Origin of the sequence: Pseudomonas sp. B3G-3, from assembly GCF_028640915.1 — a bacterium.
GTDB classification, from domain to species: Bacteria; Pseudomonadota; Gammaproteobacteria; order Pseudomonadales; family Pseudomonadaceae; genus Aquipseudomonas; species Aquipseudomonas chlororaphis_I.
On sequence record NZ_JAQZAB010000121.1, the window covers coordinates 1 to 56490 of the forward strand.

Annotated in this window: 51 protein-coding genes, 2 tRNA genes and 2 pseudogenes (1 of these 55 only partly in view); 16 read left to right on the forward strand and 39 right to left on the reverse strand. The window is 62.2% G+C overall.

Annotated features, from left to right (window positions below; all coding sequences use genetic code 11):
• Positions 1–162: 162 nt before the first annotated feature.
• Both PVZ80_RS24265 and PVZ80_RS24270 read right to left on the reverse strand, forming a co-directional pair.
• Positions 163–238, reverse strand: a tRNA-Gly gene (locus PVZ80_RS24265).
• Between the two features lie 3 nt (positions 239–241).
• A tRNA-Glu gene (locus PVZ80_RS24270) sits at positions 242–317 on the reverse strand.
• A 377-nt stretch (positions 318–694) separates the two neighbouring features.
• On the opposite strand from PVZ80_RS24270, the gene PVZ80_RS24275 reads away from it, so the two are divergent.
• Complete coding sequence (locus tag PVZ80_RS24275; RefSeq protein WP_273864693.1) at positions 695–1453, forward strand: hypothetical protein; 759 nt, start codon at positions 695–697, stop codon at positions 1451–1453.
• An 88-nt stretch (positions 1454–1541) separates the two neighbouring features.
• Here the strand turns inward: PVZ80_RS24275 and PVZ80_RS34095 are convergent, their stop codons facing one another.
• The 3 genes and pseudogenes from PVZ80_RS34095 to PVZ80_RS24285 all read right to left on the reverse strand — a co-directional run bounded on the left by PVZ80_RS34095 (position 1542) and on the right by PVZ80_RS24285 (position 4475).
• A complete protein-coding gene (locus tag PVZ80_RS34095; RefSeq protein WP_371356848.1) occupies positions 1542–2423 on the reverse strand; it encodes a methyl-accepting chemotaxis protein in 882 nt (293 codons plus the stop codon).
• A 30-nt stretch (positions 2424–2453) separates the two neighbouring features.
• Positions 2454–3548: pseudogene (locus tag PVZ80_RS34100) on the reverse strand (methyl-accepting chemotaxis protein); the annotation flags it as partial.
• Positions 3549–3713: 165 nt separating this feature from the next.
• The gene (locus tag PVZ80_RS24285; RefSeq protein WP_038636488.1) at positions 3714–4475 is read right to left on the reverse strand and encodes an SDR family oxidoreductase; all 762 of its coding nucleotides are present in this window, start codon (positions 4473–4475) and stop codon (positions 3714–3716) included.
• 233 nt (positions 4476–4708) lie between these two features.
• On the opposite strand from PVZ80_RS24285, the gene PVZ80_RS24290 reads away from it, so the two are divergent.
• Complete coding sequence (locus tag PVZ80_RS24290; protein ID WP_038631084.1) at positions 4709–5713, forward strand: NADP-dependent oxidoreductase; 1005 nt, start codon at positions 4709–4711, stop codon at positions 5711–5713.
• 112 nt (positions 5714–5825) lie between these two features.
• Here the strand turns inward: PVZ80_RS24290 and pyrF are convergent, their stop codons facing one another.
• Positions 5826–6524: an orotidine-5'-phosphate decarboxylase gene (gene pyrF, locus PVZ80_RS24295; RefSeq protein WP_007931610.1), complete on the reverse strand. Its 699-nt coding sequence runs from the start codon at positions 6522–6524 to the stop codon at positions 5826–5828.
• Between the two features lie 316 nt (positions 6525–6840).
• Here pyrF and PVZ80_RS24300 point away from each other — a divergent pair, with 316 nt between their 5' ends.
• Positions 6841–7605: a response regulator gene (locus PVZ80_RS24300; protein ID WP_009047795.1), complete on the forward strand. Its 765-nt coding sequence runs from the start codon at positions 6841–6843 to the stop codon at positions 7603–7605.
• Positions 7605–8648, forward strand: a complete 1044-nt coding sequence (locus PVZ80_RS24305) for a sensor histidine kinase (RefSeq protein WP_101282013.1) — start codon at positions 7605–7607, stop codon at positions 8646–8648. Before PVZ80_RS24300 ends, PVZ80_RS24305 begins: the two co-directional genes overlap by 1 nt.
• 318 nt (positions 8649–8966) lie before the next feature.
• Here PVZ80_RS24305 and PVZ80_RS24310 read toward each other — a convergent pair whose 3' ends face one another.
• From PVZ80_RS24310 to PVZ80_RS24355, 10 genes are all read right to left on the reverse strand, one after another.
• A complete protein-coding gene (locus tag PVZ80_RS24310) occupies positions 8967–10019 on the reverse strand; it encodes an AI-2E family transporter (protein ID WP_009047793.1) in 1053 nt (350 codons plus the stop codon).
• Between the two features lie 83 nt (positions 10020–10102).
• The gene (locus tag PVZ80_RS24315; protein WP_028681896.1) at positions 10103–10909 is read right to left on the reverse strand and encodes a DUF4892 domain-containing protein; all 807 of its coding nucleotides are present in this window, start codon (positions 10907–10909) and stop codon (positions 10103–10105) included.
• An 8-nt stretch (positions 10910–10917) separates the two neighbouring features.
• Positions 10918–11577: a glutathione S-transferase family protein gene (locus PVZ80_RS24320; protein WP_023968388.1), complete on the reverse strand. Its 660-nt coding sequence runs from the start codon at positions 11575–11577 to the stop codon at positions 10918–10920.
• A 50-nt stretch (positions 11578–11627) separates the two neighbouring features.
• On the reverse strand, positions 11628–12482 hold the full coding sequence (locus PVZ80_RS24325) for an alpha/beta hydrolase (RefSeq protein WP_016702195.1): 855 nt from the start codon (positions 12480–12482) through the stop codon (positions 11628–11630).
• Positions 12479–13285 (reverse strand): alpha/beta fold hydrolase, encoded by an 807-nt coding sequence (locus PVZ80_RS24330; RefSeq protein WP_009047789.1) that lies wholly within the window; start codon positions 13283–13285, stop codon positions 12479–12481. The genes PVZ80_RS24325 and PVZ80_RS24330 overlap by 4 nt, the downstream gene beginning before the upstream one ends.
• A 114-nt stretch (positions 13286–13399) precedes the next feature.
• Positions 13400–13843: a hotdog fold thioesterase gene (locus PVZ80_RS24335; protein WP_007931583.1), complete on the reverse strand. Its 444-nt coding sequence runs from the start codon at positions 13841–13843 to the stop codon at positions 13400–13402.
• A gap of 30 nt (positions 13844–13873) precedes the next feature.
• A complete protein-coding gene (locus PVZ80_RS24340) occupies positions 13874–15541 on the reverse strand; it encodes an AMP-binding protein (RefSeq protein WP_273864694.1) in 1668 nt (555 codons plus the stop codon).
• 214 nt (positions 15542–15755) lie between these two features.
• Complete coding sequence (gene sixA / locus PVZ80_RS24345) at positions 15756–16205, reverse strand: phosphohistidine phosphatase SixA (protein WP_009047787.1); 450 nt, start codon at positions 16203–16205, stop codon at positions 15756–15758.
• Positions 16202–16549 carry a DUF4389 domain-containing protein gene (locus tag PVZ80_RS24350; protein ID WP_007931570.1) on the reverse strand — a complete coding sequence of 116 codons (348 nt, stop codon included), beginning with the start codon at positions 16547–16549 and terminating at the stop codon, positions 16202–16204. The genes sixA and PVZ80_RS24350 overlap by 4 nt, the downstream gene beginning before the upstream one ends.
• Before the next feature lie 18 nt (positions 16550–16567).
• On the reverse strand, positions 16568–17593 hold the full coding sequence (locus tag PVZ80_RS24355; RefSeq protein WP_273864695.1) for an NAD(P)H-dependent glycerol-3-phosphate dehydrogenase: 1026 nt from the start codon (positions 17591–17593) through the stop codon (positions 16568–16570).
• Positions 17594–17787: 194 nt separating this feature from the next.
• Between PVZ80_RS24355 and PVZ80_RS24360 the strand changes: the two genes are divergently transcribed.
• From PVZ80_RS24360 to fabB, 5 genes are all read left to right on the forward strand, one after another.
• Complete coding sequence (locus tag PVZ80_RS24360) at positions 17788–19911, forward strand: TonB-dependent receptor plug domain-containing protein (RefSeq protein ID WP_273864696.1); 2124 nt, start codon at positions 17788–17790, stop codon at positions 19909–19911.
• 1 nt (position 19912) lies between these two features.
• Positions 19913–20842 (forward strand): ABC transporter substrate-binding protein, encoded by a 930-nt coding sequence (locus PVZ80_RS24365; protein ID WP_422623392.1) that lies wholly within the window; start codon positions 19913–19915, stop codon positions 20840–20842.
• The gene (locus PVZ80_RS24370; RefSeq protein ID WP_009047784.1) at positions 20839–22740 is read left to right on the forward strand and encodes an ATP-binding protein; all 1902 of its coding nucleotides are present in this window, start codon (positions 20839–20841) and stop codon (positions 22738–22740) included. Before PVZ80_RS24365 ends, PVZ80_RS24370 begins: the two co-directional genes overlap by 4 nt.
• Before the next feature lie 248 nt (positions 22741–22988).
• Entirely contained in the window at positions 22989–23504 is a 516-nt protein-coding gene (fabA, locus tag PVZ80_RS24375) for a 3-hydroxyacyl-[acyl-carrier-protein] dehydratase FabA (RefSeq protein ID WP_007931558.1), read from the forward strand.
• 11 nt (positions 23505–23515) lie between these two features.
• Entirely contained in the window at positions 23516–24736 is a 1221-nt protein-coding gene (gene fabB / locus PVZ80_RS24380; RefSeq protein WP_124310663.1) for a beta-ketoacyl-ACP synthase I, read from the forward strand.
• 79 nt (positions 24737–24815) lie between these two features.
• On the opposite strand, the gene PVZ80_RS34105 is transcribed toward fabB, so the two are convergent.
• The 4 genes and pseudogenes from PVZ80_RS34105 to PVZ80_RS24395 all read right to left on the reverse strand — a co-directional run bounded on the left by PVZ80_RS34105 (position 24816) and on the right by PVZ80_RS24395 (position 28157).
• Entirely contained in the window at positions 24816–25679 is an 864-nt protein-coding gene (locus PVZ80_RS34105) for a methyl-accepting chemotaxis protein (RefSeq protein WP_371356849.1), read from the reverse strand.
• Positions 25671–26441, reverse strand: a pseudogene (locus PVZ80_RS34110) (MCP four helix bundle domain-containing protein); the annotation flags it as partial. The pseudogene PVZ80_RS34110 and the gene PVZ80_RS34105, both read right to left, overlap by 9 nt.
• Positions 26442–26578: 137 nt before the next feature.
• Positions 26579–27043 (reverse strand): DUF3859 domain-containing protein, encoded by a 465-nt coding sequence (locus PVZ80_RS24390; protein WP_009047781.1) that lies wholly within the window; start codon positions 27041–27043, stop codon positions 26579–26581.
• A 112-nt stretch (positions 27044–27155) separates the two neighbouring features.
• Positions 27156–28157: an amidohydrolase family protein gene (locus PVZ80_RS24395; RefSeq protein ID WP_009047780.1), complete on the reverse strand. Its 1002-nt coding sequence runs from the start codon at positions 28155–28157 to the stop codon at positions 27156–27158.
• 136 nt (positions 28158–28293) lie between these two features.
• On the opposite strand from PVZ80_RS24395, the gene PVZ80_RS24400 reads away from it, so the two are divergent.
• From PVZ80_RS24400 to PVZ80_RS24415, 4 genes are all read left to right on the forward strand, one after another.
• The gene (locus PVZ80_RS24400; protein ID WP_273864697.1) at positions 28294–28710 is read left to right on the forward strand and encodes an OsmC family protein; all 417 of its coding nucleotides are present in this window, start codon (positions 28294–28296) and stop codon (positions 28708–28710) included.
• A 62-nt stretch (positions 28711–28772) separates the two neighbouring features.
• Positions 28773–29660 carry a pirin family protein gene (locus PVZ80_RS24405; RefSeq protein WP_101282009.1) on the forward strand — a complete coding sequence of 296 codons (888 nt, stop codon included), beginning with the start codon at positions 28773–28775 and terminating at the stop codon, positions 29658–29660.
• A 210-nt stretch (positions 29661–29870) separates the two neighbouring features.
• On the forward strand, positions 29871–31247 hold the full coding sequence (locus tag PVZ80_RS24410; protein ID WP_038631065.1) for a pyridoxal-phosphate dependent enzyme: 1377 nt from the start codon (positions 29871–29873) through the stop codon (positions 31245–31247).
• Positions 31244–32422: a trans-sulfuration enzyme family protein gene (locus PVZ80_RS24415; protein ID WP_016702204.1), complete on the forward strand. Its 1179-nt coding sequence runs from the start codon at positions 31244–31246 to the stop codon at positions 32420–32422. The genes PVZ80_RS24410 and PVZ80_RS24415 overlap by 4 nt, the downstream gene beginning before the upstream one ends.
• A 93-nt stretch (positions 32423–32515) precedes the next feature.
• Here PVZ80_RS24415 and PVZ80_RS24420 read toward each other — a convergent pair whose 3' ends face one another.
• The 4 genes from PVZ80_RS24420 to PVZ80_RS24435 all read right to left on the reverse strand — a co-directional run bounded on the left by PVZ80_RS24420 (position 32516) and on the right by PVZ80_RS24435 (position 36230).
• Positions 32516–33244, reverse strand: coding sequence for a dienelactone hydrolase family protein (locus PVZ80_RS24420; RefSeq protein WP_273864698.1), 729 nt, complete (start codon positions 33242–33244; stop codon positions 32516–32518).
• A 67-nt stretch (positions 33245–33311) separates the two neighbouring features.
• On the reverse strand, positions 33312–35216 hold the full coding sequence (gene htpG, locus PVZ80_RS24425) for a molecular chaperone HtpG (RefSeq protein WP_162094658.1): 1905 nt from the start codon (positions 35214–35216) through the stop codon (positions 33312–33314).
• Between the two features lie 88 nt (positions 35217–35304).
• Complete coding sequence (locus tag PVZ80_RS24430) at positions 35305–35757, reverse strand: PaaI family thioesterase (RefSeq protein WP_038631061.1); 453 nt, start codon at positions 35755–35757, stop codon at positions 35305–35307.
• The gene (locus PVZ80_RS24435; RefSeq protein ID WP_028681909.1) at positions 35754–36230 is read right to left on the reverse strand and encodes a PaaI family thioesterase; all 477 of its coding nucleotides are present in this window, start codon (positions 36228–36230) and stop codon (positions 35754–35756) included. The genes PVZ80_RS24430 and PVZ80_RS24435 overlap by 4 nt, the downstream gene beginning before the upstream one ends.
• A gap of 158 nt (positions 36231–36388) precedes the next feature.
• Between PVZ80_RS24435 and PVZ80_RS24440 the strand changes: the two genes are divergently transcribed.
• Positions 36389–36640, forward strand: coding sequence for a hypothetical protein (locus PVZ80_RS24440; RefSeq protein WP_009047772.1), 252 nt, complete (start codon positions 36389–36391; stop codon positions 36638–36640).
• A gap of 65 nt (positions 36641–36705) precedes the next feature.
• Here PVZ80_RS24440 and PVZ80_RS24445 read toward each other — a convergent pair whose 3' ends face one another.
• The 12 genes from PVZ80_RS24445 to sdhC all read right to left on the reverse strand — a co-directional run bounded on the left by PVZ80_RS24445 (position 36706) and on the right by sdhC (position 51109).
• The gene (locus tag PVZ80_RS24445) at positions 36706–37107 is read right to left on the reverse strand and encodes an MAPEG family protein (protein ID WP_009047771.1); all 402 of its coding nucleotides are present in this window, start codon (positions 37105–37107) and stop codon (positions 36706–36708) included.
• Entirely contained in the window at positions 37107–37844 is a 738-nt protein-coding gene (locus tag PVZ80_RS24450) for a DUF599 domain-containing protein (RefSeq protein WP_009047770.1), read from the reverse strand. The genes PVZ80_RS24445 and PVZ80_RS24450 overlap by 1 nt, the downstream gene beginning before the upstream one ends.
• 177 nt (positions 37845–38021) lie before the next feature.
• Positions 38022–39335, reverse strand: a complete 1314-nt coding sequence (gene brnQ, locus PVZ80_RS24455) for a branched-chain amino acid transport system II carrier protein (RefSeq protein WP_009047769.1) — start codon at positions 39333–39335, stop codon at positions 38022–38024.
• Positions 39336–39687: 352 nt separating this feature from the next.
• Positions 39688–40569 (reverse strand): succinate--CoA ligase subunit alpha, encoded by an 882-nt coding sequence (gene sucD, locus PVZ80_RS24460; protein WP_007931513.1) that lies wholly within the window; start codon positions 40567–40569, stop codon positions 39688–39690.
• Entirely contained in the window at positions 40569–41735 is a 1167-nt protein-coding gene (sucC, locus tag PVZ80_RS24465; RefSeq protein WP_009047768.1) for an ADP-forming succinate--CoA ligase subunit beta, read from the reverse strand. The genes sucD and sucC overlap by 1 nt, the downstream gene beginning before the upstream one ends.
• A 224-nt stretch (positions 41736–41959) precedes the next feature.
• Positions 41960–43396, reverse strand: coding sequence for a dihydrolipoyl dehydrogenase (gene lpdA / locus PVZ80_RS24470; protein ID WP_135006330.1), 1437 nt, complete (start codon positions 43394–43396; stop codon positions 41960–41962).
• Positions 43397–43508: 112 nt separating this feature from the next.
• On the reverse strand, positions 43509–44717 hold the full coding sequence (gene odhB / locus PVZ80_RS24475; protein ID WP_273864699.1) for a 2-oxoglutarate dehydrogenase complex dihydrolipoyllysine-residue succinyltransferase: 1209 nt from the start codon (positions 44715–44717) through the stop codon (positions 43509–43511).
• A gap of 42 nt (positions 44718–44759) precedes the next feature.
• Positions 44760–47591 (reverse strand): 2-oxoglutarate dehydrogenase E1 component, encoded by a 2832-nt coding sequence (locus PVZ80_RS24480; protein WP_009047767.1) that lies wholly within the window; start codon positions 47589–47591, stop codon positions 44760–44762.
• Positions 47592–47867: 276 nt separating this feature from the next.
• Positions 47868–48572 carry a succinate dehydrogenase iron-sulfur subunit gene (locus PVZ80_RS24485; protein ID WP_007931501.1) on the reverse strand — a complete coding sequence of 235 codons (705 nt, stop codon included), beginning with the start codon at positions 48570–48572 and terminating at the stop codon, positions 47868–47870.
• A gap of 12 nt (positions 48573–48584) precedes the next feature.
• Positions 48585–50357, reverse strand: coding sequence for a succinate dehydrogenase flavoprotein subunit (gene sdhA / locus PVZ80_RS24490; protein ID WP_016702210.1), 1773 nt, complete (start codon positions 50355–50357; stop codon positions 48585–48587).
• A gap of 3 nt (positions 50358–50360) precedes the next feature.
• Complete coding sequence (gene sdhD / locus PVZ80_RS24495) at positions 50361–50729, reverse strand: succinate dehydrogenase, hydrophobic membrane anchor protein (protein ID WP_007931497.1); 369 nt, start codon at positions 50727–50729, stop codon at positions 50361–50363.
• Positions 50723–51109 (reverse strand): succinate dehydrogenase, cytochrome b556 subunit, encoded by a 387-nt coding sequence (gene sdhC / locus PVZ80_RS24500; RefSeq protein ID WP_169915034.1) that lies wholly within the window; start codon positions 51107–51109, stop codon positions 50723–50725. The genes sdhD and sdhC overlap by 7 nt, the downstream gene beginning before the upstream one ends.
• 351 nt (positions 51110–51460) lie before the next feature.
• Here sdhC and gltA point away from each other — a divergent pair, with 351 nt between their 5' ends.
• Positions 51461–52750: a citrate synthase gene (gene gltA, locus PVZ80_RS24505; protein ID WP_009047765.1), complete on the forward strand. Its 1290-nt coding sequence runs from the start codon at positions 51461–51463 to the stop codon at positions 52748–52750.
• 311 nt (positions 52751–53061) lie between these two features.
• Here gltA and PVZ80_RS24510 read toward each other — a convergent pair whose 3' ends face one another.
• From PVZ80_RS24510 to PVZ80_RS24520, 3 genes are all read right to left on the reverse strand, one after another.
• On the reverse strand, positions 53062–54720 hold the full coding sequence (locus PVZ80_RS24510; protein WP_016702212.1) for a cation acetate symporter: 1659 nt from the start codon (positions 54718–54720) through the stop codon (positions 53062–53064).
• A complete protein-coding gene (locus PVZ80_RS24515) occupies positions 54717–55028 on the reverse strand; it encodes a DUF485 domain-containing protein (protein ID WP_007931481.1) in 312 nt (103 codons plus the stop codon). Before PVZ80_RS24515 ends, PVZ80_RS24510 begins: the two co-directional genes overlap by 4 nt.
• 191 nt (positions 55029–55219) lie before the next feature.
• Positions 55220–56071, reverse strand: coding sequence for a glycine betaine ABC transporter substrate-binding protein (locus PVZ80_RS24520; protein ID WP_009047763.1), 852 nt, complete (start codon positions 56069–56071; stop codon positions 55220–55222).
• Positions 56072–56412: 341 nt separating this feature from the next.
• On the opposite strand from PVZ80_RS24520, the gene PVZ80_RS24525 reads away from it, so the two are divergent.
• Positions 56413–56490, forward strand: partial view of a glycoside hydrolase family 17 protein gene (locus PVZ80_RS24525; RefSeq protein ID WP_273864700.1) — the start only. 1476 nt of this gene lie beyond the right edge of the window; 78 of the gene's 1554 nt are visible here — the first part of the coding sequence; its start codon is at positions 56413–56415; the stop codon falls past the right edge of the window.

Genomic DNA, 56490 nt, shown 5'->3' on the forward strand with positions numbered 1-56490 from the left:
TCGAACCCCTGTTACCGCCGTGAAAGGGCGGTGTCCTAGGCCACTAGACGAAGGGGACACGCTACCCGGAACACATGGTGTGTGTTTCGGTGTCCAGATCCGCATCCGAAGACTTGGTTCTGGTTTCACTCAGCCCCGCCCGAAAGCAGTGCCGTTTAAAATTGGAGCGGGAAACGAGACTCGAACTCGCGACCCCGACCTTGGCAAGGTCGTGCTCTACCAACTGAGCTATTCCCGCAAWTGGCGTCCCCTAGGGGACTCGAACCCCTGTTACCGCCGTGAAAGGGCGGTGTCCTAGGCCACTAGACGAAGGGGACACACTACAACATTCACTCCCTGCCGCGTTTCGCTGTGTGCTTTACGCTGCAAGTGGCGCGCATTCTATGGATGGATTGGAGGGTCGTCAACCCCCTGATATAAATTTATTTAAATCAATGACTTCGGGGTGGTTTGCGAGCCCTTTCGGGCATTTGTGCAGCCTGTGCCTTGACGCCTATATTCTGACACTCGACAAGGCGCTATAGTCCACATCCATAGGTGATGGCAATATGAAACCAGCCAGACATTTCCTATATAAGCAGAGAATCGGCCTGTTTCTGCTCGTCGACCTGCGCTAGGCGCCCCAAGGCTAAGTCACTACACTCGCCACTCGTACGCGAACCCCAGAAAGAGGTCTTACACGGTGACACCACTCATGATCACCCTGCTAGTAGTAGCCGGGATCGTACTTTTGATCGCCATTGGCTACATGAACCATGTGGTGGAAAACAACAAACTGGAAAAGGCCCGTACCAAGGTCGAACTCAATGACCGCCTGCGCCGCTGCGGCGAAATCACCGAGACCTTCCCCGGCCAGTTCATGTCGCCGGCGCTCAAGCTGCTGATGACCCGCCTGGAGCTCAACGTCGTTCAGCGCCTGTTGAACCTGGACAAGTCCGATGCCGCGCTCAAGGCACGTATTACCGAGTTGAATGCGCTGGTCGGCCAGGGCGAATCGATTCCGGTCAACAACCCGCCCTGCCCGATCCAGACCGAAGCCAAGGCCAAGGACGTGCGTTTTCTCCTGGAAGCCCTGCATGGGCAGGTGACGCGCGCCGCCCAGGACGGTTTCCTGCCGACCAACGAAGCCAAGCACTGGATCAGGGAAATCCGCCACATCCTGGTGCTGCTGCACATCGAGTTCTTCAACAATCTCGGCCAGTACGCCCTGCAGCAGGAGCAACCCGGCCAGGCGCGCCTGGCGTTCGAGCGTGGCGTGCAGTACCTGCGCAAGCAGCCGGACCCGGCGGTCTATCGGGAACAGTTGGAGTACCTGGAAAAACTCCTGGCCCGCTCCAACGCGATGGTGTTGACCAACACCCAGCCGGTCGAAGGCGAGGTCAACCAATTGACCGAAGGCCTGAAAGTGGTCGAAGCCGACGCCGACTGGAAGAAGAAAGCCATTTACGACTGACCGGCAACAGCCGTGCGAGCAACTCGCACGGCACGGCCTATAAAGGCTGCGCCCCTGGCGGCGCAGCCTGTAGCAAGCATCCGCGGCATTACAACCGGAAATGCCCGACCATCCCCTTCAACTCCGCCCCCAACTGCGCCAGCTCGATGCTCGACGCTGCATTGCCCTGCATGGCCAGTGACGACTGATCGGCACTGGCGCGGATGCTGGTGACGCTGCGATTGATCTCTTCGGCGACCGAGCTTTGTTGTTCGGCGGCCGCGGCGATCTGCTGGTTCATCTGCTGAATCAGCGACACCGCCGTGGCGATGCTGCCCAGCGCGCTTTCGGTCTGCAGCGCATCGCTGACCGCCAGCTTGACCAGTTCACCGCTGCTCTGGATCTGCTGCACCGAGGACTGCGCCGCCGAGCGCAAGGCACTGACCAGGCGCTCAATCTCTTCGGTGGATTGCTGGGTGCGCTTGGCCAGGGCCCGCACTTCGTCGGCGACCACCGCAAAGCCCCTGCCCTGCTCGCCGGCACGCGCCGCTTCGATGGCCGCGTTCAGCGCCAGCAGGTTGGTCTGTTCAGCGACACTCTTGATCACGCTGAGCACGGTGCCGATGTTCTGGATCTCGGCGCTGAGGCTTTCGATGCTGGAACTGGCGCTGCTGGCCGAATCCGCCAATTGTTCGATGCGCTGCATGCTCTGGCGCACCACCTGCTGGCCACTTTCGACCTTGTCGTCGGCGGTCTGCGCCGCTTGCGCCGCTTCTTCGGCGTTGCGCGCGACATCGTGCACGGTGGCGGTCATCTGGTTCATTGCCGTCGCCACCTGCTCGGTTTCTTCCTTCTGGCTGCTGACCTCCAGATTGGTCTGCTCGGTCACCGCTGACAGCGACTGGGCCGAGCTGGCCAACTGCTCGATGCCCGCCTGCAAGCCGCTGACAATACCGCTCAGGCCACTGCCCATCTGTTGCATCGCCAGCATCAACTGGCCGATTTCATCCCGGCGCGTCACTTCCACTGTCGCGCTCAGGTCGCCGGCGGCGATCTGCTGCGCCACGCGCATCACGCTGCGCAGCGGAGTGACGATCAAACGGGTAATGATCCAGGCCGCCAGCACGCCCACCAGCAATGCCAGGGCCGACGAAGCGACGATCAGCAGCGAGTTCTTTTTCAGTTCCGCCTGCATCGACTGATCCTGCGCGCCGTACGCCTGGTCGACCCGCTCCATCACCTGCGCAGCGCGCTCGTGCAGCTGCTGATAGACCTTTTTCTCCTGCGCCAGCAAGCCGGTGTATTCGGCGAGCTTTTCGCTGAAGCCGCCGATATGCCCGACCACCTCGTTGAGCACGGTCTGATAACCGGCGTCCTTGACCACGGTCTTGAGCTGCTCGGCCTGGGCCAGGGCCTGGTCGGCCTGCTCGATCTTGCCCTGCTCGACCTCTTCCTCGCCCTTGCGGCTCTGGTCCAGGCGCACCCGGGCTTCGTTCATGGCTTGCAGCATCAGGCGCGAGACCTGGCTGACCTGATTGGCCTGCTCGACGAACTCGCTGCCCTCCTTGCCGGCGGATTCCTTGAGCGTATAGGTGCCGTCATCGGCCAGACCGGCCTGCAGTACGTCGAGGTTGTTGGCCACGCTGGACACCGACCAGCTGGCCATTTCCAGCGCCAGGTCCTTGGCCTGGGTCAGCTCGACGAACTCGTCGAAGGCCTTGCGGTAAGCCCCCAGCGCCTGCTCGACGTCGGTCATCACCGGCACGTTCGCCGCCGAGCGCTCCTTGAGCTGCGCCGCCAGCCCCAGCAGGCCATCGACGCCCTCATGCAAGGCGTCCGCGGTTTTTGCGTCGCCGTGCAAGGCATAGTTCTGTTCGAGCAGGCGGACCTTGAGCAGACCGCTGTTGAGCGACGACATCTGCTTGAGGCCATCGAAACGCTGGCTGATGGTCTGCAGGGACCAGACGCCTATGGCCGCCACCAGCGCTGTCAGAAGCAGCACCAGGGTGAAACCGACACCCAGTTTTTTCGCCATGCCGAGGTTGGCAAAACGTCCGTTCGTGGCCGAATTCATTGCGCTCAGTCCCCTTCCAGTCCCCAATGGCGACAGGGCCATTATCCAGTTTTGCAGGTTCGCAACGGGCTGCACTGGAGCACAAGTATCTGGCGTCGGAATAATGGCAAAAAGCTACGTTCAGGTCGTTTTCAGAATGGTCGAGGTCGATCCGGTACAGCCCTGGCAACGCGCGTTCATCAGGGCCTTCCATAAGGCAGGCGAGTCTCAGATGGCGGTGGCGCCACCGTCGACCGCCAGCGCATGGCCAGTGGTGAAGGCCGCGCCGTCGCTGCACAGATACAGCACCGCGCTGGCGATTTCCTCGACCTTGCCGATCCGTCCGACCGGGTGCATGGCCGCGGCGAATTCGGCTTTCTTCGGATCGGCCTCGTAGGCGCGGCGGAACATGTCAGTGTCGATCACCGCCGGACACACCGCGTTGACGCGGATTTTCTTCTTCGCGTACTCGATGGCCGCCGACTTGGTCAGGCCGATCACCGCATGCTTGGAGGCGGCATAGATGCTCATCTTCGGCGCAGCACCGAGACCGGCCACCGATGCGGTGTTGACGATCGCCCCGCCGCCCTGGGCGAGCATCAGCGGCAACTGGTGCTTCATGCACAGCCAGACGCCCTTGACGTTGACCGCCATGATCGCGTCGAACTCGTCCAGGGTGCCGTCCGCCAGCTTGCCCTTCTCGATTTCGATCCCGGCATTGTTGAAGGCATAGTCGAGGCGCCCGTAGAGGCTTACCACCTGTGCCATCAGGTTCTGCACATCCGCCTCGTCGGTGACGTTGCAACGCACGAACGCCGCCTCGCCACCGGCGGCGCGAATCAATTGCACCGTGCCTTCGCCGCCGGCGACGTCCAGGTCGGCCGCCACCACTTTCAGCCCCTCTGCGGCGAACGCCAGGGCCGTGGCCCGGCCAATACCCGCCGCTGCGCCGGTGACCAAAACGACCTGGCCGGAAAACGTCATGCTCATGGTGATGCCCTCGATGGAATGCATGGATCGGATTGGCCCAGTCTAGGCACAGGCAACGGGCACGCGGCAGCACTATCAGAGGGCCGGTTGCCCACTTATCCGCGATGGTGATGAAGGCGGCCATACGACCATCACGCCTCTGGATCGCGCCCTATTCGCTACAGCGGCAAACCTTGCGGCATCAGGGCTGAAGGTCTATCAACTAGGGTTCCATTGATCCTCGAGTGCCTGCCATGACCACCCTGACCAATCGCCAGTTTCTGCTCGCCAAACGCCCGGTGGGCGCGGCAACCCGCGAAACCTTCACCTACCAGCAGGTTGCCGTCGGCGAACCTGCGGCCGGGCAGATCCTGGTGAAGAACGAGTACCTGTCCCTCGACCCGGCCATGCGCGGCTGGATGAACGAAGGCAAGTCCTACATCCCGCCGGTGGCCATCGGCGAAGTGATGCGCGCCCTGGGCGTGGGCCAGGTGATCGCTTCGAACAACCCCGGCTTCGCCGTCGGCGACTACGTCAATGGCGCCCTGGGCGTGCAGGACTATTTCCTCGGCGAGCCGCGCGGCTTCTACAAGGTCGATCCGAAACTGGCGCCGCTGCCGCGCTACCTGTCGGCCCTGGGCATGACCGGCATGACCGCCTATTTCGCCCTGCTGGACGTCGGTGCGCCAAAGGCAGGTGAAACCGTGGTGCTGTCGGGCGCGGCCGGCGCGGTGGGCAGCATTGCCGGGCAGATCGCCAAGATCAAAGGCTGCCGGGTGGTCGGCATCGCCGGTGGCCCGGACAAATGCAAGTTCCTGATCGATGAGCTGGGCTTCGACGGGGCCATCGACTACAAGAGCGAAGACGTCCACGCCGGCCTCAAGCGCGAATGCCCGAAAGGCGTCGATGTGTATTTCGACAACGTTGGCGGCGACATTCTCGATGCCGTGCTCAGCCGCCTGAACTTCAAGGCCCGGGTGGTGATCTGCGGCGCCATCAGCCAGTACAACAATAAGGAAGCGGTCAAAGGCCCGGCCAACTACCTGTCGCTGCTGGTCAATCGCGCGCGCATGGAAGGCTTTGTGGTGATGGACTATGCGGCCCAGTTCGCCGCCGCCGGGCAGGAAATGGCCGGCTGGATGGCCAAGGGGCAGCTCAAGAGCAAGGAGGATATTGTCGAGGGGCTGGAGACTTTCCCGGAAACGCTGATGAAGCTGTTCAGCGGCGAGAACTTCGGCAAGCTGGTATTGAAGGTTTGAGACAGGCTTTTTGAATGGCGTTAGCTGGTCGATTGTTTCGCGAGCAAGCTCGCTCCTACAGGAAACGCGTCCCCTGTAGGAGCGAGCTTGCTCGCGATAGCGCGAAGCGCGCTTACGCCAGCTCGGCTACCACGGCCGCCAGGGCCTTGGCCGGGTCCGCCGCCTGGCTGATCGGACGGCCGATCACCAGGTAATCGGAGCCGGCATCCAACGCCTGGCGCGGAGTAAGGATGCGCCGCTGGTCGTCCTGGGCGCTGCCCGCCGGACGAATCCCCGGGGTCACCAGTTGCAGCGACGGGTGCGCGGCCTTCAGCGCCTGGGCTTCCAGGGCCGAACAGACCAGACCGTCCATGCCGGCCTTTTCCGCCAGGGCGGCGAGGCGCAACACCTGCTCCTGCGGTTCGATATCCAGGCCGATGCCAGCCAGGTCTTCTCGCTCCATGCTGGTCAGCACGGTCACGCCGATCAGCAGCGGTTTCGGGCCGCTGCGCTGGTCGAGCACTTCGCGGCAGGCCGCCATCATGCGCAAGCCGCCGGAGCAGTGCACATTGACCATCCACACGCCCATCTCCGCGGCAGCCTTGACGGCCATCGCGGTGGTGTTGGGGATGTCATGGAATTTCAGGTCGAGGAAGACTTCAAAACCCTTGTCGCGCAGGGTGCCGACGATTTCCGAGGCGCAACTGGTGAACAGTTCCTTGCCGACTTTGACCCGGCACAGCTTGGGGTCCAGCTGATCAGCCAGTTTCAGTGCGGCGTCACGGGTGGGAAAGTCCAGGGCGACGATGATAGGAGTCTGGCAAGCGGACATGAAGGGGGCTCTCAGGCAAGTCGAAATCGGCGCGGATTGTAGCGCAAGCGACGGCGCTCCGGGACCCGATGATCGGTAATTCATCGCCAACGGCAGCTTGCGTAGCGACAAAACCGTGCAAATGCCCGCGCCTGGCGGCAATTGTGTCGAGCCCGATACACTCCCGACACGCCGGCAACAACCAGCCCGGCTACCCTCGCCAGCCGCAACACTCCCGAACAGCACTTCCAGCCCCAGGGCCGGACGCCTATGCTGAAGCCACCACCTCGCCGCCCCTCTTTGTGGCAGGCAGCCTACCTGGCAGATGATCGCACGCATGCATAACACTCCAGCTCCCCTCAATGACGATCAGAAAGCACCTGGCACGGGTGACGACAAGCGCTGGAACACCCGGGCGCTGATCGTCGACGACGACATACCGATCCGCGAACTGCTGATCGACTACCTGGCCCGTTTCAACATCCACGCCACCGGCGTGACCGATGGAGCGGCGATGCGCCAGGCCTTGCAGGCGGAACACTTCGACGTGGTGGTGCTCGACCTGATGCTGCCCGGCGAGGATGGCCTGTCCCTGTGCCGCTGGCTGCGTAACGAATCGGACATCCCGATCCTGATGCTCACCGCCCGCTGCGAGCCCACCGACCGGATCATCGGCCTGGAGCTGGGGGCCGACGACTATATGGCCAAGCCCTTCGAGCCCCGGGAACTGGTGGCGCGGATCCAGACCATCCTGCGCCGGGTCCGCGACGACCGCACCGAACAGCGGGCCAATATCCGCTTCGACAACTGGCGCCTCAACAGCGTGCTGCGCCAGTTGATCTCCGCCGACGGTCTTGTCGTACCGCTGTCCAACGCCGAGTTCCGCCTGCTCTGGGTGTTCATCGAACGTCCGCGCCGGGTGCTGAGCCGCGAACAGCTGCTGGACGCCGCCCGTGGCCGCTCCATCGAAGCCTTCGATCGCAGCATCGACCTGCTGGTCTCGCGCCTGCGGCAGAAGCTCGGCGACGACCCGAAATCGCCACAGTTGATCAAGACCGTGCGCGGCGAAGGCTACCTGTTCGACGCCCGAGACATCGGCTGATGCGTGGGCGCTTCGATACGCTGTTCGGCCGCCTGTTCGGGGTATTGCTGATCGCGATCGTGCTCGCCCACCTGCTCGCCCTCTTCTGGTTCCGCCTCTACGGCCCGCCTCCGCATCCGCGTCCGTCGGCCAGCGAATTCAGCGGCCAGCCACAACCCGGCAACGGGCGCTTCGAACCGCGGCCGCCGCGGCCCTGGTTCGGCGGGCCGATCGTGCCGCTGACCTTCCAGTTCATCTCGCTGATCATCGCCGCCTGGTACGGCGCCAAGCTGCTGACCCGACCGATCCAGCGCCTGAGCGACGCCGCCGAGCGCCTCAGCGAAGACCTCGACAGCCCGCCGCTGGACGAGTCCGGCCCGCGGGAAGCGCGGCAGGCGGCCCACACCTTCAACCTGATGCAACGGCGCATCCAGGAGCAGGTCAAGCAGCGCGGGCGCATGCTCGGCGCGGTTTCCCATGACCTGCGCACGCCCCTGTCGCGCCTCAAGCTGCGGCTGGAACAGATCGAAGACCACAGGCTGCAGGGCCAGATGCGCCAGGACCTCGACGACATGATCAGCATGCTCGACGCGACCCTGAGCTACCTGCACGAACAGCGCACCAGCGAGGCTGTGCAGTGGATGGATGTGCAGGCGCTGGTGGAATCGCTCTGTGAAAACGCCCAGGACCAGGGCGCCGACGTGCAGACCAGCGGCCATTGCGCGCCCCTGCAAGTGCAGCCGATGGCCCTGCGTTCCTGCCTGAACAACCTGCTGGACAACGCCCTGCGCTATGCCGGGCATGCCCGCATCAGCCTGCGGGACAGCCGCGAGCAGGTGCTGATCCGGGTCATCGACCACGGTCCGGGCATCGCCGAAGACCAGCGTGAAGCGGTGTTCGAACCCTTCTATCGGCTGGAAGGCTCGCGCAACCGCAACTCCGGCGGCGTCGGCCTGGGCATGACCATCGCCCGCGAGGCCGCCGAACGCCTGGGCGGGCAACTGCACCTGGAAGAAACCCCAGGTGGCGGCCTGACCACCGTGGTGCGCCTGCCCCGCGCCTGAACCGCCGGTGTGTACCGGCTGGTACAAAGCTCACATACCCACGACACCTCGCCGCCTGAGCGCCGCCGTCACCGTAGCCGCCGTAGCCGCTGCCGAGCAGCGCGAGGCTGCGATCGGCTTGGGCGGCACTCCGACGTAGCGGTCGTAAACCAGTCAACACCTTAGCTCCGGCAGACTACCCATGCTGCGTTTGTGAGCATCAGGTTTCTGCCTGGAAGAATGCATGGCCTGGTTTTACGGCGCTTCGCGGTCGATCGCAGTCTCGCAGGCTCGGCAGCGGCTACAGGAGCGGGCACGAATGCCCGCGTTCTGCATGGATCAGCGCTTGTCTTCGACCCGCGCCTGGCTGGCGCTCCAGTCGGTCAACAGGCTGTAGGCCACGGCCAGCAGGGTCGGGCCGATGAACAGGCCGATGAAACCGAAGGCGATCAGCCCGCCGAAGACCCCGAGCAGCACGATCACCAGCGGCAGGTTGCCGCCCCGGCTGATCAGGTAGGGTTTGAGCACGTTGTCGACGCCACTGATGATGAAGGTGCCCCAGATACCGAGGAACACCGCCATCCCGTATTCGCCTTTCCAGGCCAGCCAGGCGGTGGCTGGAATCCACACCAGCGGCGGGCCCATGGGAATCAGGCTGAGCAGGAAGGTGACAATCCCCAGTACCAGCGCGCCCGGCACGCCGGCGATCAGGAAGCCGATCAGGGCCAGGATCGCCTGGGCCGCCGCGGTGCCGATCACCCCGTTGACCACCCGCTGCACCGTACCGGCCACCAGCTCGATGTAGTAGCCGGCGCGGTCGCCGATCAGGCGCTCCAGCAGCCCATGGACGAACGCCGCCAGGCGCGGGCCGTCGCGATAGAAGAAAAACACGAAGACGATGCTCAGGGTCAGTTCGAGGATCCCGCCACCGATCTGCGCGCTGCGGGCCAGAAGCCAGTTGCCGACCTGCCCCAGGTAAGGCTTGATCGCCAGCATCATCGCCGCGCCCTGCTGGTCGATGCTGTCCCACAGCCCCACCAGGCGTTCACCGACGAAGGGCACGCCGGCCAGCCAGCTCGGCGCTTCGGGCAGGCCGTCGACCTGCACATCCTTGATAAAGGCGGTGGCATCGCGCACATGGTCGGCCAGGTTGAAACCGAGCCAGACCAGCGGCGCCGCCACCAGCAGCATCCAGCCCAGGGTCAGCACGGCCGCGGCCAGGGACTCGCGGCCATTGAGCCAGCGGGTCAGCAGGCGCATCAGCGGCCAGCTGGCAAACGCCAGGACCGCCCCCCAGAACAACGCGGACCAGAACGGCGCCATGACCCAGAAGCTGGCGCCGAACAGCACCAGAAGCAGGATCTGCACCAACAGGCGATCATTATTGAGCATGTAGGATCTCGAGAAAGGTCAACTCACCAAGCGTAGGCGAAAGGCGGATCGCCCGTTCGCCTGCGCCCGTTCAATGCAGCAGTTCAGCGCAGCAGCTCAAGGCGCAGGCCTGGAGCCTCGCTGCCGCCGGTTTCCATGCGGGCCGCCCGCACGCCCTGGCCGATCAGGGCCTGGCGCCAGGCCTCGGCATTCGGCCCGGAAACACTGACCCGCAAGGTGGCATCGAGGTTCAACCCGCGTGACAGCAAGGTCAGCCAGGTGGGCTGGGGTTCGCCGCCGAGCTTGGGCAGGTCCAGTTCGCCGGTGTCCTTGAGCTGGCGCAACAGGGTAGCCGAGGTCGGCAACAACTCGCCCAGGGGAGTACTGGCGTCGAACTGCTCGACATGCAGGTACGCCCGGCGATTGCCACGGGTGATGCTGTACAGGGCCACCAGCGAGTTGTCGTTGGGCGCGGCCAGGCGCAACAGCAGGTAGGCCTGCTGGACATCGGCACCGTACAGCTTGGCGTTGCCGAACACCTCGTTGGCCCACAGGCTGCTTTCCCCGCAATCCCGGGCCTGGCACCAGAACAACAGTTCGGCGCCCTGCTTCTGCAAGGCTTCGCGGGCAGCGGTAAAGGCCGAGGTCGAGGAATGCTCCGGCGGCAGCTCGTAGGTCACCGACGTCGCGGTGCCGCGCGCGCCGACCTGGCCATCGAAACGCAGCTGGCCGCTGATCTTGCGGATCGAGCCCATGGGATAGATCCGCTCCATCTCGGCCGCCGGACGGTAGTCGACGATCTGCGCGTCAGGCATGCGCGGCACGATCGGCAAGTCATGGCTGCCGGGCAAGTCGGCGGCGAGGAGCAAGGGGCTGGCACAGGACAGCAGCAGGACACTGAATAAACGCATGGATGCTCTCATCGGATCAGCATGGCCTGGGCACCCTTGATGACACTGGCGTCATCCGTGCGCTGCGGAACCAGCAGCCCGCGCTGCACCGCCGGTCGCGCCTCGAGGGTCGCCATCCAGCGTTGCAGGGCCGTCAGGCCCTCCACCGGAACCCCGGACCATTCATGGCCGCGCACCCAGGGAAAGGTGGCGATATCGGCAATGCTGTAGTCGCCGGCGAGGAATTCGACCTCCTGCAAGCGGGTGTCGAGCACCTCGTACAGGCGCCGGGTTTCATGCTGGTAACGATCGATGGCGCCCTGGAGCTTTTCCGGAAAGTAGCGGAAGAACACATTGGCCTGGCCCTGCATCGGGCCGATGCCGCCCATCTGGAACATCAGCCACTGGATCACTCGGGAGCGGCCCTTGGGATCGCTGGGCAGCAACTGCCCACTGAGTTCAGCCAGATAGAGGAGAATCGCGCCGGATTCGAACACGGCGAAATCGCCGTTGGCGCGGTCGACAATCGCCGGAATCCGGCCATTGGGATTGATCTTGAGAAAGCCTGGAGCCTTTTGTTCCTTCTTGTCGAAACTCAGGGCATGCACCGTATAAGGCAGGCCGAGTTCCTCGAGCACGATAGAGACCTTGTGGCCATTCGGGGTCGCAGCGGTGTAGAGATCTATCATGGTTGTCTCCCATTTCAACCCGCCCAGCCTCGACAGTTGCCCGCTGCAAGTCAAGAAACGGCGAAAAACCTATTGAAACAGTCTGCAACAAGGCTCGCGCCGGCTTCGTCGTTCAAGTGCAGGTGATGGCCACCAGGCAGCTGTTCCCGGCTAAAGGGTAGCCGCTCCAGCAACTCCGGGTGCTTGGCCAGCATGCCGTCGGCCGCCACCACCAGCTGGGTCGGACAGGACAGGCGCTGGACGAAGGTCATGGCCTGTTCCTGGGTCAGGCGCAGCGGCGAAGCCAGGGTCAGGCGGCTGTCGCTGCGCCAGGTGTAGCCCCCCGGGACCGGCATCAGGCCACGTTGCGCGAGCAGTTCGGCGGCTTCGCGGCTGACCGCGACCATGCCCTTCATCCGCACTTCGATGGCGCGGTCCAGGGTGGCGTAGACCGGCTTGCGCTTTTCCCGCAGGTCCAGCTGGGCCTGCAGGGCCATGCCCATGCGCTCGGCGGCATTCTCACCGGTGGCGGTCGGCGGAATCACCCCGTCGATCAGCGCCAGGTGGCTTACCCGCTCGGGCAACGAGCCGGCCAGCACCAGCGAGACGATCGCGCCCAGGGAATGCCCGAGCAGGCCAAAACGTTTCCAGCCCAACTGCTCGGCGACCTGCAACACGTCATACACATAATCCCAGAGCGCATAGCTGGCACCCAGGGGGCGGTGCCCGGAATGGCCATGCCCGGCCATGTCCAGGGCGACGATGCGCAAGCCGCGCAGCCGGGGCGCCAGCCGCGCGAAGCTGTTGGCGTTGTCCAGCCAGCCGTGCAAGGCAATGACCGGCAAACCGTCCTCGGGGCCGAACAGGTGCGCCGCCAGCTCGATATGCGGCAGGCTCAGGCGGACTTCTTCCACCGCGGCGCTCATGCGCAGCTCCGTTCGGCGCGGGTTTCCCAGCGGCTGAAGAGTTTTTTCAGCAGGGCCGCGGTGTCCTGCGGGCGCTCCAGCGGGAACATGTGCCCGCCCGGCATGCTCAGGGATTCGCCATGGGGCATGCGCCCGACACTGCTGGCGTGATGCTTCATCACCACCCGGCTCTGACGCCCGCGCACCACCGCCAGCGGCACCTTCAACTGCCGGGGGCGGCCCGGGCTGGTGTGCGGTACGCCGCGATAGATGCTGATCTCGGTGGCCGGGTCGAAGCGCAGCCGCAAACGGCCGTCGACCTGATGCAGGCCGTGTTGCAGGTAGGCGTCGAAACACTCGGGGTCGAAGCCGCGGAACAGGGTCTTGCCGGCAAAGTACTTGCGCGCCGACTCCAGGTCGCTGAACTCCTCGCGCCGGCCCAGGGTCCGGCCGGCGGGGGTCAGGCGGTCGATAAAACCGAAACGCTTGGCGGCGCGAATCACCCATTGATCGGCACGGGTCAGCACCGGCGAGTCGAGCATCACCACCCCGCGATACAGCTCCGGGCAACGCAGCGCCGCGTGCAGGTGCAGGACGCCGCCGAAGGAATGGCCGACGCCCCACACCGGTTCGGCCTGCTGTTGCAGATGGTGGATCAGTTCGTCCACCAGGTTGAGCCAGTTGTCATCCGCCGGAAAGCGCGGATCGTGGGCGTGCTGCTGCAAGTGCGCCACTTGATACTCGGGCGCCAGGGCGGCGAACAACTTGCCGTAGGTCCCCGAGGGAAACCCGTTGGCGTGAGCGAAAAACACCTGTTGCGACATACCGGCTAACTCATGAACAAAAAACGATGGCTGATTGTCCGCACGCCATTGCCCGACGGCAATGACAGTAACGGTCAAGAATGATGACACTCCGCTTCAGCCTATGGGTACCGCTCAACGCGCCGGCGGCGTCTGCCCCAGCGGCACCACGGCCATGGTCAGGCGCGATACGCAACTGGCCTTGCCTTCGTCGCTGCAGAGGCGAATATCCCAGACATGGGTGGTACGCCCGATATGAATCGCCCTGGCCACCGCCGTCACCCGGCCGGAACGCAGGCCGCGCAGATGGTTGGCGTTGATCTCCAGGCCCACGCAGTAGAACTTGCTGGCGTCGATGCACAGGTAGCTGGCCATGGAGCCGACCGTTTCCGCCAGCACCACCGAGGCGCCGCCGTGCAGCAGGCCATAGGGTTGGTGGGTGCGATGGTCGATCACCATGCTAGCGGTCAGGGATTCGTCGTCGAAGGACTCGAAGCGGATGTCCAGCACCTCACCGATGGTGTTTTTCTGGATCGCGTTCAGTTGCTCGATGTTCGGGGTGGTACGCCATAGGCTCATCACTGCATCCTTTAGGGGGGTTAACCGCGCTCAATCCTGCCACAGCACCGCTTCGGAGCGCTCGCTCCACTCTTTGAAGCGCTCGCCGTAGGTGGCTTCGATGACATTGCGCTTGATCTTCAGGGTCGGGGTCAGAAAGCCGTTTTCCACCGCCCAACTGTCCTTCACCACCACCAGGCGGTGCAAGCGTTCATGTTTATCGAGCGCGCCGTTGACCTCATCGAGCAGGTTTTCCAGGCTCGCATGCAGGCCGCCACGGGCACCGCCGGCGGCGTCCTGCAAACCGGCCGCGGACAACACGCACAGGCCCAGCGGCGCACTCAGGCCATCGCCGACCACACACACCTGCTCGATCCGCGAATGCACCGCCAGCCGGTTCTCGATCGGCGCCGGGGCCACGTACTTGCCCTTGCTGGTCTTGAAGATTTCCTTGAGCCGCCCGGTCAGGCGCAGATTGCCATCGGCGTCCTGCTCGCCCTTGTCGCCGGTGCGCAGGAAACCATCCGCGGTGACGGTTTCCGCGGTCTTCTGTGGGTCCTTGAAGTAGCCGAGCATGGTCGCCCCACTGCGCACCTGGACCTCTCCGGCCTCGTCAATCCGCACCTCGACGTCCGGGCAAGGCCGACCGATCCAGCCGGGTACATGCTGGCCGCTGCGGCCGATGTGAGAATAACCGCAACTTTCGGTCATGCCGTACACCTCCAGCACGTCGAGGCCCAGGCGCTGGTACCAGTCCAACAGGGTCTGCGGCACCGGCGCGGCGCCGGACAAGGCGACCCGCAGTGCATCCAGCCCCAGCCCGGCCAGCACCTTGTGCCCGACCCGCTTGCCGATGAACGGCAGACCCAGCAGGAAGTCCAGGCGCTTGGCCGGAACCTTGCTGTACACGCCCATCTGGAACTTGGTCCAGATCCGCGGCACACCGAACAGCGCCGTGGGCCGCGCCCGCTGCAGGTCGGTGAGAAAGGTCTCCAGGCTCTCGGCGAAGAACACTGTCTGCCCGGTATAGATCGCCGCCAGCTCGACGAACATGCGCTCGGCCACATGGCACAGCGGCAGGTAGGACAACAGCCGGTCCGTCGGCCCGAGGCCGAACAGCTGGGTGCCGCGGGTCGCCGCAAAGCCCAGGGTGCCGAAGCTGTGCATCACGCCCTTGGGCAGGCCGGTGGTGCCCGAGGTGTAAATGATGGTCGCCAGTTGCTCGGCGGCGGGGTTGGGGTCGTCCTGGATCGGCGAGCACTGCTGCAACTGGTCCCAGGTGAAGTCAAAGCGGCCTTCGGGGCAGATCGGCAGGCTGATGGTCGGCAGCCCGGGCTTCACGCCGGGGGCCATCACCGGCCAGTCATCCAGCTTGCCGATGAACACCAGGGCCGACTCGGAATGCTCCAGCACCTGAGCCACCGAATCGGCGGTCAGGTTGGGATACAGCGGCACGGAAACGTGACCGGCCATCCAGATCGCCAGGTCGGCGATGATCCAGTGGGCGCAGTTCTTGGAAATGATCGCGACATGACTGCCCGGCGGCAGCTCGCGGGCGCGCAGCCAGTGAGCGGCGCGGCGGGCCTGGTGGCCGACGTCGGCCCAGGTCAGCTCTTCGACCCGGCCACCACCCAGGGGCTGGACCAGGAAACGTTGGCGGGGATGACGAGCTTCGCGCTCGTAGAACACTTCCAGCGGCAAACGAAAAGCAGCAGACATGCGACTCGCTCCTTTGTTTTTGTTCTGATCGTGAGGCTAGCCAACCAAGCACTTGCTCGGGCGACTATTCCACGCACAAAGGAACGCTGCAAGTTAAGAAATGTAGCGAAAAGCCCAGATCGTCGTGGGAGCGAGGCTTGCCCGCGATAAGAGGAACGCGCTGCTTCAGACAGTCCGCGCCGCTTCCTTCGCGGGCAAGCCTCGCTCCTACGGTTCAGGGATTCTTGATGCTGTTGAGGGTCATCAGGCCGGCCAGCGGCCAGTCGCCTTCGAGTTCCGCCAGGCCTGCGGTGTGCATCGGCTGGGGATTGCGCAGATGGCCATGCTGCAGGAGGCCGATCAGGTTACCCACCAGCGGCTGGTGGCTGACCAGCAGCACGTTGTCCGCCGAATCGAGCTGGGCGACCACCGACAACGGGTTGTTGTCCGGCGTCAGCCAGGACACGGTGCGGATATCCGCTTCGAAGCCCAGGGCTTCGCGCACCAGCTTCGCCGTCTGCTGCGCCCGCGCATAAGGGCTGGCGATGATCGCGCTGAGCGGCTGGCCGATCAGGTGCGCGGCGCTGCGCAGCGCTTCCTCGCGGCCATGCTCGGTCAGGTTGCGTTCAGCGTCGCTGCGCGCATGCGGCTCGGCTTCACCGTGGCGCAACACCCAGAGCTTCACAGCTTGGGCTCCTCGTCGCGTACCGGATGGGGCGCCGGTGGCACCACGTGCGGCGCTTCGCCTTCAGGGGCGCGCGGGGCCGGCCAGTCGGCGAACGGCCAAGGCTTCTGGTCGGTGTGGAAACTGCCGAAGCGACCGATCTGCGCCAGGAACTGGCTCAGGCTGTCGCCGAAGTTCATCAGGCTGGCACTTGGCGAGCCGTAGATCAGCCGGTAGATCAACTGCACCAGCACCAACGCGCCGAGGATGAATTGCGCCACTTGCCAGACCAGCACGAACACCAGCATCCACAACACACGCAGGAGGATGGATTCGTACTTGGCTTCGGAATTCGTATCGTTCATGTCTCGCTCCTGTCCTGCTCAGTTGAAACCACTGGGGGAGATAAAGTCGACATCGGTTTTCGGCTCGCCGCTCATCAGCAGCTCGATGACCTGATTCAGCGTGCGACCTTCAAACAGGATGGCATGTAATCCGGCCACCAGCGGCATATATACGCCCACTTCCTGTGCCTTGACCTTGAGCACCTTGAGGGTGTTCACGCCTTCGGCCACCTCGCCGAGCCGGTCCACCGCCTCTTCCAGGCTCAGGCCTTCGCCCAGGGCGAAACCGACCTGATAGTTGCGGCTCTTGGGCGACGAGCAGGTGACGATCAAATCGCCAACCCCCGCCAGGCCGAGGAAGGTCATCGGGTTGGCGCCCTGGCTGACGGCGAAACGGGTCATTTCCGCCAGCGCCCGGGTAATCAGCATGCTCTTGGTGTTTTCCCCCATGCCCAGCGCCACGGCCATGCCGGCGATGATCGCGTAGACGTTCTTCAACGCCCCGCCCAGCTCGACGCCGAAGCGGTCGGCGCTGGCATAGACGCGGAAGGTACGGCCATGCAGGGCCGCCTGCACGCGCTGGCAGAGTTCTTCGTCTTCACTGGCGACCACGGTGGCGGTCAAGGCGTGCTCGGCCACTTCACGGGCCAGGTTCGGCCCGGACAGCACGCCGATCCGCGCTTGGGGCGCGATCTCTTCGAGGATTTCGCTCATCAGCTTGAAGGTCTGCGCCTCGATGCCCTTGGTCAGGCTGACCAGCAGCTTGCCGGCGAGCAGCTGCGCATGGGGTGCCAGCACCGAGCGCAGGGCGCTGGAGGGCAAGGCGACAAAACACAGGTCACTGTCGTTCAGGGTGGCCAGAAGATCGGTCACCGGCTCCACCGCCGGATGAATCTTGATGCCTTTGAGGTAACGCGGATTTTCGCGATGAATGCGAATGGCCTCCGCCTGCTCCGGGTCGCGCATCCACTGCCGCACCCGATGGCCGTTCTCGGCCAGCAGATTGGCCACGGCGGTACCAAAGCTTCCGCCTCCCAGGACCGCGATAGGGCGCTGTTCAGTCATATGCAATCCGTCAATCCATACAGTGGCGATGGCGGCATTATACGGGGCGGCCCTGCGGCGGCCAGCCCCGTGAACAATTAGGCACAAATGCCGGGAAAACGCCGATTAGACCCCGGATTGTCGGGGTTATCGACTGGAAAACCCGGTCATCTCGGTTAACATGCGCGGCAATTATCCGTTATCAAGGCTGTGCCGTGTATCCTGGCCCTCCCCTCTCCCGCCCATCGCTCTTGCTGGCGCTGCTGTGCAGCACCCCGGCGTTGGCCGACGATCTGTTCCTGGACAGCCAGCCGCTGCCGGAAATCCTCACCGCCACCCGTCTGAAACAGTCCCCCGCGGCCGTGCCCGGCAGCATGACCGTGCTCGACAGCGAACTGATCAACGCCAGCGGCGCCCGCGACATCAGCGAACTGCTGCGCCTGGTGCCGGGGATGATGGTCGGCAATATCAATGGCAACCAGGCCGCGGTGAACTATCACGGCACCAATGCCAGCGAAGCGCGGCGCATGCAGGTGCTGATCGACGGGCGCTCGGTGTACCGGGCGGGCCTGGCCACCGTGGACTGGAGCGACATTCCGGTGGCCATGGAGGACATCGAGCGCATCGAGGTGTTCCGCGGCCCCAATACCGTCAGTTACGGCGCCAATGCGCTGATGGCGGTGATCAACATCATTACCCGCTCGCCCGCCAACAGCCACGGCACGCGGGTCAAGGTCACCCGCGGCCAGCGCGGTATCAGCGACTGGTATGCCAGCCAGGGCACCGGCTGGGACAGCGGCGACCTGCGCCTGTCGCTGTCCGGGCAGGAGGACGATGGCTTCGACAGCGATCGCAACGGCGCCGACTACCGCGACAGCCGGCGCTTGAACCGCTTCAGCCTGTCGGTCAGCCAGATGCTCAACGAGCGGCAGAGCATCGACTGGCAGCTCAGCGCCAAGGAAGGCAGCAACCGGCGCCCCTATACCTACCGCCCGGTCTTCTCCGGTATCACCTCGGCCGGCTACAACTCCGACGTGATCGCCAAGGACTATGCCGGCTCGCTGCGCTGGAACCTGGACATCAACCCGGACCACAGCCTTTATATACAAGGCTCGGCCCAGCACTGGGACCGCCAGCAGAACTGGCGCGCCTGTGACGCCGAAGTGTCGTTCAGCCCGGAACTGACCCGCCTCTGGCAGCTCAACCCGAACTACGCCGAACTGCTGGCCCGGCACATGGAGAATTTCACCGGCTCCGGCGCCCCTCCGGGCACCGCGGCCGAACAGGCCCTGGCGAACCAGGTGCTGACGCAATGGAAGGACGGCGCCAAGCGCACGGTCTGCGGGGATATCGACCAGAGCGCCCGTGAATCGCGCTACGACCTCGAGCTGCAGGACACCCTGAGCCTGTCCGACGGCGTGCGCCTGGTCAGCGGGCTGAACTATCGCTACGACCGCGCCGACTCGGAAACCTATTTCAACGGCACCCTCGACGACAGCACCTGGCGCGCGTTCGGCCAGCTGGAATGGCGCGCCACCGAACACTGGCTGCTGCAGGGCGGCGCCATGTTCGAGGACTCGCAACTGAGCGGCAGCTCGCTGACCCCGCGGGTGGCGGTCAACTACCTGATCAACCCGCGCCACGGCCTGCGGGCGGTGTATTCGGAAGCGATCCGCTCGCCGGACATGTTCGAGAACAACGTCAACTGGAGCTACCGGGTCACCAAGCTGAGCCCGACCGCCTATGGCCAGCCCAGCGCCCAGTATTTCGTCAAGACCCGCGGCCCGGGCAACCTCGACCAGGAGCGCATGCGCTCGCGGGAGCTGGGCTACAACGGCCTTTTCGCCGACCTCGGGCTGAACCTCGATGTGAAGCTGTTCTACGACGAAATCAGCGGGATGATCAGCGAGCCGCTGCGCAACAACCAGTACATTGCCAGCAACAGCAACTCCTCACGCTTCGTCGGCACTGAAACCCAGCTCGACTGGCGCCTGGACCCGGCGGACCGGCTGCGCCTGACGTACGCCTATGTCGACGCCGAGGCCAGCAACCCGCTGGACGAGCAATTGACCGCGCGCCACAGCGGTTCGGCAGGCTGGTTGCGCGACTGGGGCCAGGGCTGGTCCAGCGCGCTCTTCTACTATGGTTCCAGCGCGCTCAACGGTTACCGCTTCGAACGGGTCGATACCCGCGTCGCCAAGCGCATCCCCCTGGGCAAGGGCAGCCTGGAGCTGGCCGGCGTGCTCCAGCAACGGCTCGACGACGAGCCCACCACCTTTGTCGACAACAACTATGACTCGCAACACGTCCTCTACTTCAGTGCGGAGTTGACGTTCTAGCATGAGCCACCGTCAGTCAGGGATGACGCTTGCCTTGAGCCGATTCCGGGTTCGCCTGCTGCTGTTCTGTTGCCTCTGGGGTGCACTCCCCGCATGGGCGGCCCAGGTGTTGCTGACCGGCGCCGAAGACAGCGCCGGCGTGCGGGCCTTCGCTCAGGCACTGGCGCAACAGCGGCCACAGGACGAGGTGCGCTTCGAACTCCTGGCCAACCTGCCTGCCCCCGGTCAATTGCCGGCGGGGACCCGGCTGATCCTGCTTGACCCGGCCAGCCTGGAGTGGCGCCAGCAGGACGCCCAGGGCCCGGCCACCCTGGTGCTGCGCATCGGCCGGATCCAGGCCCAGCAGCGCCTCGGGGCAACGGCCTCGCCCCGGCTGAGCCTGTTATGGAGCGACCCGCCGCTGGCTCGGCAATTGCAATTGATCCGCAAGATCCTCCCCCAGGCCCGGCGGATCGGCGTGCTCTACGGTGCCGACAGCGAATTCCTGCTCAAGGAGCTGCACCAGGCCGCCCATCCCCTGGGGCTGGAAATCGTCGCCGAGCGCTGGGACGACACCAATGACAGCCGCCCGCTGCAAAGCCTGCTGAAAAGCAGCGACGTCCTGCTGGGGCTGGATGACCCACAGCTGTACAACCCGAAAACCGCGAAGAACCTGTTATTGAGCAGCTATGCCCGGCAATTGGCGCTGATCGGCCCCAATGCCGGCTTCGTCAAAGCCGGCAGCCTGGCCAGCACCTACAGCGACCAGGACGACTGGCTGCAAGTGCTCGACGATTTGCTGGACCGGCCCACGACCCACTGGCCGCGTACCCTGTATCCGCAACCGTTCAAGGTGTTGAGCAACCCGCAAGTGGCACGCTCCCTGGGTGTCGAACCGATTGACGAACAATCGGTGGCGACCCAGCTGGCCGAAGGAGAAAAACGCCCATGACCTTCCGTCGCCGTTGGGACATCAGTACCCGCACCCAGATCATCTGCCTCGGCCCGGCGCTGCTGCTGACCCTGCTGCTGATCAGCTTCTTTACCTTCGTGCGGATCCAGGATCTGCGCCAGGAGCTGAACCACACCGGCCAGTTGATCGCCAACCAGCTGGCGCCGGCCACCGAGTACGGGGTGATTTCGGGCAACAGCGAAGGCCTCGAGAGCCTGCTCAAGGCCACCCTGGCCACGCCCCACGTGCGCTTTCTCGAAGTCCAGGACAGCCGCAACAAGATCCTGGTGTACGTCGAGCAGCCTTCGGAGACCCACAACCGTTCGCAGCAGGTGGAAGTGTTCCAGGCCCCGGTGCGCCTGCAACGCATCCAGCTTAGCAACGATTTTTTCCAGGACGACCCGAGCGCCAGCGTGAGCCCGAACGAGGACTACCTGGGGCGGGTGATCGTCGGCATGTCCAACGACGCCTTCAGCCAGCGCCAGCAGGAGATTCTGTTCAAGGCCGGCATCCTCGCGCTGTTCGCCCTGCTGTTCACCTTCCTCCTGGCCCGCCGCCTGGCGGCCAGCCTGTCGCAGCCGATCAGCGCCATGGGCACCGCGGTCAAGGCCATTCAACAGGGTGACTTCAAGACCCCGCTGCCGATCGTCGACGATGCCGAGCTGGGCGATCTTTCGCGACATATCAACAACCTCGCCGCCGGCCTCGAGCAGGCCAGTCGCGAACAACACCAGGCCATGGCGCAATTGATCCAGACCCGCGAAGAAGCGGAGCGGGCCAACAATGCCAAGTCGGACTTCCTGGCGATGATGAGCCATGAACTGCGCACGCCCATGAACGGCGTGCTGGGCATGCTGCAACTGCTCGAAACCACGGAAATGACCGATGAACAGCACGAATACGCGGCGCTGGCCTCCGAGTCCACCGAGCACCTGCTCAAGGTGATCAACGACATCCTCGACTTCTCGCGCATCGAGCGCTCGGCCCTGGAGCTGGAGCACATCCCGTTCAACCTCGCCGAACTCATCAGCAGTTCGGCCCAGGCCTTCCAGCACAGCGCCGCGCAGCGCGGGCTGGACCTGCAACTGCGCTTGCCGCCCGGCATGGAGTCGCTGCAAGTCAAGGGCGATCCGACGCGTATCCGGCAGATCCTGGTGAACCTGATCGGCAACGCCTTGAAGTTCACCGAACAAGGCAGCGTCACCATCGAGCCGCAATGGCAGGCCCTGGACCACGAGCTGCTGTGGTTCACCTGTAGCGTGCGCGACAGCGGGATCGGCATCAGCCCGCAAAGCCTGGAGCTGATGTTCAACGCCTTCCAGCAGGCCGACAGTTCGATTTCCCGGCGTTACGGCGGCACCGGCCTGGGGCTGCCGATCGCCCGCACCCTGGCCGAACGCATGGGCGGCACCCTGCGCGCGCAGAGCGAGGAAGGCCGCGGCTCGGTGTTCACCCTGGAGATCCCGCTGGCGCTGTACCAGCAAAGCCTGCCGGTGCTGGCGCCGCGGGTGCACAGCGGGCATGCCCATGGAGAAGGACGCAACGTGCTGCTGGTGGAAGACAACCCGGTCAACCAGACCGTGATCCAGGCCATGCTGCGCAGCCTGGGCTTCACGGTCAGCATCGCCACCGACGGCGCCCAGGCCATTCGTAGCGCCGAAAGCCTGATTTTCGAGGCGATCCTGATGGATTGCCGACTGCCGCTGATCGACGGTTACGAGGCCACCCGGCAGATCCGCCAACTGCCCGGATGCGCCGACCTGCCGATCATCGCCCTGACCGCCAATGCCTTGCAGGGCGACCGCGAAGCGTGTTTGTCGGCGGGAATGAACGATTACCTGGCCAAGCCGTTCAAACGCACGGATCTGCAGCAAATTCTCCAACGTTGGGTGCAGTAGCGGCCATTTATCGACCATCTGCGACTGGCGTGAAGGGCGAAAGTGCGGCAGTCTTAGGCACCCGAACAGGCCCCTCACAGGGCCTGTATAATAATTTCAGTGCACAAGTGTACATTCATGTCCCTTGTGCTGTGACTTTCACCACAACGCAATAGTCTATGAGTAGGCTGCCGGCTCGAGGCATGAACGCTTCGATCGGCCGGGAAGATTTGCCCCACCCTGCCGCATGGGACTATTGAGGAGCTCGCATGACCAAACAAAACGCCTTTACTCGGGAAGACCTGCTGCGCTGCAGTCGCGGTGAGCTGTTCGGCCCAGGTAACGCGCAACTGCCCGCCCCGAACATGCTGATGGTGGATCGCATTACTCATATCAGCCAAGAGGGTGGCAAGTACGGCAAAGGTGAATTGGTCGCCGAGCTGGATATCACCCCGGACCTGTGGTTCTTCGCCTGCCACTTCGAAGGCGATCCGGTGATGCCGGGCTGCCTGGGCCTCGACGCCATGTGGCAACTGGTCGGTTTCTTCCTGGGCTGGCAAGGCCTGCCGGGCCGCGGTCGCGCCCTGGGTTCGGGCGAAGTGAAGTTCTTTGGCCAGGTGCTGCCGACCGCCAAGAAAGTCACCTATAACATTCATATCAAGCGCGTCCTCAAAGGCAAGCTGAACATGGCCATCGCCGATGGCTCGGTCAGCGTCGACGGCCGCGAAATCTACACCGCCGAAGGCCTCCGGGTCGGCGTTTTCACCTCCACTGACAACTTCTAAGGGTTATCCGCATGCGCCGCGTCGTTATCACTGGTCTGGGCATCGTTTCGTGCCTGGGCAATGACAAAGAGACCGTCTCCGCTAACCTGCGTGCAAGTCGCCCTGGCATCCGCTTCAACCCGGAATATGCCGAAATGGGTCTGCGTAGCCAGGTTTCCGGCTCCATTGACCTCAATCTCGAAGAGCTGATCGATCGCAAGGTCTATCGCTTCGTCGGCCACGCGGCGGCTTACGCCTACCTGGCCATGAAAGACGCCATCGCCGACTCCGGCCTGACCGAAGAGCAGGTTTCCAACCCGCGTACCGGCCTGATCGCCGGCTCCGGCGGCGCCTCGACCCTGAACCAGATGGAAGCGCTGGACATCCTGCGCGAGAAAGGCGTCAAGCGCGTTGGCCCATACCGTGTCACGCGGACCATGAGCAGCACCGTTTCCGCGTGCCTGGCCACTCCGTTCAAGATCAAGGGCCTGAACTACTCCATCGCTTCCGCCTGCGCCACCAGTGCTCACTGCATCGGTACCGCCATGGAACAGATCCAGATGGGCAAGCAGGACATCGTGTTCGCCGGCGGCGGTGAAGAAGAACATTGGAGCCAGTCGTTCCTGTTCGACGCCATGGGCGCCCTGTCCAGCAAGCGCAATGACACCCCGGAACAAGCCTCCCGCGCCTACGACGCCGACCGTGACGGTTTTGTCATCGCCGGCGGTGGCGGCATGGTAGTGGTCGAGGAGCTGGAACACGCCCTGGCCCGCGGCGCGAAGATCTACGCCGAAATCGTTGGCTACGGCGCGACGTCCGACGGCTACGACATGGTGGCGCCAAGCGGCGAAGGTGCAATCCGTTGCATGCAGATGGCCATGTCCACCGTCGACGCACCGATCGACTACCTGAACACCCACGGCACCTCGACTCCGGTCGGCGATGTCGCGGAAATGAAAGGTGTGCGTGAAGTGTTCGGCGACAAGGCTCCGGCCATCAGCTCCACCAAGAGCCTGTCGGGTCACTCCCTGGGCGCCGCCGGCGTTCACGAAGCGATCTACTGCCTGCTGATGATGGAAGGCAACTTCATGGCAGGTTCGGCCAACATCGAAGAGCTGGATCCGGAAGTGGCCGATATGCCGATCCTGACCAAGACTCGCGAAGACGCCACCATCAACACCGTGATGAGCAACAGCTTCGGCTTCGGCGGCACCAACGCCACCCTGGTCCTGAAGCGCTGGCAGGGCAAGTAAGCCCCGCCGCTTCGCAACATGAAAAACGCCCCGACTGGTTCGGGGCGTTTTTTATTGGGCGATTGTTTTCCCGAAGCCCTTACACCGAAAAACGCGCCACCAGGGTGTTCAGGTCCACCGCCAGTCGTGACAGCTCCTGGCTCGCGGCACTGGTCTGGTTGGCCCCGGCCGAGGTCTGCATGGCCAGGTCGCGGATGTTCATCAGGTTGCGGTCCACCTCCCGAGCCACCGCCGCCTGCTCCTCCGAGGCGCTGGCAATCACCGTATTGCGCTCGTTGATCAGGGTGATCGCCCCGGCGATTTCCTCCAGCGCCGCCCCCGCCGCCTTGGCCAGCTCCAGGGTCGAACGGGCCCGGCTGTTGCTCTGCTGCATGGAGCTGACGGCCTGCTCGGTGCCCAGCTGAATGCCGCCGATCATCTGCTCGATCTCCTGGGTCGATTGCTGGGTGCGATGAGCCAGTGCCCGCACCTCGTCCGCCACCACCGCGAACCCGCGGCCGGCATCCCCGGCCCGCGCCGCCTCGATGGCGGCATTCAGGGCCAGCAGGTTGGTCTGCTCGGCCACCGAACGAATTACATCCAGCACCTTGCTGATGCCATAGACCTTCTGCGCCAGCTCTTCGACCTGGGAGGCGTTGGCGGTCACGTCGTCGGCCAGGGACTCGATGGACTGCACCGTCTGTCGCACCTGCTCACGCCCATGCTGGGCAATCAGGTCGGACTGGCGGGAGGCCTCAGACGTCGCCACGGCATTGCTGGCCACCTCCTCCACCGCAGCGGTCATCTGGTTCACCGCCGTCGCCGCCTGCTCGATTTCCTGGCTCTGCTGGTGCAGGCCGCGCGTGGCGTCCTCGGTCACGCAACTGAGTTCCTCCGAAGCGGAAGCCAGCTGGCTGGAAGAGTCGGAGATGCGCCGGATGGTCTCCCGCAGGCTGTGCTGCATGGCCTTGAGCGCCTGCAGCAGGCGCGCCGGCTCATCCTTGCCGCTGATGCGGATGTCCTCGGTCAGGTCGCCGCCGGCCACCACTTCGGCCACGTTCAGCGATTGCGAGAGCGGCAGCACAATGCTGCGGGTCAGCAACAGGGCCAGGACAATGGTCATCAGGCCAGCCACCACGACCATCACGACTACCCAGACCTTGGCGTTGCTGAACACCGCCCTGGCCAGCTCGGTGGCCAAGTTGGCGTTGTGCCGGTTCAGGGCCACCAACTCATTGAGGGTGCCCGCCAGCTCATCGGCCAGTTGGCTCATCTCGCCATTGACCACCGCGACCGCATCCTCGACCCGCCCCTGTTGCGACAGTGCCATTACCTGGTTCTGATGCTCGAGGTAGCGCTTCTCGGCGGCTTTGTAGCGATCGAACAGCACACGCTCTTGCGGCAGCACAATCAGCGCGTTATAGCGCTCCTGGGCCACCGTCATGCCGCGCTTGATCTCATTGAGTTTGCTTTCGTTCTGCGCCAGGGCCTGGGGGCTGCGGTTGAGCAGCAAGCGCATAGTCAGCGCGCGGACCCGCAGCAGGTCCTGATTCATTTCGCCCACCGACATCACACTGGGCAGCCAGTTGTTGTCGACCTCGTCGGACTGCGCGCGCATGTTCGCCATCTGCAGCAGGGCGAACGCCCCCAGGCCGAACACCATCAACGCCAGCAGGCCGAAGCCCAGGCCTGCGCGCGGTGCAATGTTGAGACTCCTGATGCTCATTCTCCGGTTCCTTCCAAAAGCGCTGCATTCGCCATGCAGCGGGCTGCTGTTGAAAGTATCGGGTCGCGGAAAATTTGCTTAAGACGAAAACGTGATATCAAAACGCCCAAGCACTCCGATGCCTGGGCGTAAACGATTCAGCGTACGGTAAAACGCTGCTGGACCAACAAACGGTCACCCTGGAACACCATGAAGCGCCACTCGCCGGGGATCACTTCATGACTCTCGGTGAACTCATAGGCCATGATGTCCTGCGGCGCGCCCGGTACCAGTTTCTGGGTCACTTCGAGCTTGTCGTGACGCTGGCCATCCGGGGTGCGGATACCCGGTGTGAAATACAGCAGGGTCAGCGGCACATCCTCGGCCACCTTGCCGGCCAGCTGATAACGCAGGCCGAACTTGGTGCCCAGCCGCGCAGGCACGATCTCGGTCTGCTCGATGTTCTCGTTGCTGCGCCGCAGCACCCGCTCACCCGACTGCAACGCGGCCTTCGGCCCCTCGAACACACCATATTCCACCGGGCCTTCGACACGGACTTCAGCACTGGCAAAGCCACTGAGCATCATCAGCGCCGCCAATGCGCTTAAACGGGTGAGGTGCATATCGCGCTCCTTGATTGAGATGGCGCGAGCCTATGACGCAGGCATGACAGGCTGATGACAAACCTGCATCGCCAGCGCCTTGGCAACGCCCGCGCACTGGAGCCTCCCAGGATCAACGAGCGCGCGGCAGCACGGCGAGGAAGTTGTCCTGGGCCACCTTGCGCGCCACGTCCTCCGGCAAGGCATCGAGAAAGGGCTCGAAGCTGCGCATTTCCCGCCCCAGCTTGTTGAATCGCCCGACAACGTCCGAACCCAGCATGAACCGCTCGGGAAAGCGCTCCACCAGCTTTACCCACTCCGCCCGGGGCACGCCCTGCTCATCCAGCAGGTACGGCCTGAGCACGCTCCAGGACAGGTCGATATACAGGTTGGGATAGGACTCGAGCATCCGCGCCAGGGTCGGCAGGAGAAAATTCAACTGCACCTGATGCCGGTGGATCTCCATGCTGGTGCCCGCGTGGGCCCAGATAAAACGCGTGTGGGGGTGATTGCGCAGCGGCTCTTCGATTTCCCTCAGGTACAGCGGGTTCTTTTCGCGCTTGGAGGTGATGTTGGAATGCAGCATCACCGGCAGGTCGTTTTCCGCCGCCAGGTGATAGATCCGCGTCATCGCCTCGTTATTGGCCCGTGGCGTATCGCCGGAGGTCAGCGCGGTCAGGTCGTCGTGGCGGGTAAAGACCTCGCCGATGCCCTGCCACAACCCCGGATTGAGGTCGAGCATGCGCTGGATATGGGCCTCGGAGTTCTTGTCGTTGGGGTTGAAGCCCGACAGGAACGGATGGAAGTGCCGGCGCTGCTCGGGCGTCAGGCGATTCACCGCGGCGGCGACAATCACATCGGTAGCGCTGTACCAGTAGGCATCCGCGTCATCGCCGGCGTAATAGCGCGGCCGCTTGGGTTCGTCTTCATGCCATTTCTTGGCCACCGGGATACCGGAAATCATCACATGCTCGATGCGATTGTCGGCCATGGCCTTGAGCAGCTTGTCCATGCCCGCCGACTCCTGGAAGAAGTCGACGTAATGCAGGTGGGCATCGCTGTAGGCGTAGTCGCGGGCCTGGGCCCAGGCGCTCGGCAGCAGCAACAGCAAGGTGCTCAGGTAGATCCAGCGCATGGGTGGGCTCCTGTCGATTCACGCTGGGTAGACCCTGCCCCGGAGGCGGCGGTTCAGAAAAAGGGGAACGCACAACCAGCGTAATGCTCTATAACTGCACCACCTTTCAACGACTGCTCACTGCCCGAGGTCCGTCATGACTATCACCGTCAACACCGAATCCAGCGAAGGTTTCCGCCACAGCATCCAGATCGATGACCACCAATTGTTCGCCGACCTGCCCAAGACCCTGGGCGGCGAAGGTTCCGCGCCGGAACCCCACGACTTTTTCGATGCTGCCCTGGGCGCCTGCAAGGCCCTGACCCTCAAGCTGTACGCGCAGAAAAAAGAGATTCCGCTTACTGGCGTCACGGTCGAGGTCAAGCACGACAACAGCCAGGAGCAGAAAGGCAAATACGCGCTGCACGTCAAACTGACCCTCAAAGGCGTGCTCACCGACGCCCAGCGTGAAGAGCTGCATCGCGTCGCCGACCGCTGCCCGGTGCACAAGCTGATGACCACCGCCGAGGTGAGCATCGAGACCCACCTGTCCGAAGGCACCTTCAGCCAATAGCGCCACGGGCTGCACAAGCAGGTTATGCTCCCGGGCATAACCCGATCAGCCTGGAATGCACCATGAACACACCGCTCGTGATTCGCCCTCGCGCCGAGGACGTCGAAGGCCAACCCATCCTGCGTCCGCTGCCCTCGGCCCAATGCCGCAGCGTGGGGCCCTTCGTGTTTTTCGATCACATGCTGCAAACCCGCTACCCCGCGGGCAAGGGCATGAATATCCGCCAGCATCCGCATATCGGCCTGTCGACCCTGACCTACCTGTTCCAGGGGCAGATCCAGCACAAGGACAGCCTCGGTTCCGACCAGGTGGTGGACCAGGGGGATGTCAGCTGGATGACCGCCGGCAGCGCCATCGCCCACGTCGAGCGCACCCCGCAGGCGCTGATCGACAGTGATTTCAGCATGCACGGCCTGCAGGTCTGGCTGGCCTCCCCCAAGGCCCATGAACAAGGCCCGGGGCACTACAGCCATCACCCGGCCGCGACCCTGCCGGTCAGCGACAACCTCGGGGTCAGGATCCGCATGATCGCCGGCAGCGGTTTCTGCCTGGAATCGCCGGTCCCGGTGCTCTCCCCGACCCTGTATGCCGAAATACAGCTGCAGACCGCGACCACCCTGCTGATCCCCGCCGAACACGAGGAACGCGCCCTGTACGTGCTCGAAGGCGACGCCCAGCTGGACGGCGAGCCCGTCGAGCCCCATGCGCTGGTGATCCTGCCGGCCGGCACCACCCCGACCCTGTTCGCCGACAGCGACTGCCACGCCGTGCTGTTCGGCGGCGCGCCGCTGGACGGTCCACGGCGGATCAACTGGAACTTCGTCTCCAGCGACCCGGCCCGTATCGATGAAGCCCGCCAGCGCTGGGCCGCCGGCGACTGGCCGACGGTGCCGGGGGAAAGCGAACGAATCGAACTGCCCAAGGGCAAAGGCTCGCCGTCCCCTCTGTAGCGCCGGGCGTTCAATAGCCTGGGCAGGTCAAGTACCGGCCCAGGCTCCACCGCCGCCAGGCTGCGCAACCAGGTACCGGCCGGCGCGAGCGGTTGCGGGTAGCCGGATCCCGGCCTATGGTCCAAGCGATGCATTGCCTGCGACCGCCGCGCGATGATTCGCCGTGGGTCGCTGTCCATCCAGCGCAACGTTGCGCAGCGAGGTGACCACATGCCAAACGACTCCCGTCCTGCCGTGCTCGAACTGATCGGCAACACGCCGCTGGTGCGTGTCAGCCGTTTCGATACCGGCCCCTGTACGCTGTTTCTCAAGCTTGAATCGCAAAACCCCGGAGGTTCGATCAAGGACCGTATCGGCCTGGCGATGATCGACGCCGCCGAGCGCGACGGCCGCCTGCGCCCCGGCGGCACCATAGTCGAGGCCACCGCTGGCAACACCGGCCTGGGCCTGGCCCTGGTCGGCCGTGCCAAGGGCTACCGGGTGGTCCTGGTGGTGCCGGACAAGATGTCCACCGAGAAGGTCCTGCACCTCAAGGCGATGGGCGCCGAAGTGCACATCACCCGCTCCGATGTCGGCAAGGGCCACCCCGACTACTACCAGGACATGGCGGCGCGGCTGACCAAGGAGATTCCCGACGCCTTCTTCGCCGATCAGTTCAACAACCCGGCCAACCCGCTGGCCCACGAATGCAGCACCGCGCCGGAAATCTGGGCCCAGACCCAACATGATGTGGACGCCATCGTGGTCGGCGTCGGTTCGGCCGGCACCCTGACCGGGCTGACCCGTTTCTTCCGCCGGGTACAGCCGGACCTGGAGATGGTGCTGGCCGACCCGGTGGGCTCGGTGATGGCCGAATACAGCCGCAGCGGCGCCCTGGGCACGCCCGGCTCCTGGGCCGTGGAAGGCATCGGCGAAGACTTCATTCCGTCCATTGCCGACCTTTCCAGCGTGCGCAAGGCCTATTCCATCAGCGACGAGGAAAGCTTCGAGCACGCCCGCCAGCTGCTGCGCGCCGAGGGCATTCTCGGCGGCTCTTCGACCGGCACCCTGCTGGCCGCGGCACTGCGCTACTGCCGCGAGCAGACCGAGCCGAAGCGGGTGGTCAGCTTCGTCTGCGACACCGGCACCCGCTACCTGTCGAAGATCTATAACGACCAATGGATGAACGATCAGGGCCTGCTTGCGCGCAAGCGCTACGGCGACCTGCGCGACCTGATCGCGCGGCGCTTCGAGGACGGCCGGGTGATCAGCGTAGGGCCGGACGACACCCTGCTCACCGCCTTCCAGCGCATGCGCCTGGCCGACGTCTCGCAACTGCCGGTGCTGGTGGACGGGCAGCGGCTGGTCGGAGTGATCGATGAGTCGGACATCCTGCTGGGCGTGCACGAAGACGCTTCGCACTTTCGCCAGACCGTGGCCAGCGCCATGAGCGATCAGCTGGAAACCCTGCCTCCCAGCGCCAGCCTGGCCGAACTGGAGGCGGAACTCGACCGTGGCTTCGTGGCGATCATCGCCGACGCCTCGGGCTTCCACGGCTTGATTACCCGGGTCGACATGCTCAATCACTTACGGAGATCGCTAACATGAGTCAACAGGATGAAACCGGCGCGCCGCGTGCCTTCGCTACCCGGGTAATCCATGCGGGGCAAACGCCGGACCCTTCCACCGGGGCGCTGATGCCGCCGATCTACGCCAACTCCACCTATGCCCAGCAGAGCCCCGGGGTGCACAAGGGCCTGGACTACGGGCGTTCGCACAACCCCACGCGCTGGGCGCTGGAGCGCTGCGTGGCGGACCTTGAGGGCGGCACCCAGGCCTTCGCCTTCGCCTCCGGGCTGGCGGCGATTTCCAGCGTGCTCGAACTGCTCGACGCCGGCGCGCATATCGTTTCCGGCAATGACCTGTATGGCGGCACCTTCCGCCTGTTCGAACGGGTGCGCCGGCGCAGCGCCGGGCATCGCTTCAGCTTCGTCGACCTGTCCGACCTCTCGGCCTTCGAAGCGGCGTTGCAGGACGACACCCGGATGGTGATGGTCGAGACCCCGAGCAATCCCCTGCTGCGCCTCACCGATCTCGCCGCCATCGCGCGCATCTGCCGCGCGCGGGGCATCATCTGCGTCGCCGACAACACCTTTGCCAGCCCGTGGATCCAGCGCCCGCTGGAGCTGGGCTTCGATATCGTGCTGCACTCGACGACCAAGTACCTCAACGGCCACTCCGACGTGATCGGCGGCATTGCGGTGGTCGGCCAGAACCCCGACCTGGCCGAGCGCCTGGGCTTCCTGCAGAACGCCGTGGGGGCCATCGCCGGGCCGTTCGACGCCTTCCTCACCCTGCGCGGGGTGAAGACCCTGGCGCTGCGCATGGAACGCCACTGCAGCAACGCCCTGGAGCTGGCGCAATGGCTGGAACGCCAGCCACAGGTGGCGCGGGTCTACTACCCGGGCCTGCCGTCCCACCCGCAGCACGCCCTGGCGCGACGGCAGATGCAGGCTTTCGGCGGGATGATCTCCCTCGATCTGAACTGCGACCTGGCCGGCGCCAAGCGTTTTCTCGAGAACGTGCGGATCTTCGCCCTGGCCGAGAGCCTGGGCGGGGTGGAAAGCCTGATCGAGCACCCGGCGATCATGACCCACGCCAGCATTCCCGCGGAAACCCGGGCGCAGCTCGGCATCGGCGATGGGCTGGTGCGCTTATCCGTGGGGGTCGAGGATGTCGAGGACCTGCGCGCCGACCTGGCCCAGGCGCTGACGCGGATCTGAATGGCTGACAGGCACAAAAAAGCCCGCCTGGCGTACAAGGCGGCTCGCTGAGAGCCGCATTGCATCGCCAGGCGGGCTTGTCGTTCCCGGGGCTCAGCCCTTGAACACTTCATCCAGCAGGTTGTGCATCGAGGTGAAGGCACGGCCCGCGGTCCTGGCGTCGTACATCATCATGCCCGGCACATTGGCGTGCGGATCGGTGAAGGAATGCACCGCGCCGCCGTAGCTCAGCAACTGCCAATCCACGCCTGCGGCATTCATTTCTTCTTCGAAGGCCGGCAACTGCTCTTTCGGCACCAGCGGGTCGGAGGCGCCATGCAGCACCAGTACCGAGCCCTTGATGTTCCGCGCGTCGGCCGGGTTCGGCGTATCCAGGGTGCCGTGGAAGGACACCGCGGCTTTCAGCGGCGCACCGCTGCGCGCCAGCTCCAGGGAGCAGCAGCCACCGAAGCAGAAACCGAAGGTGGCCAGCCTGGCCTTGTCCACCGCGGCTTCCTGCTGGCTTTGCAGCGCCTCGAAGGCCGCCTGCATGCGCTTGCGCAGCAGGGCCCGGTCATCCTTCAGCGGCATCATGGCGGCGCCCGCCTCGTCGCCGTTGCTCGGACGGACCTGTTGCCCGTACAAGTCGGCGATCAGCACCACATACCCCTTGGCGGCCACCGCCTCGGCGATCTTCTCGGCACCGGCGCTGACCCCCATCCAGTTCGGCGCCATCAACAGCCCCGGACGTGGGCCCTGCTGGCTGGTATCGAACGCCAGGCGGCTTTCATAGGCTTGACCATCAATCTGGTAGACCAGGGAACGAACAGTGACTTGGCTCATTTCAGACTCCTGATTCAAAAACACCGGAATGAAAAAACCCGCCGAAGCGGGTTTTTATGCAACGCAGTTAAACCGACAGTTCAACCAGCAGCTTGTTCAGACGACGCACATAGGCGGCCGGGTCTTTCAAGCTGTCGCCGGCCGCCAGGGCCGCCTGATCGAAGAGGATGTGCGACAGGTCGCCGAAGCGCTCGTCGCTCTGCTCGCCGTCGAGTTTCTCGATCAACGGGTGAGCCGGGTTGAATTCGAAGATCGGCTTGGAATCCGGCACCTTCTGCCCGCTGGCCTCGAGGATCTGGCGCATCTGCAGGCCCAGGTCCTGCTCGCCGATCGCCAGGATCGCCGGGGAGTCGGTCAGGCGGTGGGAAACCCGCACTTCGCTGACGGTATCGCCCAGGGCGGTCTTGATCCGCTCCACCAGGCCTTCCTTGCTCTTGGCGACTTCTTCCGCGGCCTTCTTGTCCTCTTCCGAGTCCAGGTTGCCCAGGTCCAGGTCACCACGCGCCACGTCGACAAAGCTCTTGCCGTCGAAGTCGCTCAAGTAGCTCATCAGCCACTCGTCGATGCGATCGGTCAGCAGCAGCACTTCGATGCCTTTCTTGCGGAAGACTTCCAGGTGCGGGCTGTTCTTGACCTGCGCGTAGGTTTCGCCGGTGAGGTAGTAGATCTTGTCCTGGCCTTCCTTGGCGCGCGCCAGGTACTCGGCCAGGGAAACATTCTGCTCGCCGTCGTCGCCCTGGGTGGAGGCGAAGCGCAGCAGGCCGGCGATCTTTTCCTTGTTGGCGAAGTCTTCGGCCGGACCTTCTTTCATCACCTGGCCGAAGTTTTTCCAGAAGCCCTTGTATTGCTCAGGCTCGTTCTTCGCCAGTTTTTCCAGCATGTCCAGCACGCGCTTGGTCAGCGCCGACTTCATGGAGTCGATGATCGGGTCTTTCTGCAGGATTTCCCGCGACACGTTCAGCGACAGGTCGTTGGAGTCGACCACACCCTTGATGAAGCGCAGGTACAGCGGCAGGAAGGACTCTGCCTGATCCATCACGAACACGCGCTGCACGTACAACTTCAGGCCTTTCGGCGCTTCACGCTGGTACAGGTCGAATGGCGCACGGGCCGGCACGTACAGCAGCGAGCTGTATTCCAGCTTGCCTTCGACCTTGTTGTGGCTCCAGCTCAGCGGGTTCTCGAAGTCATGGGCGATGTGCTTGTAGAACTCCTGGTATTCCTCGTCCTTGATCTCGGTACGCGGACGGGTCCACAGGGCACTGGCGCGGTTGACGGTTTCCCATTCCTGCGCAGGTTTCTCTTCACCCTCGGCGGCAGCGACCTCTTTCGGCAGCTCGATCGGCAGGGCGATATGGTCGGAGTACTTCTTGATGATGTTGCGCAGGCGCCAGCCATCGGCGAACTCGTCGTCGCCGGACTTCAGGTGCAGGACGATACGGGTGCCGCGGTCGGCCTTGTCGATGGTCGCGACTTCGAACTCGCCTTCGCCCTTGGAGGACCAGTGCACGCCCTCGCTGGCAGCGAGGCCGGCACGACGGCTGAAGACATCGACCTTGTCGGCGACGATGAAGGCGGAATAGAAGCCCACGCCGAACTGGCCGATCAGGTGCGAATCCTTCTTCTGGTCGCCCGTGAGGTTTTTCATGAAGTCGGCGGTGCCGGACTTGGCGATGGTCCCCAGGTGGGTGATCACATCTTCCCGGCTCATGCCGATGCCGTTGTCTTCGAGGGTGACGGTCTTGGCGTCCTTGTCGAAGCTCACACGGATTTTCAGCTCCGCGCCACCTTCCAGCAACTCAGGCTTGGACAGGGCTTCGAAGCGCAATTTGTCGACAGCGTCAGAGGCGTTCGAGATCAGTTCGCGAAGGAAGATTTCCTTGTTGGAATACAGCGAATGGATCATGAGGTGCAGCAGTTGCTTTACCTCGGTCTGGAAGCCCAGGGTTTCCTTTTGAGTTTCCACACTCATGGTCATCAAACTCCAATCAGATGGCATAAGCCGCGCCCGGAGGGCTTACGGCGGGATGTCCACAGAGTTGGGGGCTAGACCTGAGATTTCAAGGGCCTGGACTTTCTTCGAGCTTGAAATGTGCTCGGGCGGTGGCAATCGGCTCCTCCGCACTGCTCTGCCAGGCGGTGATGGCCACGTTCGCCACCCGCCGGCCCTGGCGGCAAACCTGGCACCTGGCATAGGTATCGCGAAACTGCCCCGCACGCAGGTAATCGAGGGAGAAGTCGATGATCTTCGGCACTCCGGGCGAACCGGTGCCAATCAACAGATGCAGGGCCGCAGCCAGCTCCATGAAACCGGCGATCACCCCACCGTGCAGGGCCGGCAGCAACGGGTTGCCGATGTTGTCGCGGTTGGCGGGCAGGCGAAACAGCAACTCATCACCCTGTCGCGAACACTCGATGCCGATCAGCCTGGCGTAGGGAATCATCTGCAGCAGTGCGGCGTAATCGCCCTGCTGGTGGGCACGCTGCACTTGTTCCTGGAAATCGTCGCTCATGGCTGCTCACCCTTGATGGCGCCGGCAAAACCTTTGCTGCCCTTGATGCCCTTGCCCATGCGCATGAAGGTGCCCACCACATGGGCAACGGGGTGCTCGGGATCGTCCTGATAGGCAAAACCGCGGGTGAAAATCACATCGCTGGTCACCCGATAGCACTGGGCAAAGCCGTACACGCTTTTGCCCGGTTCCGCCGGATGCATGTAATCGATGCGCAGGTCCAGGGTCGGGCAGACTTCGAACTCCGGCAGGACGCACAAGGTGGCCATGCCGCAAGCGGTGTCCATCAACGAGGTCAGCGCGCCACCATGGATCACTCCGGTCTGTGGGTTGCCGACTATCTGCGGGCTGTAAGGCAGCGTCAGGGTGATGCCGTCTTTTGAAGCGCTGTGCACGCTCATGGCCAATACCTGGCAATGGCGCAGCGCCGACAAAAACCGCGTCGCACGCTCAAAAACAGGGTTTTGCTCCATAAGGCAATTCTCTAGTTGATGTCAAAACCGCTCAGTTAACGAGACCGGTAAAAGTTCCATATTGCTGGCACTTTATATATCTTTAGCTTTCAAGGAACTTAACCTGTAGAGCCATGCTCGAAAGGCCAGAAGATATCTTCAATAAGGAGAAACACCCCATGCGTAAGACTTTAGCTATTGCCCTGATGCTGACCGCTTCCCTCGGTCTCGCTGCCTGCGATAAAAAATCCGAGGACAAAGCTCAAGATGCCAACCAACATGCTGAGCAAGCTCAACAGAAACTGAACGAAGCTCAGGATAAAGTGAACGAAGCCGCAAAAGAAACCGTCGATGCAGCCAAAGATCAGGTTGAATCGAGCAAAGCAGCTGTTGAAGAAGCTGCCAAGGAAGCCGCTCCTAAAACCAACTAATCCGGTTTTAGTGCAGCAAAAAGAAAGCCCGCCTAGTGCGGGCTTTACTTTGTCTGGAATAACCTCTAAGCCAACAGGCGGCGAAAAATCGGACTAAGCATCAGCAGCATTGAACAGAGCAGGCCGATAAACCAGACCAGACTGCGCTGCCAGGCAAGATCCGCCCAATAACACAGCAGATAGATAACCCGCGTAATGACAAAGACAATCGCCAGCCCATCGATCAACCAACCCTGAGTCTGGGTGGTATGGGCCATCAGCACCCCGACCGCGAATAACATGAAGGCTTCGAAGCTGTTCTGGTGCGCCGCCAGCGCCCGGGCACCGAATCCCGTAAGTTGCGCCTGTTGCTGGCGTGGCAGGTGATTGTCGTAACCGCCCTGCTCTTTCATGGCCCTGGCCACCGGCATCCGTGCCACGTAAATCAACAGTGCGCTGATAAACACACACCAGAACGCGATACTCATCAGGCTATCTCCTTGTTCGCCTCAGGCAATGGCGCCTCTGTAGGGGTATAGACCATCACGTCCAACACGTCGGAATGAAACTCCCGGCGGTACAGCACCAGCACCACGCCCGCGCTCATCAGCATGAACAGCCAGGGGCTGACGAACCAGGCCAGCATGCTCATGCCGAAGTAATAGGAACGCAGGCCGAAGTTGAACTGGTTGGCGGCCATGGAAATCACCCGCGCAGCCCGCAGGGCAAAGGCTTTTCGCTCCTGTTCGGAAACATGTCGCTCACCGATCATTGGCGCCGAGCCGACGAGGATGGCGGCGAAGTTGTACTGGCGCATGCACCAGCTGAAGGTGAAGAAGGCGTAGACGAACACCAGGGCCAGGCACAGCAGCTTGATCTCCGACATGCCCTGGGAGGCCTGCTGCACCATGGGAATGTCGGCCAGCAGCGACACCGCACGCTCGGAAGCACCGAGCACGGTAAGGATACCGGCGAGGATAATCAGGGTGCTGGAAGCGAAGAACGAGGCATTGCGCTCCAGGTTGCCGATCACGCTGGCGTCGGCGATGCGGTTGTCGCGCAGCAGCATGCGGCGCATCCAGTCTTCCCGGTACAGGTGCAGCACGCTGGCCAGGCACGCGGTGTCGCGGCCCTTCCACGTGGCGTAGCGGGTATAGCCACCCCAGCAGATGACAAACCAGAGGGCGGCGATGAGATGGATCAGGTTGGCTTCGACGAACGACATGCAGGTTCCCGGATAGGCGTTGGCAGAGTGCGGATACAACTGGCACTGCTTCGACGTTGATCGAGGAAAAAAGACACCATCCCTCGCCCATAAAAAATGCCCCGCATCGCTGGATACGGGGCATTTTTTTATGGTTACTCGGTGCCCGCTCGTGACGGGCATCGGGCAGATAGCGGTTTAGGCCAGGGCTTCGCTGCGCTTGCCCAGCAGGCGGTCGCAGACTACAGCGACTACCAGGGTCATGACCGAAGGCACCAGCCACGCCAGGCCCTGCTCGCTCAGCGGCAGGTGCATCAACTGGGTGGGCATCCAGTCCGCCAGGCCGGCGCCCTTGAGGGCGTCGATCAGGCCGAACAGGAAGGACACCAGCATCACCGGACCGACGATGCGGCCTTGCTCATGCCAGAAGTCCTTGCAGAAGCTCAGGGCCACCAGGGCGATGCATGGCGGGTAGATAGCGGTCAGCACCGGGATGGAGAAAGCGATCAGCTTGGTCAGGCCCAGGTTGGACACCAGCAGCGAGAACGCCGCCAGGATGATCACCAGAGTCTTGTACGACAGCGGCAGTACGCGGCTGAAATACTCGGCGCAGGCACAGGTCAGGCCGACCGCAGTCACCAGGCAGGCCAGGGAAATCAGCACGGCCAGGAAGCCGCTGCCCAGGGAGCCAAAAGTGTGTTGCACATAAGCGTGCAGCACCGCCGCGCCATTGGTGGCGCCGACCGCGACTTCGTGGCTGCCCGAGCCCAGGCGGAACAGGCTGACATACACCAGCGCCAAGCCGACGCCGGCAATCAGCCCGGCGATGATCGCGTAACGAGTGATCAGGCGTGGCGACTCGACACCGCGGGAGCGGATGGCGTTGACGATGACGATGCCGAACACCAGTGCGCCCAGGGTATCCATGGTCAGGTAACCATTGATGAAGCCTTGGGAAAACGGCGCCGCGACGTATTCGGGAGTCGCCACACCGATATCACCGGCCGGCAAGGCGAACGCGGCGATGCCCAGTACGGCCAGGGCGATGATCTTCAGCGGCGCGAGGAAACGCCCAACGGTGTCCAGCAGGCGTCCCGGGTAGAGGGAGATGAAAAACACCAGCAGGAAATACGCCGAGCTATAGAGGAACAGCGCCAGCGGGCTTTCGCCGGTCAGCGGCGCCAGGCCGACTTCGAAGGATACGGTCGCGGTACGCGGCGTCGCGAACAACGGGCCGACCGCCAGGTAGCAGACCGCCGCTAGCAGGCCACCGGCGATTTTGCCGATCGGGCTGCTCAGCGCGTCCATCGCCCCGCCGACCTTGGCCAGCGCAACGACGGTCACCACCGGAAGGCCCACGGCGGTGATCAGAAAGCCCAGCGCCGCGATCCAGACGTTAGGTCCGGACTGCAAGCCGACGATAGGCGGGAAGATGATATTGCCGGCCCCGACGAACAGGGCAAAGGTCATAAAACCCAGTGCCAGAATGTCCTGGCCTTTCAACACTTTCATTAAGGAAATACCACACTACTGAATCGGAATTTAGAGAGGGATTTCCCTTATGGGTGAGGGAAATGCTGTCGGTCCGTATAGGACTGACCCGTTTAGCGCGCAGCTTCCTTGTGGGACGCAGACGCAAAAGAGGCGGCTAGCCTACCGAATTTGTAAGACAAACGCACTGTTAGAGGGCGAACTGTCCGATAAGCGACATTTGCGTGTCGCGTTTACATATTAAAAGCAGCTGCAAGATACAAGTTTCAAGCAACAAGCTTCTCTTGCAGCTTGAGGCTTGCAACTGCTCTTAACGAACAAAGGCCACCCGAAGGTGGCCTTTGTCAGCAGAGTTGCAAGCTAAGCGCGAGGCTTACTTGACAGCCCAGCCAGTCAGCTCGGCCAGGGCCTTGCCGATGTCTGCCAGCGAACGCACGGTTTTCACGCCTGCGTCTTGCAGAGCAGCGAATTTCTCGTCTGCAGTGCCTTTGCCGCCAGAGATGATTGCGCCAGCATGGCCCATGCGCTTGCCCGGAGGAGCAGTCACACCAGCGATGTAGGAAACAACCGGCTTGGTCACGTTAGCCTTGATGTAGGCAGCCGCTTCTTCTTCAGCCGAACCGCCGATTTCGCCGATCATCACGATCGCTTCGGTCTTCGGGTCTTCCTGGAACAGCTTCAGGATGTCGATGAAGTTGGAGCCCGGGATCGGGTCACCACCGATGCCGACGCAGGTGGACTGACCGAAACCGGCGTCAGTGGTCTGCTTGACGGCTTCGTAAGTCAGGGTACCGGAACGGGAAACGATACCGACCTTGCCTGGCAAGTGAATGTGACCTGGCATGATGCCGATCTTGCATTCGCCTGGAGTGATCACGCCTGGGCAGTTAGGGCCGATCAGGGTAACACCCAGCTCGTCGCACTTGACCTTGGCATCCAGCATATCCAGGGTAGGAATGCCTTCGGTGATGCAGACGATCAGCTTGATGCCGCCGAAAGCCGCTTCCAGGATGGAGTCCTTGCAGAAAGGAGCTGGAACGTAGATCACGCTGGCGGTGGCGCCAGTGGCAGCTACAGCGTCTTTCACGGTGTTGAAGACAGGCAGGCCCAGGTGCTCGGTGCCGCCTTTGCCCGGAGTTACGCCGCCAACCATCTTGGTGCCGTATTCGATGGCTTGCTGGGTGTGGAAACTACCTTGCGAACCGGTAATACCCTGGCAGATAACTTTGGTGTCTTTATTGATCAGGACGCTCATTATTTGCCCTCCGCAGCTTTGACAACTTGTTGAGCAGCGTCGGTCAGGCTGGTAGCAGCGATGATGTTCAAGCCGCTTTCTGCCAGTACTTTAGCGCCCAGTTCAGCGTTGTTGCCTTCAAGGCGAACAACAACCGGGATTTTCACGCCGACTTCTTTCACTGCACCGATGATGCCTTCGGCAATCATGTCGCAACGAACGATGCCGCCGAAGATGTTGACCAGTACTGCAGCGACGTTGGTGTCGGACAGGATGATCTTGAAGGCTTCGGTCACGCGCTCTTTGGTAGCGCCACCACCTACGTCGAGGAAGTTGGCTGGCTTACCGCCGTGCAGGTTGACGATGTCCATGGTACCCATGGCCAGGCCGGCACCGTTGACCATGCAGCCGATGTTGCCTTCCAGGGCCACGTAGTTCAGTTCGAACTTGGCGGCGTGCGCTTCGCGCGGATCGTCCTGCGACGGATCGTGGAAAGTCTTCAGCTTAGGCTGACGGTACATGGCGTTGGCGTCGATGTTGATCTTCGCGTCCAGGCAGTGCAGATCGCCATCAGCCTTGATCACCAGCGGGTTCACTTCCAGCAGAGCCAGATCGTGGTCCTGGAACAGTTTGGCCAGACCAACGAAGATCTTGGCGAACTGGGCAACTTGCTTGCCTTCCAGGCCCAGCTGGAAAGCCAGCTCGCGACCCTGGAACGGCTGAGCGCCAACCAGTGGATCAATAGTGGCTTTGAGAATTTTTTCTGGAGTGTCGTGAGCGATTTTCTCGATGTCCACGCCACCTTCGGTGGAAGCCATGAACACGATGCGACGGCTCGAACGGTCGACGACAGCGCCCAGGTACAGCTCTTTAGCGATATCAGTGCACGATTCAACCAGGATCTTGGTGACTGGCTGACCATTGGCGTCAGTCTGGTAAGTCACCAGACGCTTGCCCAACCACTGTTGAGCGAATGCTTTAGCGTCTTCTTTGCTGCGAACCAGCTTTACGCCGCCCGCTTTACCGCGACCACCGGCGTGAACCTGGGCTTTGACAACCCACTCGGAGCCGCCGATCTTGTCGCAAGCTTCTGCTGCTTCTTCCGGGGTGTCTACCGCGTAGCCTTTGGATACTGGCAGGCCGTATTCAGCGAACAGCTGCTTACCCTGATACTCGTGAAGATTCATGCTTTTTACCGTCTTCGTTAGGTACTGCGCATTCGGCGCTGCGCTCTTGATGAGTGCCGCGCCACCTGTGACCGCTCCTCACCGGACTCCCCTGCCCCGCCTCCGCAACCTGGGCTGCGGCACGACGCCTGAAGATTCCCGTGAGGTCGAGTCCAGCGGACGTTCCGCGGTGAGTCTTGCTCGCAAGGCTCACGACGGGCAATCCGCCGTGGTTTCTTATTGTCTTAACGCTTTTTGCGGTTGGCGATGTGGATGGCGCCGCCATTCACTGCCAGTGCTGCTTCGTGCAGCGCTTCGGACAGGGTCGGATGGGAGAAAACCATCATGCCCAGGTCTTCGGCGCTGGTGCCGAATTCCATGCCGATCGCACCTTGCTGAACCAGTTCCGCCGCGCTCGGGCCAATCACGTGGACGCCCAGTACGCGGTCAGTCTTGGCATCAGCGATGACTTTTACGAAACCGCCGGTGTCGTTGGCTGCCATGGCACGGCCGCTGGCTGCGAACGGGAAGGTGCCGACGTTAACTTCAACGCCTTCAGCTTTCAAGGCCTGCTCGGTCTTGCCAACCCACGCGATTTCCGGGTGAGTATAAATAACCGAAGGGATCAGGTCATAGTTCATCTGAGCCTTGTGGCCCTTGATGCGCTCGACGACCATGATGCCCTCTTCCGAGGCCTTGTGAGCCAGCATCATGCCGCGAACCACGTCGCCGATCGCGTAAACGCCCGGTACGGTGGTGGCGCAGTGATCGTCAACATGCACGAAACCGCGCTCGTCGAGGGTCACGCCGCAATCGGCAGCCAGCAGATCAGTGGTCACCGGACGGCGACCAACGGCTACGATCAGCTTGTCGAAAGTGATGTTCTGTTCGCCGTTGGCATCGGTGTAGGTCACGACCACTTCTTCGCCGCTGACCTTGGAGCCGGTGACGCGAGCGCCCAGCTTAATGTCCAGACCCTGTTTGGTCAGGGTTTTCAGCGCTTCCTTGGAGACGGCGGTGTCGGCAGCCATCAGGAAGGTGTCCAGGGCTTCCAGGACGGTCACTTCAGCGCCCAGACGGGACCATACCGAACCCAGTTCCAGACCGATCACGCCAGCGCCGATCACGCCCAGGCGTTTTGGTACGGATTGGAATTCCAGGGCGCCGGTGGAATCGACGATCACTTTCTGATCGACCGGGGCTGGTGGAATGTCGATTGGACGGGAGCCTGGCGCCAGGATGACGTTCTCGGCTTCGATCACTTCCACCGAGCCGTCTGGCTTGGTGACTTCGACTTTCTTGCCAGCCAGCAGTTTGCCGTGGCCCTGGATGGAGGTCACGCCGTTGGCCTTGAACAGGGTGGCAACACCGCTGGTCAGGTTTTTCACGATGTTGGCTTTGCGGCCGACCATCGCAGGCACGTCCATGGACACGCCAGCGTGGCTGATACCGTGGATCGCGAAACCGTCTTGGGCTTCGTGGAATTTCCAGGAGCTGTCCAGCAGCGCCTTGGAAGGGATGCAGCCGACGTTCAGGCAAGTACCGCCGAGGGCCAGCTTGCCCTCCTTATCGGTATATTTCTCGATGCAGGCAGTCGTGAGGCCGAGTTGCGCAGCTTTAATGGCAGCTACATAGCCGCCAGGGCCTGCGCCAATCACTACCACGTCGAATTTCTGAGTCATGTGTCATTCCTTCTCGAATCAAACCGGACGGCCTCTTGTGGAGGCCGTCGTGGGACGAAGCTGTTCGTTTCGGCGAAAGGCCGATCATCGCTGATCGGCCCATGCTACGAAATCAGATATCCAGCAGCAGACGAGCCGGGTCTTCCAGCAGGTTCTTGATGGTAACCAGGAAGGTCACTGCTTCTTTGCCGTCGATCAAACGGTGATCGTAGGACAGAGCCAGGTACATCATCGGACGGATAACCACCTGACCGTTGATCGCCATAGGACGCTGCAGAATGTTGTGCATGCCCAGGATCGCCGCTTGCGGCGGGTTGACGATCGGAGTCGACATCATCGAACCGAAAGTACCACCGTTGGTGATGGTGAAAGTACCGCCGGTCATTTCTTCCATCGACAGTTTGCCGTCACGGGCTTTCTTGCCGAAGGTGGCGATGCCGCCTTCGATTTCAGCCAGGCTCATCAGTTCGGCGTTACGCAGAACCGGAACCACCAGACCGCGGTCGCTGGATACGGCAACACCGATGTCGGCGTAGCCGTGGTAAACGATGTCGGAGCCGTCGATCGAGGCGTTGACCGCCGGGAAACGCTTCAGCGCTTCGGTAGCAGCCTTGACGAAGAACGACATGAAGCCCAGGCGTACGCCGTTGTGGGACTTCTCGAACAGATCCTTGTACTTCGAACGCAGGGCCATGACTTCGGTCATGTCGACTTCGTTGAAGGTGGTCAGCATCGCCATGTTCGACTGGGCTTCGACCAGACGCTCGGCAACCTTGGCACGCAGACGGGTCATTGGAACGCGCTTCTCGACGCGGTCGCCGGCAGCGAATACCGGAGCAGCGGCGGCTGGAGCAGCAGCCTTGGCAGGCGCGGCAGCCGGAGCGGCTTTCTTGGCAGCAACGGCTGCAACCACATCTTCCTTGGTCACACGACCGCCTTTGCCGGTACCGGCAACGGAGGCGATGTTGATGCCGTTCTCTTCAGCCAGCTTGCGCGCGGCTGGAGCCGCGATTGGATCGTCTTCGCCTTCGGCGGCAGGCGCTGCAGCCTGAGCGGCAGCGGCTGGAGCAGCAGCGGCAACAGCGCCTTCAGCGATGGAGCCCAGTACTTCGTCGGACAGAACGGTATCGCCTTCGTTCTTGACGATAGCGCCCAGCACGCCGTCAGCGGTGGCCAGAACTTCCAGCACGACCTTGTCGGTTTCGATGTCGACGATCAGTTCGTCGCGCTTGACGGCGTCGCCCGGTTTTTTGTGCCAGGTGGCAACGGTGCCATCGGCAACCGATTCCGGGAAAGTGGGGGCTTTGATCTCGATAGCCATTATCTGTGGTTCCTTAAATTCGGTTTCAGGTGCGCGAAGGCGTTAAACAGTGAAAGCATCTTGCAGCAGTTTTTCCTGCTGCTCGGCGTGCATCGATGCGTAACCGCATGCAGGTGCAGCCGAGGCTTCACGGCCCGCGTACTCGAGTACGAGCGACTTGTCGTGATTACCAACGATGCGGCGCATGTGGTGCTGGCTGCAGTACCAGGCACCCTGGTTCATCGGCTCTTCCTGACACCAAACGACATGTTTGAGGTTGGTGTACGGAGCCAGGACTTCGTTCAAGTCGTCCTCAGGGAACGGGTACAGTTGCTCGATACGCACGATGGCGATGTCGTCGCGGCCTTCGGCACGGCGTTTTTCCAGCAGGTCGTAGTAGACCTTGCCGCTGCACAGAACCAGACGATTCACGCCTTTTGGATCCTGGGCATCGATTTCCGGAATAACGGTCTGGAACGAACCTTCCGCCAGATCTTCCAGGGTCGAGATGGCCAGTTTGTGACGCAGCAGCGATTTCGGAGTCAGGACCACCAGCGGCTTGCGCAGCGGGCGAATCACCTGACGACGCAGCAGGTGGTAGATCTGGGCCGGGGTGGTCGGCATGCAGACCTGGATGTTGTGCTCGGCGCACAACTGCAGGTAACGCTCCAGACGAGCCGAAGAGTGCTCCGGACCCTGACCTTCATAACCGTGCGGCAGCAGCATGGTCAGACCGCAGAGACGGCCCCACTTGTGCTCGCCACTGGTGATGAACTGGTCGATCACCACCTGGGCACCGTTGGCGAAGTCGCCGAACTGGGCTTCCCAGATCACCAGCGCGTTTGGCGTGGTGGTCGAGTAACCGTATTCGAACGCCAGTACGGCTTCTTCGGACAGGAACGAATCGTACAGATCGAAACGTGGCTGGCCTTCGTACAGGTGCTGCAGCGGAATGTAGGTGCTGGCGTCTTTCTGGTTGTGCAGGACCGCATGACGGTGCGAGAACGTACCGCGGCCGATGTCCTGGCCGGTCATGCGGATCGGGTGACCTTCGAACGCCAGGGTCGCGTATGCCATGGTTTCGGCATAACCCCAGTTGATCGGCAGGCCGCCGGCTTGCATCTTCTGACGGTCTTCGTAGATCTTCGCGACCTGGCGCTGAACCACGAAGCCTTCCGGCAGCTCCAGCAGCTTGGCGGACAGTTCCTGCAGGGTCTTCAGATCGAAGGTGGTGTCGTGACGCGCAGTCCAGGCGTGGCCCAGATATGGACGCCAGTCCACGAACAGCTCTTTGTTCGGCTCTTTGACCAGGCTCTTCACGACGTGCAGGCCGTTGTCCAGCGCGTTGCGGTATTCGTCGACTTTCGCCTGAACACGCTCGGCGTCGAGCACGTTGGCCTGGACCAGACGATCGGCATACAGCTCACGGGTGGTGCGCTGTTTGGCGATCTGCTGGTACATCAGAGGCTGGGTGCCGCTTGGCTCGTCCGCTTCGTTGTGGCCGCGACGACGGTAGCAGACCAGGTCGATCACCACATCGCGCTTGTACTGCATGCGGTAGTCGATGGCCAGCTGGGTCACGAACAGTACGGCTTCCGGATCATCACCATTCACATGGAGGATCGGCGCCTGGATCATTTTCGCGACGTCGGTGGCGTACTCGGTGGAACGCGAGTCCAGCGGGTTGCTGATGGTGAAACCGACCTGGTTGTTGATCACGATGTGCACGGTACCGCCGGTCTTGAAACCGCGGGTCTGCGACATCTGGAAGGTTTCCATCACCACGCCTTGACCTGCGAATGCAGCGTCACCGTGGATGGAGATTGGCAGAACCTTGTCACCGGTCTGGTCGTTGCGACGATCCTGACGGGCGCGCACCGAACCCTCGACCACTGGCGAAACGATTTCCAGGTGGGACGGGTTGAAGGCCATGGCCAGGTGAACTTCACCGCCGGTGGTCATCACGTTGGACGAGAAGCCCTGGTGGTATTTCACGTCACCGGAGCCCAGCTCGACCTTCTTCTTGCCTTCGAACTCGTCGAACAGCTCGCGCGGGTTCTTGCCGAAGGTGTTGACCAGGACGTTGAGGCGACCACGGTGGGCCATGCCGATCACGACTTCCTTGGTGCCGTAGGAACCGGAACGCTGGATCAGCTCGTCGAGCATCGGGATCAGGCTTTCGCCGCCTTCCAGGCCGAAACGCTTGGTGCCCGGGTACTTGGTGCCCAGGTATTTTTCGAGGCCTTCAGCTGCGGTGACGCGCTCGAGCAGGTGACCCTTGATATCCGTGGAGTAGGTCGGACGGCCGCGCACGCTTTCCAGACGCTGCTGGAACCACTGGCGCTGCTCGGAATCGGTGATGTGCGTAAATTCAGCGCCGATGGTGCGGCAATATGTCTGCTGCAACGCTTCGTGAATTTCGCGTAGGCTCGCTTCCTCTTTGCCGATGAACAGGTCGCCGGCACGGAAGGTCGTATCAAGATCGGCATTGGTCAAGCCGTAATGATTGATTGACAGGTCTGCAGGTGCAGGACGCTGCCACAGCCCCAGCGGGTCAAGCTGGGCTGCCTGGTGGCCACGCATACGGTAGGCCTGGATCAATCGCAGCACTTCAACTTGCTTCTTCTCGTGCTCGCTGCTCACGCTACCGGCGGATACCGGCTGGGCGCGGCGCTGGTTCTTTGCCAGCAACACGAAATGATCGCGGATTGTCGAGTGCGAAACATCGATGGCAGTGCTGCCGTCGGTAGGCAACTTCTGGAAGTAAGTGCGCCACTCTTCTGGCACAGCGTTAGGGTCGTGCAGGTAGAGCTCGTAGAGCTCTTCCACATAGGCAGCGTTACTACCGGATAGGTAGGCGCTGTTCCACATGCGCTGCATCACGCTTTCTTGCATGCTTGGTCACCCTCGGTTAGGGGAACACCACCGGCGAAGACACCGAGCAAACTTGCAAAAGTCCGAGTGCAGCGACCAAAACAAGCCACTTAGGATCACGCTGATAGTCCGGGTACCAGCCCGGATGCCCCTGCTTGTCTCATTTCTTCAAAATACGAGCGGCAACTTTGTGAGCTGCTGCTCAGCTTAAAACTACGGCGCCGGTTGAAGCCTGCGCCGTAGCCTCTACGGGTACAGCGGTCCTGCCTTTACAACAGCTGGGTTACAGCAGCTGAATCACACGCCGCTCGAGAGCAGCATGTTACGTATGTGACCGATGGCCTTAGTCGGGTTCAGGCCTTTCGGACAAACGTTGACGCAGTTCATGATGCCGCGGCAGCGGAATACGCTGAACGGATCATCCAGCGAAGCCAGACGCTCGGACGTCTTGGTGTCGCGGCTGTCTGCCAGGAAGCGATAGGCTTGCAGCAGTGCAGCTGGACCCAGGAACTTGTCCGGGTTCCACCAGAAGGACGGGCAGGAAGTCGAGCAGCAAGCGCACAGGATGCACTCGTACAGACCATCGAGCTTTTCGCGCTCTTCAGGGGACTGCAGACGTTCGATGGCCGGAGCCGGCGTGTCGTTCTGCAGGAATGGCTTCACCTTCTCGTATTGCTTGTAGAAGATGCTCATATCGACGACCAGGTCACGGATAACCGGCAAACCTGGCAGCGGACGAACAACCAGCTTGTTGTTCTTTACCACGGCAGACAGCGGCGTGATGCACGCCAGGCCGTTCTTGCCGTTGATGTTCATGCCGTCGGAACCGCAAACGCCTTCACGGCAGGAGCGACGATAGGAGAAACCTTCGTCCTGCTCTTTGATCAGCGCCAGTACGTCCAGCACCATCAGATCCTTGCCACCGGTGTCGACCTGGAAAACCTGGGTTTTCGGCGCGGAGTCGGTGTCAGGGTTGTAACGATAAACTTCGACTTGCAACATATCGATCACCCTTTAGTAAGTCCGGACTTTTGGTTCAAAAGTCGGAACAGTCTTCGGCGAGAAGTTAACGGCACGCTTGGCAACGCGCTTCTCACCCGGGAAGTACAGGGTGTGGCACAGCCAGTTTTCGTCGTCGCGGTCTTCGAAGTCTTCACGGGCATGGGCGCCGCGGGACTCTTTGCGCACTTCGGCAGCGATGGCGGTGGCTTCGGCCACTTCCAGCAGGTTCTGCAGTTCCAGTGCTTCGATACGTGCAGTGTTGAACGCCTGCGACTTGTCGTTGATCTTGACGTTGGCGATACGGGTACGCAGCTCGGCCAGCTGGGCAATGCCCTTCTGCATGTACTCGCCGGTACGGAATACACCGAAGTAGTTCTGCATGCAGTTTTGCAGCTCGCGACGCAGGGTAGCCACATCTTCGCCATCAGTACGCTCGTTGAGAGCGTTCAGGCGTGCCAGTGCAGCCTCGATGTTGGCGTCGGTCGCGTCATCGTATTCGATGCCGTCGGTCAAGGCTTTTTCCAGATGCAGGCCGGCAGCGCGGCCGAATACCACCAGGTCGAGCAGCGAGTTGCCACCCAGGCGGTTGGCACCGTGAACCGATACACAAGCCACTTCGCCCACAGCGAACAGACCATGGATGATCTCATCCACGCCTTCGGCGTTCTGGGTGATTGCCTGGCCATGAATGTTGGTCGGCACGCCGCCCATCATATAGTGGCAAGTTGGAACTACTGGTACTGGAGCAACCACCGGGTCAACGTGAGCGAAAGTCTTGGACAGTTCGCAGATGCCTGGCAGACGGCTGTGCAGCACTTCCTCGCCCAGGTGGTCGAGCTTGAGCATCACGTGGTCACCATTCGGACCACAACCGTTGCCGGCGATGATTTCTTTAACCATCGAACGGGCAACAACGTCACGACCGGCAAGGTCCTTGGCGTTCGGAGCATAACGCTCCATGAAACGCTCGCCGTGCTTGTTGATCAGGTAACCACCTTCACCACGGCAACCCTCGGTCACCAATACACCGGCGCCGGCGATGCCGGTCGGGTGGAACTGCCACATTTCAATGTCTTGTACCGGCACGCCGGCACGCAGCGCCATGCCGACACCGTCACCGGTGTTGATCAGGGCATTGGTGGTGGATGCGTAGATACGACCCGCGCCGCCGGTCGCCAATACGGTGGCTTTCGCGCGGATGTAGGTGGTTTCGCCGGTTTCGATGCAGATCGCGATCACACCGACGAACGCGCCTTCCTGGTTCTTCACCAGGTCAACGGCGTAGTACTCGTTCAGGAAGGTGGTGCCGGCTTTCAGGTTGCCCTGATAAAGGGTGTGCAGCAGCGCGTGACCGGTACGGTCGGAAGCTGCGCACGTACGGGCAGCCTGGCCGCCTTTACCGTAATCCTTGGACTGACCGCCGAAAGGACGCTGGTAGATACGACCGGTTTCGGTGCGGGAGAACGGCAGACCCATGTGGTCCAGTTCGAAAACCGCAGCCGGGCCTTCCTGACACATGTATTCGATAGCGTCCTGGTCACCGATATAGTCGGAACCCTTGACGGTATCGTACATGTGCCAGCGCCAGTCATCGTTCGGGTCGGCCGACGCGATGGCGCAGGTGATGCCGCCCTGAGCCGACACAGTGTGCGAGCGGGTCGGGAACACCTTGGTGATCACTGCAGTCTTGTGGCCGCCCTGGGCCAGCTGCAATGCGGCACGCATGCCGGCGCCGCCGCCACCAATGATGATGGCGTCGAAAGAAATCGTTGGAATGTTAGCCATGAATCAGATACCCCAGAGAATCTGCACACCCCAGACGAAGTAGGCGAACATTGCAACGCCGCATACTGCCTGGAAAAGGAAACGTACTGCAGTCGCCGATTTGCCCAGCGCCATCGGCGTCAGGTAGTCGGTCGAAATGGTCCACATGCCGACCCAGGCGTGAGCGCCCAGAGCAACCATGGCCAGCAGGCTGAAGATACGCATCCAGTTGTTGGAGAACAGTGCGTGCCATTGCTCGTAGCCAAGGCCCGGGTTCGCAACGAGGTATCCGATCAGGAAGATGAAATAAGCCGCGAGAACGACCGCAGACACACGTTGTGCCATCCAGTCATAGAGGCCCGAACGCGACAGGTTCGTGACGTTAGTTACCATATCCAAACTCCTGCCAGAACGATTACCACCACGGATACGGCGATAACGATTTTAGAGCCCAGCTTGCCGCCTTCCAGCGTCTCACCGATGCCCATGTCCATGATCAAATGGCGCACACCGGCAACCAAGTGATACAGCAAGGCGGACAGGATGCCCCAAATCACTAGCTTGGCTAGCGGACTGGTCAGACACGCTTTCACCTCGCCGAAGCCTTCCTCGGAGCTGAGCGACTTGTCCAATGCATAAAGCATGATGGCAAGGCTCACAAAGAGGATGACACCGGAAATACGGTGAAGGATGGACGTGTAAGCAGTGACTGGGAGTTTGATGGTCCTTAGGTCTAGGTTTACAGGTCGTTGGCTATTCACGGCTTTTTTCACACTGAAGAGCCCCTAACAATCAGGGCAAAGTTGTTGGGGAGTGCACTGGTCAGGTACCCACCACCCAGGGAGTGACGACCCCCATCAAACCGGGCCCGAAAGCCCATGGCGGTCGGTGGCCGAGTATAGACAGTTAGGCTACTAATGACAACGCAATCACCTTCCCCTAATAGCTCATTGCGTTAGGCGGATAAAAGGCGTAAATGGCGGGGAATTTCGAGGAAAAAGTACGGTTAAAGCCTTCTGGGGCAAGACTTTAGGCAAATTGACATTCGGATTTATCTCACTATAGTGGTGCGGGCCCTGCGTGGGGGGTCTGTCTGATGATTTCAAGCATAAATAGGAGGCCACATGGCTGACAAAAAAGCGCAGTTGATCATCGAGGGCGCAGCCCCCGTCGAGCTGCCCATTTTAACCGGCACCGTTGGTCCCGATGTAATCGATGTTCGGGGCTTGACGGCCACGGGCCGCTTCACCTTTGACCCGGGTTTCATGTCGACCGCCTCCTGCGAGTCGAAAATCACCTATATCGACGGCGACAACGGCATTCTGTTGCACCGCGGCTACCCGATCGAACAGTTGGCTGAAAAGTCGGACTACCTGGAAACCTGCTACCTGCTGCTCAACGGCGAACTGCCGACCGCAGAACAGAAGGCCCAGTTCGTCAGCAACGTGAAGAACCACACCATGGTTCACGAGCAGCTGAAGACTTTCTTCAACGGCTTCCGTCGCGACGCCCACCCGATGGCCGTCATGTGCGGCGTAGTCGGTGCCCTCTCGGCCTTCTACCACGACTCCCTGGACATCAATAACCCGCAGCATCGCGAAATCTCCGCGATCCGCCTGGTTGCCAAGATGCCGACCCTGGCCGCGATGGTTTACAAGTACTCCATGGGCCAACCCATGATGTACCCGCGCAACGACCTGTCGTACGCGGAAAACTTCCTGCACATGATGTTCAACACCCCGTGCGAGATCAAACCGATCAGCCCGGTGCTGGCCAAGGCAATGGACCGGATCTTCATCCTCCATGCCGACCACGAGCAGAACGCATCGACCTCCACCGTACGCCTGGCAGGCTCCTCGGGTGCCAACCCGTTCGCCTGTATCGCTGCCGGTATCGCCGCACTCTGGGGCCCGGCTCACGGCGGCGCCAACGAAGCGGTACTGACCATGCTCGACGAAATTGGCGATGTCTCGAACATCGACAAGTTCATCGCCAAGGCCAAGGACAAGAGCGATCCGTTCAAGCTGATGGGCTTCGGTCACCGTGTCTACAAGAACCGCGACCCACGCGCCACCGTCATGAAGCAAACCTGCGACGAAGTACTGAAAGAACTGGGCATCAAGCACGACAAACAACTCGAACTGGCCATGCGCCTGGAAGAGATCGCCCTGACCGACCCGTACTTCATCGAACGCTCGCTGTACCCGAACGTCGACTTCTACTCGGGGATCATCCTCAAGGCCATCGGCATTCCAACCAGCATGTTCACCGTGATCTTCGCCCTGGCGCGTACCGTCGGCTGGATCTCGCACTGGAAAGAAATGCTCTCCAGCCCTTACAAGATCGGCCGCCCTCGCCAGCTGTACACCGGCTACGAGTCGCGCGACATCACCAAGCTGGAAGACCGCAAGTAAGACCTGTTGCCTTGCGCTAACGTCTTGACTGCAGCGGATACGGCCTCTTTATAGAGGCCGTATTTGTTTATGCTCCCCTCCCCCGCCATTTCCTTGTAGCAGCCTGTATTCGGCCGCACAGCGGATATGGAACGCCAAGTCCGCACTACTCTCACTGTGAAAAGCTTGCGAGCGCTGCGCGCTCGATCGCAGGCTGCGCCAGCGGCTACAAGGGACGACCCATTCCTGGAACCAATAAAAATGCCCCTGTCTTTCGACAGGGGCATTGGTTTGCAACTCAGCTTATATATAGAAGCCGATACCCAAAGGCCTTAGTGCGATACCGCGCCGCTGGCGCCCAGGCCGGTCTGCGAGCGCACGAATTGCGGGAAGAACAGCGCCCGCTCATTGTCAGCCGCAGTGGACTTGTCGGTGATGGAGAAGAACCAGATCCCGATAAAGGCAATGATCATCGAGAACAGCGCCGGGTACTCGTAAGGGAAGATGGCTTTCTCATGCCCCATGATCTGCACCCAGATGGTCGGGCCGAGGATCATCAGGCCCACGGCACTGACCAGGCCCAGCCAGCCGCCAATCATCGCACCGCGGGTGGTGAGTTTCTTCCAGTACATGGAAAGCAGCAGTACCGGGAAGTTGCAGCTCGCCGCGATGGAGAACGCCAGGCCGACCATGAACGCGATGTTCTGGCTCTCGAACAGGATACCCAGGGCAATCGCCAGCACACCCAGGCACACGGTGGTGATCTTCGAGACGCGGATTTCATCCTTCTCGTTGGCCTTGCCCTTCTTGATCACGCTGGCATACAGGTCATGGGAGACCGCCGAGGCACCGGCCAGGGTCAGGCCAGCCACCACCGCCAGGATAGTGGCGAAGGCCACCGCCGAGATGAAGCCGAGGAACACGCTGCCGCCTACGGCATTGGCCAGGTGCACCGCCGCCATGTTGTTGCCGCCGAGCAGAGCGCCCGCCGCATCCTTGAACGCCGGGTTGGTGCTGACCAGGAGAATCGCGCCAAAACCGATGATGAAGGTCAGGATGTAGAAGTAGCCGATGAAGCCGGTGGCATACAGCACGCTCTTGCGCGCTTCCTTGGCGTCGCTCACGGTGAAGAAGCGCATCAGGATGTGCGGCAGGCCCGCGGTACCGAACATCAGCGCCAGGCCGAGGGAGAAGGCCGAAATAGGATCCTTCACCAGGCCGCCCGGGCTCATGATCGCTTCACCTTTGGGGTGAACCTTGGTGGCTTCGGAGAACAGCATGTTGAAGTCGAAGTTGACATGCTTCATGACCATCAGCGCCATGAACGAAGCGCCGGACAGCAGCAGGACCGCCTTGATGATCTGTACCCAGGTAGTCGCCAGCATGCCGCCGAACAGCACGTACAGCACCATCAGGATGCCCACCAGGATCACCGCCACATGGTAATCGAGGCCGAACAGCAACTGGATCAGCTTGCCGGCACCGACCATTTGCGCGATCAGGTAGAACGCCACCACCACCAGCGAGCCGCAGGCCGACAGCGAGCGGATCTGGGTTTGCCCGAGGCGATAGGACGCCACGTCGGCAAAGGTGTACTTGCCCAGGTTGCGCAGGCGCTCGGCGATCAGGAACAGAATGATCGGCCAGCCCACCAGGAAGCCGATCGAATAGATCAGGCCGTCGTAGCCGGAGGTGAACACCAGGGCGGAAATCCCCAGGAAGGACGCCGCCGACATGTAGTCACCGGCAATCGCCAGGCCGTTCTGGAAACCGGTGATCTTGCCACCCGCGGCATAGTAGTCGGCCGCCGACTTGTTGCGCTTGGAGGCCCAGTAGGTGATGCACAGGGTGGCCCCGACGAACAGCACGAACATGATGATCGCCGAGACATTGAGGGGTTGTTTATGTACTTCGCCGGTCAGGGCGTCGGCCGCCCAGAGACTTGGAGCAAAGGCCGCGACGCTAAAAAAGGCCAATAGACGCCGGATCATTGCTGAGCCTCCTTGAGAATCGCATTGTTCAGGTCGTCGAATTCGCCATTGGCGCGTCGCACGTAGATGCCGGTCAGGACAAAGGCCGCGACAATCAACCCGACACCAATGGGAATGCCCCAGGTGATGGATGATTCAGGACTGAGTTTTGCCCCCAGTACATGGGGTCCGTAGGCAATCAGCAGGATGAAGCCCGAATAGAGCCCGAGCATGACCGCCGACAGTATCCAGGCGAATCGTTCGCGCTTGCTGACCAGCTCCTTGAAACGCGAGCTGTTTTGAATCGAGAGGTAAATGCTGTCGTTCATTGTTTTTATCCTCGCAGCACAGATTTTAGTTGGAACGTAGTCCACTCTATGCAGCTCTGGAGCCGGTTCCAGACGACCTTAGTATTAGAACGACAGCCTCCCTGACAGGCACTTTTACGCCGGGCAAAACAAAAGGCCGCCGGGTGCGAACACCCGGCGGCCTCGAGACCTGCAAGCTAGACGCCTCGCGATCAGTTAGCGGTCCACTCGGCAACGCGCTCAGGGTGTTTGGCCACCCAGTCCTTGGCCGCGGCTTCCGGCTTGGCGCCCTCTTGAATTGCCAGCATCACCTCGCCGATTTCATCCTTGGAAGCCCACTGGAACTTCTTCAGGAAAGCCGCAACCTCCGGCGCTTTCTTCTCCAGGCCTTTGCTGCCGATGCTGTTGACGGTTTCAGCGGCGCCGTAAACACCTTTCGGATCGTCCAGGAAGCGCAGCTTCCACTTGGCGAACATCCAGTGCGGCACCCAGCCGGTGACCGCGATGGAGTCCTTCTTCTCTTCGGCACGGGTCAGTTCGGCAATCATCGCCGCGCCCGAACTGGCTTGCAGCTTGTAGTCCAGGCCGTAGTCCTTGATGGCCTGGTCGGTCTTGAGCATCACGCCCGAACCGGCATCGATACCGACGATCTTGTTCTTGAAGGTGGTGTCATCCTTCAGGTCGGCGATGCTCTTGGGCTTGACGTACTCCGGCACGATCAGGCCGATTTTCGCGTCCTTGAAGTTGGGACCGTAGTCGACCACCTTGTCCTTGTTCTTGGTCCAGTACTCGCCGTGGGTCACCGGCAGCCAGGCCGACAGCATGGCATCCAGCTTGCCGGTGGCCACGCCCTGCCACATGATCCCGGTTGCCACAGCCTGCAACTTCACGTCATAACCGAGTTTCTGCTTGATCACCTCAGACGCTACATACGTGGTCGCCACACTGTCCGACCAACCGTCGACATAGCCGATGCTCAGGGTTTTGCTATCGGCGCTGGCCAGGGTTGAACTGATCGCAAGTACCAGACCGGCACCTGCGCCTAAGAGTCGTCGCATCTTCATCGTTACTTCCCCGAAAGTGCTGCGCCCGACGGATGCCGAGCCGCGTCAACCTGTTGTTATGGTGCTCAGCGCCCTCATCACGCCCCACCAACTTGCTCGAACATCAGCGCGATTGCCCTATGAGAGCCCTGACGCGTCGATCATCAACCTGACGCCAAAGGTGACCTGCTCTGACTGCGACCTCAAAACATTCAGCAACGACACCAGTTCGCCAGTAATCAGGGCATGCCCAAAACAGTCGCCCAATCCCGCCCGAACTTTGCATGTCAAAATCATGCAGGCCACCTGGGCAGCGGCAAATCCGGGTAAGATGCCCGGCTTTGTTTCCTGACGGCCTGACCATGCCCTCGATTGCCCGCTTCCCGCTCCTGCCCTATCTATTCGCCTACCTGCTGGGAGTCTTCGCGCTCTGCGGTTTC

Bases quoted from the DNA above. Each gene is read 5' to 3' on its own strand.
- PVZ80_RS24275 (WP_273864693.1), top strand. From the start codon at position 695: ATGATCACCCTGCTAGTAGTAGCCGGGATCGTACTTTTGATCGCCATT.
- PVZ80_RS34095 (WP_371356848.1), bottom strand. From the start codon at position 2,423: ATGCTGGCGATGCAACAGATGGGCAGTGGCCTGAGCGGTATTGTCAGC.
- PVZ80_RS24285 (WP_038636488.1), bottom strand. From the start codon at position 4,475: ATGAGCATGACGTTTTCCGGCCAGGTCGTTTTGGTCACCGGCGCAGCG.
- PVZ80_RS24290 (WP_038631084.1), top strand. From the start codon at position 4,709: ATGACCACCCTGACCAATCGCCAGTTTCTGCTCGCCAAACGCCCGGTG.
- pyrF (WP_007931610.1), bottom strand. From the start codon at position 6,524: ATGTCCGCTTGCCAGACTCCTATCATCGTCGCCCTGGACTTTCCCACC.
- PVZ80_RS24300 (WP_009047795.1), top strand. From the start codon at position 6,841: ATGCATAACACTCCAGCTCCCCTCAATGACGATCAGAAAGCACCTGGC.
- PVZ80_RS24305 (WP_101282013.1), top strand. From the start codon at position 7,605: ATGCGTGGGCGCTTCGATACGCTGTTCGGCCGCCTGTTCGGGGTATTG.
- PVZ80_RS24310 (WP_009047793.1), bottom strand. From the start codon at position 10,019: ATGCTCAATAATGATCGCCTGTTGGTGCAGATCCTGCTTCTGGTGCTG.
- PVZ80_RS24315 (WP_028681896.1), bottom strand. From the start codon at position 10,909: ATGCGTTTATTCAGTGTCCTGCTGCTGTCCTGTGCCAGCCCCTTGCTC.
- PVZ80_RS24320 (WP_023968388.1), bottom strand. From the start codon at position 11,577: ATGATAGATCTCTACACCGCTGCGACCCCGAATGGCCACAAGGTCTCT.
- PVZ80_RS24325 (WP_016702195.1), bottom strand. From the start codon at position 12,482: ATGAGCGCCGCGGTGGAAGAAGTCCGCCTGAGCCTGCCGCATATCGAG.
- PVZ80_RS24330 (WP_009047789.1), bottom strand. From the start codon at position 13,285: ATGTCGCAACAGGTGTTTTTCGCTCACGCCAACGGGTTTCCCTCGGGG.
- PVZ80_RS24335 (WP_007931583.1), bottom strand. From the start codon at position 13,843: ATGAGCCTATGGCGTACCACCCCGAACATCGAGCAACTGAACGCGATC.
- PVZ80_RS24340 (WP_273864694.1), bottom strand. From the start codon at position 15,541: ATGTCTGCTGCTTTTCGTTTGCCGCTGGAAGTGTTCTACGAGCGCGAA.
- PVZ80_RS24350 (WP_007931570.1), bottom strand. From the start codon at position 16,549: ATGAACGATACGAATTCCGAAGCCAAGTACGAATCCATCCTCCTGCGT.
- PVZ80_RS24355 (WP_273864695.1), bottom strand. From the start codon at position 17,593: ATGACTGAACAGCGCCCTATCGCGGTCCTGGGAGGCGGAAGCTTTGGT.
- PVZ80_RS24365 (WP_422623392.1), top strand. From the start codon at position 19,913: ATGAGCCACCGTCAGTCAGGGATGACGCTTGCCTTGAGCCGATTCCGG.
- PVZ80_RS24370 (WP_009047784.1), top strand. From the start codon at position 20,839: ATGACCTTCCGTCGCCGTTGGGACATCAGTACCCGCACCCAGATCATC.
- fabA (WP_007931558.1), top strand. From the start codon at position 22,989: ATGACCAAACAAAACGCCTTTACTCGGGAAGACCTGCTGCGCTGCAGT.
- fabB (WP_124310663.1), top strand. From the start codon at position 23,516: ATGCGCCGCGTCGTTATCACTGGTCTGGGCATCGTTTCGTGCCTGGGC.
- PVZ80_RS34105 (WP_371356849.1), bottom strand. From the start codon at position 25,679: ATGCAGCACAGCCTGCGGGAGACCATCCGGCGCATCTCCGACTCTTCC.
- PVZ80_RS24390 (WP_009047781.1), bottom strand. From the start codon at position 27,043: ATGCACCTCACCCGTTTAAGCGCATTGGCGGCGCTGATGATGCTCAGT.
- PVZ80_RS24395 (WP_009047780.1), bottom strand. From the start codon at position 28,157: ATGCGCTGGATCTACCTGAGCACCTTGCTGTTGCTGCTGCCGAGCGCC.
- PVZ80_RS24400 (WP_273864697.1), top strand. From the start codon at position 28,294: ATGACTATCACCGTCAACACCGAATCCAGCGAAGGTTTCCGCCACAGC.
- PVZ80_RS24405 (WP_101282009.1), top strand. From the start codon at position 28,773: ATGAACACACCGCTCGTGATTCGCCCTCGCGCCGAGGACGTCGAAGGC.
- PVZ80_RS24410 (WP_038631065.1), top strand. From the start codon at position 29,871: ATGCCAAACGACTCCCGTCCTGCCGTGCTCGAACTGATCGGCAACACG.
- PVZ80_RS24415 (WP_016702204.1), top strand. From the start codon at position 31,244: ATGAGTCAACAGGATGAAACCGGCGCGCCGCGTGCCTTCGCTACCCGG.
- PVZ80_RS24420 (WP_273864698.1), bottom strand. From the start codon at position 33,244: ATGAGCCAAGTCACTGTTCGTTCCCTGGTCTACCAGATTGATGGTCAA.
- htpG (WP_162094658.1), bottom strand. From the start codon at position 35,216: ATGAGTGTGGAAACTCAAAAGGAAACCCTGGGCTTCCAGACCGAGGTA.
- PVZ80_RS24430 (WP_038631061.1), bottom strand. From the start codon at position 35,757: ATGAGCGACGATTTCCAGGAACAAGTGCAGCGTGCCCACCAGCAGGGC.
- PVZ80_RS24435 (WP_028681909.1), bottom strand. From the start codon at position 36,230: ATGGAGCAAAACCCTGTTTTTGAGCGTGCGACGCGGTTTTTGTCGGCG.
- PVZ80_RS24440 (WP_009047772.1), top strand. From the start codon at position 36,389: ATGCGTAAGACTTTAGCTATTGCCCTGATGCTGACCGCTTCCCTCGGT.
- PVZ80_RS24445 (WP_009047771.1), bottom strand. From the start codon at position 37,107: ATGAGTATCGCGTTCTGGTGTGTGTTTATCAGCGCACTGTTGATTTAC.
- PVZ80_RS24450 (WP_009047770.1), bottom strand. From the start codon at position 37,844: ATGTCGTTCGTCGAAGCCAACCTGATCCATCTCATCGCCGCCCTCTGG.
- brnQ (WP_009047769.1), bottom strand. From the start codon at position 39,335: ATGAAAGTGTTGAAAGGCCAGGACATTCTGGCACTGGGTTTTATGACC.
- sucD (WP_007931513.1), bottom strand. From the start codon at position 40,569: ATGAGCGTCCTGATCAATAAAGACACCAAAGTTATCTGCCAGGGTATT.
- sucC (WP_009047768.1), bottom strand. From the start codon at position 41,735: ATGAATCTTCACGAGTATCAGGGTAAGCAGCTGTTCGCTGAATACGGC.
- lpdA (WP_135006330.1), bottom strand. From the start codon at position 43,396: ATGACTCAGAAATTCGACGTGGTAGTGATTGGCGCAGGCCCTGGCGGC.
- odhB (WP_273864699.1), bottom strand. From the start codon at position 44,717: ATGGCTATCGAGATCAAAGCCCCCACTTTCCCGGAATCGGTTGCCGAT.
- PVZ80_RS24480 (WP_009047767.1), bottom strand. From the start codon at position 47,591: ATGCAAGAAAGCGTGATGCAGCGCATGTGGAACAGCGCCTACCTATCC.
- PVZ80_RS24485 (WP_007931501.1), bottom strand. From the start codon at position 48,572: ATGTTGCAAGTCGAAGTTTATCGTTACAACCCTGACACCGACTCCGCG.
- sdhA (WP_016702210.1), bottom strand. From the start codon at position 50,357: ATGGCTAACATTCCAACGATTTCTTTCGACGCCATCATCATTGGTGGC.
- sdhD (WP_007931497.1), bottom strand. From the start codon at position 50,729: ATGGTAACTAACGTCACGAACCTGTCGCGTTCGGGCCTCTATGACTGG.
- gltA (WP_009047765.1), top strand. From the start codon at position 51,461: ATGGCTGACAAAAAAGCGCAGTTGATCATCGAGGGCGCAGCCCCCGTC.
- PVZ80_RS24510 (WP_016702212.1), bottom strand. From the start codon at position 54,720: ATGATCCGGCGTCTATTGGCCTTTTTTAGCGTCGCGGCCTTTGCTCCA.
- PVZ80_RS24515 (WP_007931481.1), bottom strand. From the start codon at position 55,028: ATGAACGACAGCATTTACCTCTCGATTCAAAACAGCTCGCGTTTCAAG.
- PVZ80_RS24520 (WP_009047763.1), bottom strand. From the start codon at position 56,071: ATGAAGATGCGACGACTCTTAGGCGCAGGTGCCGGTCTGGTACTTGCG.